Source organism: Rhizobium sp. BR 249 (assembly GCF_047445895.1).
Taxonomy (GTDB): domain Bacteria; phylum Pseudomonadota; class Alphaproteobacteria; order Rhizobiales; family Rhizobiaceae; genus Rhizobium.
On record NZ_JARWKX010000002.1, the window covers coordinates 1 to 57245 of the forward strand.

Sequence of the window (57245 nt, forward strand, 5' to 3'; positions counted from 1 at the left end):
TCCCGTCTCGAAAACAACGCGCTTGGCGTGCGGAGCATGTTTGCGGATCATCTCTGCCAGAAGTTTGGGGTCCGAAGCGCATTTCCCCCGCCAGATCCGCTTACCTCCCTGCCGGATCGAGATCGCAGTCTCTTTCAATGAAACATCAAGCCCGATATATTGGTCCATGGTTGCCTCCATTCGATGTTTGGGCCCGGTTCAATCGTGAGCCCGTTTTGCCATCTTACCGGGGGCAACCACCCCAGACAGCCATCATCTGATAAATATGACATGGGGTGATCGCGCCGCGATTACCCCATGTTTTGCGTTAACGACATGCGTAGAAACAAAGACCTAAAGCGCGAGGAGCGGATCTGAAAGATCGCGACGCGCTTTAGTCTCGATGTCTGCCAAGCTGGTCATCGCCTGGTTCTCGGCCGCAAAGTGCGACAGGCATCTGCAAGAGGCGGATGCTTGCTCGGACATTAGATCGACTGATCTCAGTTTGGGCCGGCATTGGTCCAGTCGCATCGGAAGACCAGCATGGGTTTTGAGAAACCCTTGAGCCGCCGGCGTGTCGCGTGAGTGAATGGATCGGCGGCGCCGTATTCCCTGAAAACATTCTCCGAGACGAGAATCTGGTCGCTGGAAGCCGCCGCACAAAGACGCGCGGCAAGTTGCACGGTCGAGCCGAAGAGGTCGTTGCTGTCCTCGACCGGCTCACCGCAATCCAGTCCGATGCGGATATGGATGGGCTCGGCATTCCCGCCATTGTAATGCTTGAATTCCTTTTGAATCGCCATCGCGCATTCGACCGCGGCGACCGTTTCGGCGAAGGTTGCCATGATGCCGTCGCCGGTGTGCTTCACTTCGCGGCCCGAGTTTTGGCTGAGGCATCGACGCACCACGGCATCATGCGCCCTGACCATTTCCGTCGCAATTCGGTCGCCCAGGCGCGATGTCATTTCGGTCGATCCGACGATGTCGGTAAAAAGGATTGCCCGGTGAGCCGAATCCATTTCGGCGGACGATCGTCCGGGCGCAGGCTCGGGGTCATGGATGCGTCCCAGAAACGCTTCAACCGCGGATAACGCCACCTCGACGACCTCGCCGGCGACGAAGCCATGGGCCTCGCGATGCACGCATTGCGCCGTTTCCATATCCGGCGCATCGACGAGACAAAAGGCAGTCCCACGCCGCTGGTCGAACCAGTAGGTGAGGAACTTGACGCCGTACCTATCCTGAATGTCGAGGTCCATGCGATGCGCCTGGGCAACCTCGGCGGCTGACGTTCCCTCAAGATAGTGCCGGTCCATGAAGATGGGCATCGCGCGCTCCTCCCGATCTGCATCATATGGACATGCCGCATTGTACGTTCTGAAGGCTGCTCCGTCTACACCAGGCACAGTCGAGGAGTAGAATTGAAACCCAGTCGATGCTTTCAACCAATAAACCGCTGCCGGAAGAACCGAAAGGTTTCTTCACTCTGCCAGTGAATTTACATCGTGGAGCAGGGAAATCGGAAGCAGATACATGATTGTACACGCGATTGCTGCAATTTCTGGGAGAAGGACTGTTTTTTAATCGAAAAGCCTTCGTCGATGGTGGAACCCTGGGCACATTTAAGGCGTTCGAGAACATTTCGACGCTCCGATAAATCCGCCGAAGCGAGGGCTATGGCGACCTGGGAGACATGGCTGCCATCGACAGCGCAAGCCAACCTTCTGAAACTCGACCCTTCGACTGCGATTGACTCGGCTCTCATCCGGCATGCAAATTGCACGATACCCATGAGCTCACCGCAACTAGGAAAAGCTGTAGGAAAGTGAGACAGACGGCAAATTTTCGACCGGTCGGCTTGGCCTCAATGGGGCTAGGTCATTATGCCGTCATTAACTCTGTATGGGACGCCGCGCGCACGCTTCTCCACGATTGGCCGGTAGACGACGGCGAAGAATATCTCGAAGCCGTAAAGGCATGTCTTGACGCGATCATCGGCGATCTCAGGCCTGAAGACGTGCGGGCGGCATTCGTCAGAGCTGCCCAGGAGGCGGGCATCGCCGTCATAGAAGCCGCGGACTGAATGCCGCGCCTCGATTCCGAGCTCGGCTCAATCCGCTTTTTCGAACAGAAGATTGTCCGGCGCTTGACTTCCTCGGCCAAAGTTCTAAATTGGAACAAAACAGGAACATTGGAGGTGATCGTGACGCATACCGAACAGGTGATCGCCAACGCCCTAGCCCTTGTCGAAGCATCCCGCGCCGCGCGCGAGCGGGATCAGCTGCGACGTGCCGCATGGCAGAAAAAAGTCGAACTCAGCCGGCCGCTGCCGCCGTTGCCGCGCCCGGTTCAGTTGCCGCTGGCGCTGAACTGATGCTTTGCGCAAAGAGCCGAGCTTGGCCCGATGACGCTTGGGAAGTTGAAACCTTGCTTGCCTAGCTCGACGACAATGCCAAGGCGGCATGGACAAGGCGGGTGAGGAGGAGAGCATCCGAAGCCTGATATACGACGAGTGCATTCACCGAGGCCATTGCGCCCGTGCGTTGGGAATGGTTGTCTAGTGCCTCCGTCATCCTAACGCTTTCCGGTGATTCCCGATGTTCGATATTCTATGGCGCGGCCTGGCGATCGGCGCCGGCGCAACCATCCTCATGGACCTCTGGGCGATCGTGCTCAACCGGTTTTTCGGCCAGCCGGCGCCCAATTGGGCACCGGTCGGCCGCTGGTTCTGGCATCTCGGCCGCGGCAAGGTTTTTCATGAGAGCATCGCCGACGCCGAGCCCTATGCTGGTGAATTGGCGCTCGGCTGGATCAGCCACTATGTCGTCGGCATTCTCTATGGTGTGATCTTTGCGCTCATCATGGGATCGGCGTGGTTGTTAGCCCCAACATTTCTTCCCGCCTGGATCTTCGGCATCGTCACCGTGGGGGCAGGGTGGTTCCTGCTGCAACCGGGCCTTGGCCTCGGCTGGGCCGCTTCGAAGCATCCGACACCGAACAAGGTCCGCTGTTTCAATCTGTTGGCTCATACGGTGTTTGCGCTGGGGCTTTACGGTACGGCGTTGATTCTGCGCTGAGCCATCGTAGAGACCCCTCCCCAACCCCTCTCCACAAGGGGGAGGGGCTAAGTTGTGGTTCCCGGCGGTGACCAAAAAGACGGTTTTTCTGGCTGGTTCCCGTTCTACCGGTACGGTAGAGGCTATGTGAGGCGGTGCGGCATCTTAGCCCCTCCCCCTTGTGGGGAGGGGTTTTAAGCTACCCTCTGAACCTCGTCTCACCGCGCCGCCCAATTGGCGCCGCGGCGGAATATGGTCTTCATCTCGGGGACGTCGAATTCCTTGGCTTGATGGCCGAGTGAGGAGTAGAAGACGCGACCCTTGCCGTATTTGCGCTTCCAGACCACGGGCATGACGACGCCGTCGATCCAGTAGGCGTGATCGCCGGTGAACTTCGTCGTCGCCAGCACCTCGTTCGAGGGGTCGACATGCATGTAATATTGCTCTGACGTATAGGGGAAGTCGGCAATCCCCTCCATCAGCGGATCGTCGGGCCGGGTGATGTTGACGGTGTAGTCGATGATGTTGCCGGGGTGGGCCACCCACTGGCCGCCGATGATGAACTGGTAGTCGACGGAGTCGCGGAAGGCATCGCCTGCACCACCGTGATAGCCGGCGATGCCGACACCGCTTTCGATCGCGGCGGCAAGATTCTTCACTTCTTCCTTCTCGATCTTCGACATCGTCATGATCGGCACGACGAGGCTGAGATCGTGGACGGAAGGGTCGGCAAGCGCCTCGGTGCCGTGTTCGAGATAGACCTTGAAGCCGTCTTCCTCGAGCATGGTCTTGATGATTTCGGCGCATTCCTGCGGCTCATGGCCGCTCCAGCCACCCCAGACGATCAGTGCTTCACGCATTCTCTTTCCTCCTGAAACTACTTCGCCAGCCGTCCGTCGACGATGGAATCGGACAAGGGGGCAGGGCGTTCCACTGCTGTGGTGATCGTCATCGTTCGGCCGGTCGCAGCCGCGGTGTGGAAGGCTTCCATGATTTCGAGCACATGCAGCGCCAGATCGCCATTGGCGCGGTGCGGCCGGTTCGAGCGGATCGCATGCGCCATGTCGGCGACGCCGAGAGAGCGGAAGTTGCCCTCGGCATAGGGCGCGATGACCGGCTGGTCCTCGAAGGCGCCGCCCTTCTTCAGATATTCGACGGGGCCGGCGAATTTGTTGGGGTCGGGGACAATAAGCGTGCCTTCGGTTCCGTAGACCTCAAGCGGCACATGCTTGTGGCCGGCGACATCGAAACTCATGGCAATCTGGACGACGGCGCCGTTGGCAAAGGCCATCATGCCGGCGACATGGGTCGGTACATGCACGGGGATGCGCTCACCGTTGCGCGGCTCGCTGGTAATGAGTCGTTCGGCCCGCGGCGTCGTCGCAAAGCCTGCAACCTGCGCAACGGGCCCGAGAAGATTGACGAGATCGGTGATGTAATAGGGACCCATGTCGAGCATCGGCCCGCCGCCGACTTCGTAATAGAAGGCGGGGTTCGGATGCCAGCGTTCATGGCCCGGGCACATGAAGGTCGCTGAACCGCCGACCGGCTGGCCGATGACGCCTTGATCGATCAAGGTGCGGGCCGTCTGGTGGCCGCCGCCGAGAAAGGTATCGGGAGCTGCGCCGATGCGCAGATTTCTCGCCCTGGCGGCCTCCGCCAATTTTTTCCCTTCTGCGAAATTAATCCCGAGCGGCTTTTCGGAGTAAGTGTGCTTGCCGGCATCGAGTGCCTGCATCGCCACGGCGACATGGGCCTTCGGGATGGTCAGGTTGACGATGATCTCGACCTTGGGATCGGCGAAAAGCTCCTCGACTGATCTGGCGGGCACGTTGAATTCGGCAGCTTTCGCTTCTGCGAGGTCCCGGTTGAGATCGGCGACGCCGCGGATGTCGAGGATGGGGAAGGATGCCATCGCCGTGAGATAGGCGCCCGAAATATTGCCGCATCCGATGATGCCGATACCGACCTTGTCCATGAATTCCTCCATTGATCTAGATTGTGTCGCCCGTCAGAGCGCAGGCCCCGTGGTGCTCCAGGGCGATTCGTAGAGTTCGTAGAGCGCCACCGCAGCCGCACCTTGCGCCCAGAAATCGTCGCTCGAATCGTCGAAGACGAGTTCGCTGACGCCTTTCAGCGACGGTGGGATGGCGAGCGCATAGGCATCGCGCAGGCTGTTCAAAAAGGGTTCGCCGAGCGCCAGGCTGGAGCCGACCAGAATGACGCGGGGCGGCGCAAACAGTGTGACGATGTTGGCGATGGTCAATCCGACTGCTTCGCCGGCGCGGATGGCGGCGCCGATCAACCGGTCGTCATCGGCCTTGATCAGCGCCTGGGCGTGGGTCATGCCGCGCCCGAGACGGATCGCTTCGGCAAAACGCCCGTCGGCCTGCTGTTCGCCGAGGATCGCGCTTTCGCCGGCCTGGCTGAAAAGCCGCACAATGCCGTTCGGTCCCATCCCGAGCACGAGATCGCCGAGATTGTGGCTGAGGCCGCCAGCGCCGCGGAACAGGCGGTTGCCGTGCAACACGCCGAGCCCCAGCGTCTGTTCCAGCGAAATTAATACCATATCCTCGAGATCGCGGGCCTTTCCGAACCAGTGATGGCCGAGCGTGATGGCATGGGCGTCGCTCTCGACGATGGTCGGTGTCGACAGCCGCGTCGACATTTCGGCGGCGAAATCGACATTGGTGTCGCGAAAGATGGGGCTGCTTCTGATGTAGCCGGTGCGATGCTCGACGACGCCGGGAAAGCCGAGGCAGATGCTGTCGACATCGTCCAGCGACAGCCCGGCATCGACGACGCAGCGCCGGACCCCGTCCTCGACCAGATCGGCGATGACGCCGATCGGCTGCCGGTCGATGCGGATCGGCAAAGCGAGCTTCGACAGCACGTCGCCGCGGAAATTGGTGACGACGAACACCATCCGGTTGGCGGCGATCTTGCCGCCGACGACGCGGGCGGCATCGGGATTGAGCTCCAGCGCCACGCGCGGCCTGCCACGCACGGCCTCATTGCGGATATCGCCTTCATGGCGCGGCAGGATCAGCCCGTCATCGAGCAGCGAGGCAGTGATGGCGGAGACGGTTGTCGTCGAGAGTTCAGTCCGTTCGCTGATCTCGATGCGCGAGATCGGACCATGACGCCTGATAGTATCGAGCACGTTCAAGCGATTGATCGCGCGCATCAATTCTGGATCTGCGGTCTTCATGAAAAACTAGCCGGCATTGTTCGTTGGGCGGAAGCCAATATTTTTAACGGGTTACGAAATAAATAGCAGGCAATTACGCGGGCCTGTCAAGCGCATTTGGTAAAAATAGAGGCGATTGGGTTGACATCCGACGCAAGCTCCGCTGAATTATTCCGCATAGGGGAAAAATTGTGAGGATAGGTCCCCTGGGAGGAAAATCATGAATTTTATGCTGAAGAACGCCGCTTTCGGCGGCAGGCGCATCGTATCCATGGCCGCGGCAGCCGGCATGTTGTTGGCCGGAGCAGGTGCCGCCTCGGCGACGACAGTTGTCAAATGGCTGCATCTCGAACTCGATCCGAAAAACGTCGCGGCCTGGGAAGACATCGTCAAGAAATACGAGGCCCAGCATCCCGATGTCGACATCCAGATGCAGTTCCTCGAAAACGAGGCTTTCAAGGCCAAGCTTCCGACCTTGCTGCAGTCCGATGATGTGCCGGATTTCTTTTTCAGCTGGGGCGGCGGCGTCCTGAAGCAGCAGTCCGAGACCGGCGCGCTGCAGGATGTGACGGCAGCCCTCGATGCGGACGGCGGAAAATTGCGCAAGGCCTACACCCCGGCTTCGATCGACGGCCTGACCTTCGACGGCAAGACCTGGGCGATCCCCTATAAGGTCGGTCTGGTCAGCTTCTTCTACAACAAGGCGCTGTTTGCCAAGGCCGGCGTCAAGGCTGAGGATATCAAGACCTGGACCGATTTTCTTGAAGTGGTGAAGAAGATCAAGGCTGCCGGCATCGTGCCGATTGCCGGCGGTGGCGGCGAGAAATGGCCGATCCACTTCTACTGGAGCTATCTCGTCATGCGTGAGGGCGGCCAGAAGGTCTTCGAAGCCGCCAAGAAGGGCGAGGGCGAAGGCTTCCTCGATCCGGCAATCGTCAAGGCCGGCGATGATCTCGCCGAGCTCGGCAAGCTCGAACCTTTCCAGCCCGGTTATCTCGGCGCAACCTGGCCGCAGACGCTTGGTGTCTTCGGTGACGGCAAGGCGGCGATGATCCTCGGCTTTGAAGCGACCGAGGCCAACCAGCGCAAGAATGCCGGCGACGGCAAGGGCCTTGCGCCCGACAATATCGGCCGTTTCGTCTTCCCGACGGTCGAAGGCGGCGCCGGCAAACCGACCGATACGCTCGGCGGTCTGAACGGCTGGGCCGTCACCAAGAAGGCCTCCAAGGAAGCGATCGATTTCCTCGCTTTCCTGACGAATGCGGACAACGAGCGGGCGATGGCCAAATCAGGTATGCTCCTGCCCGTTGCCGTCGGCGCCGATGATGGCGTCGTCAACCCGCTGCTGGCCGAATCGGCCAAGCAGCTTGCGGGTTCGACCTGGCATCAGAACTTCTTCGACCAGGATCTCGGTGCGGCCGTCGGCCGTGTCGTCAACGACGTCTCGGTGGAAATCGTCTCCGGACAGATGAACTCCAAGGACGGCGCCCAGATGATCCAGGACGCTTTCGAACTGGAACAATAACCAGCGCCCGCAGAGCCCTCCCGGCGCTCCTGTTAAAAACGGAGCGCCGGCATCGCTGCCGACGAGATGCGAAAGCAGGAACCATGGCCAATATCTCAGTCCTCTCGACACCGAGCGCCGCAAGGCCGGCAAGACGAGCCGCAAACCGGAAGAGTTCGGTCGCCCACGACCGGCTGACGGTGCTGCTGCTCTTTCTGCCACCGGCGCTGCTGCTCTTCACGCTCTTCGTCATCATGCCGATGGGCGAGGCGGCCTGGTACAGCCTTTATAAGTGGAACGGCTACGGCACGCCGACCGAGTTCATCGCGCTCCGCAATTTCCAGGTTCTGTTCCGCAACGCGGCTTTCACTCAGGCGCTGGTCAATAACGGCCTGATCATCGTCATCTCGATCTGTATCCAGGTGCCGCTTGCCATCTGGCTTGCCACCATGCTGGCCCACCGCATTCCCGGCGTCGTCGGCTACCGCCTGATCTTCTTCCTGCCCTATGTACTGGCGGATGTTGCCGCAGGCCTCATCTGGCGCTTCGTCTATGATGGCGACTACGGCCTGTTTGCCGCCATTTCCAACTTCTTCGGCTTCGCCAACCCTTACGTGCTCGCCGACAAAGACGTGGCGATCTATGCCGTGCTCGGGGTCATCGTCTGGAAATATTTCGGCTTTCACATGATGCTGTTCATCGCCGGCCTGCAATCGGTCGATAAGAGCGTGCTGGAGGCGGCCGAGATCGACGGCGCCACCGGCTGGCAAAAGTTCCGTTATGTCACGCTGCCGCTGCTCGGCTCCACCCTGCGCCTTTCGATCTTCTTTGCCGTCGTCGGTTCGCTGCAGCTCTTCGACATGATCATGCCGCTGACCGGCGGCGGGCCGTCAAACTCGACGCAGACGATGGTCACCTTCCTCTACACCTACGGCGTCATGCGCATGCAGGTGGGCTTGGGCAGCGCCGTCGGCGTCGTGCTGTTCATCATCTGCGTGACGCTCGCCTTCGGTTACAAAAGGATTTTCATGCGCCATGACTGATATGAGCTCTTCCATCCGCATGCGCACGTCGACACGTATCTATCTCTACGTGTCGCTGAGCCTGATCGCGGCGATCGTGCTGGTGCCGCTGCTGACGACGGCGCTCGGCGGCTTCAAGACCCTGGGCGACCTGCGCACCAACCCCTTCGGCCTGCCGACGGAATGGCAATGGGCGAACTACACCGACATTCTCTTTGGTGAGCGCTACTGGCTGCAGATCGGCAATTCGCTTGTCATCGCAGCGCTGACCGTGCTGCTGACGCTGATCGTCTCGTCGATGGCGGCCTTCGCTTTTGCCCATGTCCGTTTCTTCGGCTCGTCCTTCCTGCTCAACTACTTCCTGCTCGGGCTGATGTTTCCGGCGGCGACCGCGATCCTGCCGCTCTTCATCCGCATCCGCGATCTCGGCCTGCTCAATACCTATTGGGGCGTGGTGCTGCCGCAGGTGGCCTTCGGTCTCGGCATGAGCATCCTTTTGTTCAGGAACTATTTCCGCAATCTTCCGGAAGAATTGTTCCAGGCGGCCTTCGTCGACGGCTGCGGTTATATGAGGTTCTTCTGGCATATCTCGCTGCCGCTCTCCCGGCCGATCGTCGCTACCGTCAGCATCATCTCCTTCGTCGGCAGCTGGAACAGCTACATCCTGCCGCTGATCATGCTGAACTCGGAATCCAAATATCCCTGGCCGCTCGGCATCATGGTCTATCGCGGCGAATACGGCACGGAATGGCAACTGGTGCTGGCCTTCATCACGCTGACCATCCTTCCGACCATCATCGTCTTCTTCGTCGCCCAGAGACACATCATCGCCGGATTGACCGCCGGTGCCGTGAAATCCTGAGCCGAACCATTGCCCAAACCATTGGAGCTGCAATCATGGCATCCGTTGAATTGAATGATGTAAGCAAGGCCTATGGCGCCGTCGACGTCATCCACGGCATCTCTCTTCATATCGAGGATGGCGAATTCGTCGCGCTCGTCGGGCCGTCCGGCTGCGGAAAATCGACCCTGCTGCGGATGATCGCCGGCCTCGAAGAGATCACCGACGGCGAGATTGCCATCGGCGGCAACGTCGTCAACGGCATGACGCCGCGCGAGCGCAACATCGCCATGGTCTTCCAGTCCTATGCGCTCTATCCGCACATGACGGTGGCTGAAAACATGGGTTTCAATCTGAAGCTTGCCGGCGTTGCCAAACCGGAGATCGAGGCTCGTGTCGCTGAAGCCGCCCGCATGCTCGATCTCGCCAAGCTGCTCGACCGCAAGCCGGCCCAGCTTTCCGGTGGCCAGCGCCAGCGCGTTGCCATGGGCCGAGCTATCGTCCGCAACCCGGCCGTCTTCCTGTTCGACGAGCCGCTCTCCAACCTTGATGCGAAACTCCGCGTGCAGATGCGTTCGGAAATCAAGACGCTGCACCAGAAGGTTAGGACGACCTCGATCTATGTCACCCACGACCAGATTGAGGCGATGACACTCGCCGACCGTATCGTCGTGCTCAATCACGGCAGGGTGGAGCAGGCGGGTACGCCGCTCGAACTCTATAAGAAACCGGCCAATCTCTTCGTCGCCGCCTTCATCGGATCGCCGGCGATGAACATGCTCGAGGGCACGGTGGACGGCGAAAACGGCGAGCCCGCCGCCCGCCTCGAAGACGGCACGGCGATCCGCATCGCGCCCGATCGCCGGGTGAAGGCCGGCCAGGCCGTCACCATCGGTCTGCGCCCCGAACATCTCGTTCCCGGTATCGGCAATGGCACGCCACTTGCCGGCCGAACCATGCTGGTGGAACCGACAGGCGCCCAGACCCATGTGGTCTTCGATCTTGCCGGACAGCAGGTCACGGCGATCGTCGACGGCGAATATCCCGCCCGTTACGGCGCCGTGTTCGAGGCCAGCATCGCCAGCGACCAGGTGCATATCTTCGACCGTGGCACCGGCGTGGCGCTATAGGCGAAGATGGCCACGGCCATCCTCGATCGACGCTCCTGCCTATTCCGCCGCAACCCGTTCGACGCCGTTGGCCTGCACGATCTCTTCCAGGGCCGCGAGCTCTTCCGGAGTGAGATCCGTCAGCGGCGGGCGAACGGGGCCGGGGTTCTGGCCGAGAACCTGGAGCCCGGCCTTGATGATGGAGACGGCATAGCCCTTCTTGCGGTTGCGCAGGGCGACGAAGGGGAAGAAGAAGCTCTTCAGGATCTCGTCGACGGTCGTCTGGTCGCCGGTGCGCAAGGCGCCGTAAAAGCGCTGGGCGAGCGCCGGGACGAAGTTGAAAACAGCCGATGAATAGGTCGTCACGCCGGCGGCGAAATAGGCCTGGGCATAGACCTCATGGGTCGGCATGCCGCCGACATAGACGAGACGGTCGCCAAGCCGCGTGGTGATCTCGATGACCTTGTCGACATCGCCGACACCGTCCTTGAAGCCGATCAAGTTCGGGCATTCCTCCGCGAGCCGCGCAATGCTGTCGGCGGTCAGGATGGCGTTGTCGCGGTTGTAGACGATGACGCCGATGCCGACCGATTGGCAGACCGCCTTGACATGGGCGATCAGGCCGGCCTGCTCGGCAAACATCAGATAGGGCGGCAGAAGCAGCAGCCCGTCCGCGCCGGCCTTTTCGGCCGCCTGTGCGATCTCGATGGCAAGCGACGTGCCGTAGCCGGTTCCCGAAATGATCGGCGTATTGCCGGCAGAGGCCTTGGCGGCTTTGACGACCTGCGGGATCTCGCTCGGGTTGAGGGAGAAGAATTCACCGGTGCCGCCGGCGGCAAAGAGAGCGGCGGCGTCGTAACCGGCAAGCCACTCGACATGGCGGCGGTACTTCGCCTCGTCGAATTTAAGCTGATCGTCGAAATGCGTGACCGGAAACGAGAGCAGACCACTGCCGACGGCCTTCTTCAATTCAATCGGGTTCATCATCAAGTCCTATTCCTTACGTGTTGAAAATCGGCCGTGTCAGGCGCTTTCGAGCGTCTGCAGAAGTGCCGCGATATAGCCGTAGCAGAAGGCGAAGGCCGTGGCGGAAGGGTCCTTCCCGCTGACGGTCGGCACATGATCGGGCATCAGCATATATTTGAAGCCGACTTCCTTGTAGATCCTGGCCGAACGGGCCATGTCCATGTCGCCCTCGTCGGGGAAGGTCTCCATGAAGGAAAGCTTGCCGCCGCGAATGTTGCGGAAGTGAACGTTGAAGATCTTGTTGCGCTGGCCGAACCAGCGGATGATGTCGTCGATTTCCTCGCCGGGATTTTCGAGCATCTCGCCGACCGAGCCCTGGCAGAAATTGAGGCCGTGATAGGGGTTTTCGCGCATCAGCACGAACTTCTTCAAGCCTTCGACCGTGCCGAGCACGCGCGTGACGCCGCGATAGCCCGGTGGCGTATAGGGATCGTGCGGATGGCAGGCGAGCCGGACGCGGTTGCTTTCGGCGACGGGAACGACGCGCTCCAGGAAATAGTCGATCCTTTCCCAGTTTTCGTCCTCGGACAAAACGCCGGCAAGGCCCGGTGCTGCCTGCTGGTCCGTCTTATCCCAGCGGAAGCTGGCGTTCAGCGAGCCGCCGCGCCCCGGTTCATCCGGCGTGCGGGGAATGCCGATCAGGTTGAGATTATATTTCACCGCCGGAATGCCGGCGGCCGCGACATTCTCGATCATCTTGCAGACGGCGTCGATCTGCCTGTCGCGCTCGGGACCGGCAAGCAGGATATCGGGATAGGAGGCTTTCTCGATCGGCTGCGAGGGCAGGGGGAGCTGGATCATGTCGAGGATCAGCCCGAAGCTCTCGACCTTGTCGCGATGACGCTCGATATCGGCAAGCGTCCAGCTGCTCGGCGCTCCCGGCGGATCGGCGCTGATATGCTTGACGCCCAGTTGCGCGAAGATGCGATAATCGTCGTCGTCGCGGGCGGCCACCTGTGTTCCCAGATACATTCCCAATCCCTCTGAAATTTACGATGTCATATGACATAATATGAATTTCGGAGAGTGTCGAGCCCTATTGCTGTTCGGCGAGCATGCGGTAGCGACGCTGGCTTGCCATCATATGGGCGCGCATTGCCTGGCGGGCGCGTTCCGGATCCTGATCGGCAATCGCCGAGAGGATCTCGACATGTTCGGCGTAGACCTTCTGCAGATAGTCGCGGTCATTGGCCTCGGGCAGCGTCGGAAACTGGCCGCGAGGGATGGCGCGCGGGCCGAAATGGCGCAGCACGTCGACATAGAAGCGGTTGTTCGTTGCTGCGGCAATCGCCATGTGGAAGGCGTAGTCGGCCTCCACCGTCTGCTGTCCACTCTCGATCAACTGCGCCATCCGGCGGTTGGCCTCGCGAATGGCCGCCTCCTGCTCGGCTGTGCGGCGATAGGCGGCGATTGCGGCCGCTTCACCTTCGGCCGCCATGCGAAACTCCAGCAATTCCAGGGTTTCCGGAATGCTTTTGATTTCCACCGGCGTCAGCGACAGAACGGAATGCGCCTTCGGATCGGCGACGAAGACGCCTTTGCCCTGGATCGGCCTGACGAAGCCAGCTGCCCTGAGATCGGCAATCGCCTCGCGCACGACAGTGCGGCTGACGCCGAAGGTGGCTTCCAGCTGCGGTTCGGTCGGCAGCTGGTCGCCGACGCGCAGCTTGCCCGTTTCGATTTGCGCCCGTAGCTGATCGATGACCTGCTGTGCCAGTCTTTGCCGACCGCGGCTGAGTGTCGTCATATCCGTTCCCCAATTCCCTTTGCATCACGTCTTCCGCTCGGCTCTTGCAAATCATATTCGACTTCGTTAAATCATAATACGACATACGGACGACATAATATGTCTTTCTTATAGTAATCCAGGGAGGAGTTACAATGAAGCATTTTTCCAAGGGCCTGTTCGTCGGCGCCGTCATCGGCGCGCTGACGATCGCAGCGCCTCAGCTCTATGCCGCCACACCGAAGGACCAACTGGTGATCGGGACATCGCTGGCACAGGTTCTGTCTCTCGATCCGCATCAGGCGACGGAGGGAAAAGCGGTCGAGATCATGTCGAATCTCTACGATCGCCTGGTCAACAGTACGCCGGACGGCGAGATCGTGCCGCAACTGGCGGAAAGCTGGAAGGTTGACGACAAGGGCATCACCTTCACGCTGCGCGAGGCCAATTTCGCCTCCGGCAATCCGGTGACATCGAAGGATGTCGTCTATTCGCTGGGACGGCTCCTGAAGCTCGACCAGGCTGCTGCCGCAAACCTCAAGCGCGTCGGCTATGACAAGAACAACGTCGACAAGCTCGTCACGGCGGTCGACGACAAGACGGTTCGCATCGATTTTTCCGGCCAGGTGACTGCCGAGATGCTGCTCTACCGGCTCGCGGCCTCGACCACCAGCGTGGTCGACAGTGTCGAAGTGCAGAAGCATGTTGCCGACAACGACTGGGGCAATGCCTGGATGCGCACGCACTCGGCCGGCTCCGGTCCGTTCACCCTCAATCGCTGGTCTCCGAACGAACTCGTGATCCTCGACGCCAACAAGGATTATGTGGCCGGCGCTCCGAAAATGAAGCGCGTCATCGTTCGCCACGTTCCGGAGAGCCAGGTCGAGCGATTGATGCTCGACCGGGGTGACATCGATATTGCCAGCGCGCTGACGGCAGCCGATCTTGCGACCTTCAACGATAAGAAGGGCTTTACGATCCAGCGGATTCCCACCGGCGGCTTTTACGTGCTGTCGATGAATGCCGGCAATAAGTACCTCTCCAACCCGAAGGTTCGCGAGGCCATTGCCTACGGTATCGACTACAAGGGCATCGAAAAGACGATCATGGGTCCTTACGGGCGGGCGAGAAACGTGCCCGTTCCGGAGAATTTCGAATATGCGATCCCCAATCCCGATTGGCATCTCGACGTCGAAAAATCCAAGCAGCTGTTGGCCGAGGCAGGGTTCAAAGACGGCTTTTCGCTGTCGCTGAAGACCATCGCCCAGACGCCGCGCATCGATCTCGCCACGGCCATCCAGGCATCGCTCGCCCAGGTTGGCATCAAGATCGATATCCAGCAGGGCAACGGCTCGGAAATCATCGCCGCCCACCGCGCCCGGGATTTCGATCTGCTGATCCCGCAGACCAGCGCCTACATGCCGAATGTCCTCGGCTCGATGGAGCAGTTCTCGTCCAATCCGGACAATTCCAAGGAAGCCAACAATGCCGGCAACTTCGTCTGGCGCTCGGCCTGGGACATTCCGGAACTCACGGCCCTGACGGCAAAGGCATCGATGGAGCCGGACGCCAAGAAGCGCGGCGAGCTCTATGTCGAAATGCAGAAGATGTTCGTCGAGCAGAACCCGGCGGTGCTTCCGATGTTCGAACGCTTCGAGCCGATCGTCCTGTCGAGCAAGGTGCAAGGATATGTGGGGCATCCGACCCAGCTGACGCGTCTCGAGAACGTCACGAAGTCTGAAGCCCAGTAATACTCCCGAGGCAGCCGATCATGAAGGAACTCTCTGTAGCCGAATTTGGCCGACGCCTGGCGCATTTGCTGGTCAGCCTGTTCATCCTCCTCTGCGTCACCTTCGTGATCGGCCGCGTCCTGCCCACTGATCCCGTCGGCGCGATCGTCGGCGAGCTCGCCGATCCCGCAGCCTATGCGGCGATGCGCACGCGCCTCGGCCTCGATCTGCCGATCTACCAGCAGTTTTTCCTCTATCTGAACGGGTTGGCCCATGGTGATTTCGGCACGGCCGTGCTCACCGGCAATCCCGTCTCTTCAGACCTCGCTCAGGCCTTCCCGGCGACGTTCGAACTCGCCACGCTTGCCGTGATCATTTCGACCTTCGTCGGCGTGCCGCTCGGCCTGGTCGCGGCCTTGTTTCGCGATAGCCTGATCGACAAGATCGCCCGCGTGGTTGCCCTCGTCGGTCATTCGATCCCGGTTTTCTGGTTCGGCATCGTCGGGCTCGTCATCTTCTATGCCGGCCTGAACTGGGTCGGCGGGCCGGGCAGGGTCGATGTGTTTTACGAAGGGCTCGTCACGCCGCAGACCGGGCTGCTGTTGGTCGACAGCCTCCTGCAGGGTGAGACCGAGATCTTCTGGAATGCGCTCGGCCATATCATTCTGCCGGCCTGCATCCTTGCCTATGCCGCCATGGCCTATATCACGCGCATGACCCGCAGCTTCACGCTGGAGCAGTTGAGCCAGGATTACGTCATTGCCGCCCGCGCCAAGGGAGTGAGCCCGACCGGCACGATTTTGCGCCACGTCCTGCCGAATATCGCGGTGCAGCTGATCACCATCCTTGCCATTTCCTATGGCGGGCTTCTCGAAGGCGCCGTCGTCACCGAGATCGTCTTCTCCTGGCCGGGCATCGGCCAATATATGACCAACGCGCTGATGATCGGCGATATGAACGCCATTGTCGCAGCCACCATCATCGTGGGATTCATCTTCATGTTCCTGAACTTCCTGGCCGACGTCGCCTACGCCGTCCTTGATCCGCGCATGAGGGAGGCAGCCCGATGAGCGATGCCGTTCACAGCGAGATTCAGATCCGTCCTCCAAGCGTGCCGAGCCGGGTTGCCGCCTCCTTTGCCCGCGCCGGCCGCAAACTGGCCGACGAACCGCTCGGCCTTGCCGGCTTCGCCGTCCTTGGCATCCTCTGCGTCGTCGCGATCTTCGCGCCGCTTCTGGCGCCCTATGATCCGACCATACAGGCGCTTGGCGATGCCTTGCAGCCTCCGAGCCTCGCTCACCTGGCGGGTACGGACGAATTCGGGCGGGATATTCTGAGCCGTCTCATCTTCGGCACGCGCATCACCATCCAGACCGTGCTTGCGGTCTCCCTGATCGTCGGGCCGATCGGGCTGCTGATCGGCGTCGTCGCCGGCTTCTTCGGCGGCAATACCGACGCCTTTCTGATGCGCGCCACGGATATCGTTCTTTCCTTCCCGTCGCTGATCCTGGCGCTCGCCTTTGCCGCAGCACTCGGCGCGGGGCTGGGCACGGCGATCATCGCCATCTCGCTCACGGCATGGCCGCCGATCGCAAGGCTTGCCCGCGCCGAGGCGCTTGTCGTCAGAAATGCCGATTATGTCGTCGCCGCCCGCCTTTATGGTGCGTCGCCGATCCGCATTCTTCTCCTCTATATCGCACCCATGTGCATTCCCTCGGTCATCGTGCGCCTGACGCTCAACATGGCGGGCATCATCCTGACGGCGGCCTCGCTCGGCTTTCTCGGCCTCGGCGCTCAGCCGCCCGCGCCGGAATGGGGCGCGATGATCTCCAACGGCCGCAAGTTCATGCTCGATTACTGGTGGGTCGCCGTCATGCCGGGTATCGCCATCCTGCTGACGAGCCTTGCCTTCAACGTCGCCGGAGATGCTCTGCGCGACATTCTGGATCCCCGCCATGCAAGATCGTGATCTCCAGCCCGTTCTGTCAGTCAAGGACTTGAGCGTCCGTTTCGGGCGAGGCGCGGTCCCCGCCGTGTCCAATGTCAGTTTCGACGTCGGACGAGAACGTGTCGGCATCGTCGGCGAATCCGGCTCCGGAAAATCGACGACCGGCCGCGCCGTCATGCGCCTTCTGCCGCCGGCCGCCGTGGTTTCTGCCGAGCGTCTGGATCTGACAGGCAGTTCGCTTCTCTCGAAGACCGAGCGTCAGATGGGCGCGCTTCGCGGCAAGGATATCGCGCTGATCATGCAGGATCCGCGCTATTCCCTGAATCCGGTGCTCTCGATCGGCAAGCAGATCGCCGAGGCCGCGCGCCTTCACCTCGGCCTTCGCGGCAAGCCGGCGCAGGATGCTGTCCGCGCCATGCTGGAGCGCGTGCGGATCAGCGATCCGGAGCGGGTCATGGCGCTTTATCCCCACCAGATTTCAGGCGGCATGGGCCAGCGTGTAATGATAGCGATGATGCTGCTGGCGCGGCCGAAGCTCGTCATCGCCGACGAGCCCACCTCCGCGCTCGATGTCAGCGTACGGAAGGATGTGCTCCTGCTGCTCGACGAACTGGTGCGGGAGAACAATTCGGGCCTGCTCCTGATCAGCCACGACATCCGCATGGTGGCGGCCTTCTGCGAGCGCATCATCGTCATGTATGCCGGCAAGATCGTGGAAACCCTGACCAGCCTGGAAGAGGCTCGCCATCCCTATACCCGCGGGCTGATATCAGCGCTGCCCGACCCGAAGAACCCGGTTCGCCGGCTTGCGGTTCTCGACAGGGCCAAACTCGATCTGGAGACGGCGCAATGATCAACGTGCGGGACCTCGATGTCGTCTTCGCCTCAGGCAAGAACAGGAACCATGTCGTCAGGGGCATCAGCTTTCAGGTCAACCCTGGCGAAACACTGGGCATCGTCGGCGAATCCGGATGCGGTAAATCGACGGTGCTGCGCTGCCTCGCCGGGATGGAAAGTGGTTGGACGGGCCGGATCGAGCTCGGCGGAAAACCGATCGGAAAGAAGCGCTCCCGCGAGGAACTGACCTCAGCCCAGATGGTGTTTCAGGACCCCTACGGGTCTCTGCATCCTCGCCATCGTATCGGCACCGCACTGGCCGAGCCGCTGCGCGCCATGGGACATTCCGATATCTGGTCCAAGGTCGAAAAGGCATTGATCCAGGTGGGGCTTCCTGCAAGCTTTGCAAGTCGTTTTCCGCACGAGCTTTCCGGCGGCCAGAGGCAGCGCGTGGCGATCGCCCGGGCACTCATCCTGTCGCCGCCGATCCTGCTGCTCGACGAACCGACATCGGCGCTCGACGTTTCCGTCCAGGCCGAAATCCTGAACCTGCTTGCCGATCAACGCGAAGAGAAGGGACTGACCTATCTGCTCGTCAGCCACGATCTCGCTGTGATCGCCCATATGTGCGACCGGGTACTGATCATGAAGGATGGCGGCTTCGTGGATGAACTCACGAAGGAAGATCTGCAGGCCGGCATCACGCATGATGCCTATGCGCGAGAGCTGTTCGAAGCGAGCTTTATGGAAGCTTGATCAGGGTGTTTTGCAATAGCTTGCGAAAGCGTCGAGGAAACGGCGCATCTCGTCCTGACGCTGAGGCTGGGAAAGCTGCTCGCCAATCTCGTCCGGTGAAAGCTTCATCAGATGGAGGCGAAGGAAGAGTTTTTCGTTGAAGCGATCGCTCAGTGTGGCGAGAACGGTGCGAAGCTGGTGCAGCATGTCGTCGCCGCGATGCGACGCGTGCGCAAGCACGATCGGTTTGCCGATCACTTCGTTGCGGGAGACGAGCCAGTCGATGGCGTTCTTCAACCCGCCGGGAATAGACCTGATATATTCGGGGCTCGCCAGGATCAGCCCGTCGGCATCCGCGATCGCGTTCGCAAAGGCTACCACTTCACGCGGAGGTTCCTGCTCCAGGTCGGGCGAAAAGACGGGAAGTTCTCCCAAGCGGTCATAGACCGAAACCTGATGCGTCGCGCCCGCAACCGACTGAAAAGCATAGAGCATGGCGGTGTTGGTGGAGGCCCGGCGGGCGCTTCCGGATATTGCCAGGAATTTCATGATCGCGGCATAACCTCCTGCAGGCGCCTGACAGCAGCAACGCTGCCCCTTTCGACGAGATGGCAGGAAAGCTCGACGCGCCGCCGCGGCGTCGCAAGGCCGAGCATCATGTCGCGCAGCAGATCGAGCGCGGTGGCGCCGAGTTCGCGCATCGGAATATGCACGGTCGAGAGCGGCGGATTGAGAAAAGCCGATTGCGGCAGGTCGTCTATGCCCATGACGGAAATGTCTTGGGGCACAGCATAACCCATCGCCTGCAATCCGCGCACGGCGCCGTTTGCAAGGCTGTCGCCCGCCGTCAGGATGGCTGTGAAGAACAGGCCCTTCTCGCGGATAAGCTGAGTGACGGCTTCGGCGCCGAGTTCCGGCAGCCAGTCGTCGACTTCGAGTACCAGATCGGCATCAGCCGTCAGCCCGTGATGCAGCAGGGCATCGCGCCAGCCCTCCAGGCGTCGCTCGATCGTCCGCCGTCCCGGCCGCAGCATGAACAAGATGCGTTGATGCCCCGCCTCGATCAGCCGCTCGGCGGCGATGAAGGCGGCCGAACGGTTGCAGGGCGTCACACTCGAAAGCCGCATATAGGGATCGTCGCTGTTGACGAGCACGACGGGCTTTCCGAGATCGGCGGCGGCGGCAAGCATATCCTCCTCGTCGACGGTCAGGATCAGCATGCCGCCGAAGCTCGCATCGTCCCGCATCTCGGCGATGACGCGCGCTTCATCCGCCTGGTCGGCGATGGGACGCATCGCCATCTCGATGCCGAGGGCGGCTGCGCGGGCATTCAGTCCTTCGAGCACGTAGAGCGTGAACTGGTTACGAACATAATCGATCATCGCCGCACCGGAGGCGACGAGCATCACCTTTTTGCCCGCCACACTCGCCGGCAGGGCGTAGCTGACCTCGCTTGCCGTTTCCAGCACCAGCTTGCGGATCTCGGGCCTCACGCCCTTTTCGCCGGCCAGCGCCCGCGACACGGTGCTGATCGATACGCCGCATCTGGCGGCAATATCGTCGAGGCGCGTGCGCCTGCCTTTTTTCTGCTCCGCTGCCATGACATCTCCTCGCTCCCTCTCTGTTATGCAAAAATCTTTCACATTGCGCAAATGGAATGCCTATGCACAATTGTCGCGAGGAGTCCGCAACAAAGCAGGGAGGCTGAAGATGCGGCTTGACGGGCAGTCCATGCGTCGGCTTTGCACCCGGCGTCTCAAGGTTCGAGCATGATGCCGAAAAGTGTCACATGCGCCAGCTGTTCCAGAGCGGGCTGAAGCATGGCCGCCGAACAGCAATCCTATCTTCGTCGCGCAACAGCGAAGCAAACCCCGATCGTCTACTGGCAGCTCTCAAGCCTATGGCAGGAGCGGTACGATGTCGCCGACCGCCCGATGGAAGGCAGGATGGATCCCTTCTTCTTCGTCACCAAGACGAAGAATTTCATTCCGCATGAATATCCCTGCCGCACCGAATTCAAGAAAGCTTTCTTCAGCCGGCGGCCGCAACCTTCAGCCGACTTCGAGGCTATCCGCTGGTGGCTTCCCTTCGCGTCGCCACGTGTCGATCTCTCCGGCTTCTGGTTTCGCCCGACGCGCATCGGCTGCTGGGCGCGCACCTTTCTCGATGCCCGATCGGCAGGCTCCGCCAAGCTTCGCCTGTCGACCTGCGGCGGCGCCATCCTATTCGTCAACGGCAGCGAACAGGGTTTCATGGCGCCATACGAGCGCAATCTCGAAGCCCAGCAGATCTTCGAGGTCGAGCTGTCCGCCGGCCTCAACGAGATCCGCGTCTATTTCGACGATCTCGCCGAGCGTGACGCCCGTTTCTATTTCCAGCTGGATTATCTCGAAGGACCTGAGGTCGAAACATCGCTTCCCGTTCCGACCGCCGCCGGTGACGTGGATGTGCTGGAGGCGATCCTCGAAGGCATGCGCTTCGACCGCACCGCCTATCTCGGCGAGGACGTGACGATCCTTTTTCCCAGGCCGCTGCCGGTGGCGCTGACCTGCCATGTCGAGATCGAAGGCGACTTCATGTCGGTCGAACGCTTCGACTATGATTTCGCGCTGGAGAAGGGTGCAACCAAGCTTGAGCTTGGCACCTCGGCGCGTATGCCGGCCGATTTCCGTCACTTCCGCATCGCTTTCAAAGCCGGTGAGTTTTCCGTCGGCCGCACGCTCGGCGTCGAGATCTGTCATCCGCAGGGGGAAGCGCCCGCTGCGCTGGAGGACCGCGTCGCCGAGGCGCTTGCGAAGGTCGCTACGCATTCCGAGCCCGATACCGTCTGCGCCTTTGCGCGCCTGGCGCTGGGGCAGGGCGGCGAGGAGACCGAGGCGATGATAGCGGCCATGCTGCCCGTCATCGAGGATTGCCACGACTGCGCCGATTTCGTGCTGGTGCCGCTGCTGTTTGCCTATACACGCTGGAGCGATCTGCTGTCGCCGGCGCTGCGGGAGAGGATTGAACACGCCGTCCTCCGTTACCGCTATTGGATGGACGAGCCGGGCAACGACGTTCAGTGGTATTTTTCGGAAAACCACGCGCTTCTATTCCATACCGCCGCCTATCTCGGCGGCAGGCTTTTCCCCGAGGCCGTCTTCATCAGGTCCGGCCGCACCGGCGCCGAACAGATGAAGGTCGGCGAAGAGCGCGTCCGCGCCTGGCTCGATCATTTCGAGTGCTGGGAAATGGCCGAGTGGAATTCCGTTCCCTATTTCCCGATCGATCTCAAGGGCCTGACGGCGCTCGCCGCCTGTGCGCCGGATGAGGCGATCCGCAGCCGCGCGAGAGCCAGCATCGTTCGCCTGATGGAGATCGTCGCCCGCTCGGCCCATCATGGCATGCTGACCGGCAGCCAGGGCCGCTCCTACGAACATACGCTGCGTCCCGGCCGTTCGATCGAACTGTCGGCCATCGCCCGCCTGCTCTGGGGGCGCGGTTGGTACGGCCGGCGCGTCCATGCCTTGCCGCAGCTTGCCGTCTGCATCCGTGATCATGGCCTGCATTTTCCCGAAGAGCTTGCGGCAATCGCCGCCCATGACGCCGATGATGCGCAGGAATGGACCTTTTCCCAGGGCGAGAACCGTTTCGCCGCGCTCTATCACTACAAGACACGCGACACCGCACTCGGCACCATCGCGCATTATCGCCCCGGCGCCTGGGGCTACCAGGAGACGGTGCTGCACCTGCGCTTGGGCACGCGGCCGGAAGCACAGATCTGGATCAACCATCCCGGCGAAACCATCCAGTTCGGCTACGGCCGGCCAAGCTTCTGGGGCGGCTGCGGAACGCTTCCGCGCGTGCATCAGTATCGTGATCTCGCGATCCTCGATTTCGACATCCACGAGGGCCAACCGGATTTCACCCATGCCTGGTTCCCGGTGGAAGCCTTCGACGACAGCGTGGTTGATGGCAACTTGGCACTCGCCCGCTCTGGTAGCGGCCTGGCGCTGCTCATCGGCAGCGGAATGCTGACGCCTGTCAAGGAAGGCCCGACGACGGATATGGAACTGCGGCTCGCCGGTCGGAAGAGCCGCTGGATCGTGCGCCTCTCCGATCTTAAGCGGGAAGGCGGCCTTGACGGTATGCAGGCGCGTTTTGCCGGGCTCTCTGCCCGCCGGGATGACGAGGGCGCATTGATCGTCGTCGATCCCGATTATGGCCAGGTCGTTTTCGAAGAAGACAGCACCGTGCGCGCCGAAGGCCGCATTCTCAGTCCTTCGGACTGGTCGGTGCGGGGAGACGCGGTACATCTCACGATACCGGGCAGGCAGCCTCGGCGCGCGGCCTCGTAGACGAAGTATCCGGCAGGTGGAGGACCGGCCGGGCGCAGCAATTCATCGGTCAGGAGGAGGAGAAAATGACCAGAATGAAATCGATCGGCGCGGCTTTCGCTGCGGTTCTCTTGAGTTCCGTAGCTGCTCAGGCCGGCGACGTGCGCATCATGTGGTATTCCGACGGCGGCGAAGGCGAGGTGATCAAGGACCTGCTCGCGCGCTTCTCGAAGGCTAATCCCGACGTCAACGTCATCCTCGACGAAGTCTCCTACGATGTCGTCAAGGAACAGCTGCCGGTGCAGCTGGAAGCCGGGAAGGGGCCTGATATCGCCCGCGTCACCAATCTGAAGGCGCCGGCGCAGCATTGGCTCGATCTTCGCCCTTACCTCACCGACGCGAAATACTGGGACGACAATTTCGGCGCCCAGGCCGACTGGATGCGTCCCGACGGCTCGAACGCCATCACCGGCTTCATGACGCAGCTGACGCTGACCGGCGGCTTCGTCAACAAGACGCTGTTCGATCAGGCCGGCGTTGAAATTCCCGGACCGAAGGCAACCTGGGACGATTGGGCGGCGGCGGCCAAGAAGGTCGCCGACAGTCAGAAGGTCTTCGCCATGGCGATCGACCGCTCCGGCCACCGCGTCTCCGGCCCGAACATCTCCTACGGCGCCAACTATATCGCCGCCGATGGCAAGCCCGCACCGATCGACCAGGGCGCTAAGGATTTCCTCAGCCGCTTCGTCAAATGGAACGAGGACGGCACCGTCAACAAGGACGTCTGGGTGAGTGCCGCCGGCACCACCTATCGCTCCGCGGCCGAAGACTTCATCAATGGCGGGCTTGCCTATTTTTATTCGGGCAGTTGGCAGATTTCCGGCTTCGCCCAGAAGATCGGCGACAATTTCGATTGGGTCATGACCGGCAGCCCCTGTGGCACGGTTGCCTGCTCCGGCATGCAGGGCGGCGCCGGTCTCGTCGCCGTCAAGTACACCAAGAACCCCAAGGATGTCGCCAAGGTGATGGATTATCTGGCAAGTGCCGATGTTCAGAAGGAGTTCGCCGAGCGCAGCCTGTTCATTCCCGCGCATAAGGGCGTGGCTGCCGGCCAGGTGGACTTCAAGACCGACAATCCGCATGTGAAGGCGGCGCTGACGGCCTTTGTCGCAGCGGCCGGCCAGACGGCGGCGCCCGCGATGAAGCTGCCGGGCTGGAAGTGGTCGGATGCGTACTACAGCGCCATCGTTGCCCGCATCAGCCAGGTGATCGCCGGCGAAATGAAGCTCGACGACGCCTATGCGCGCATCGACGAGGACATCAAGGCCAAGGTCGCCGCCAACTGACGGAAGAACAGATGGCTCCGAAGACGGTTTCCCCAGAACCGCCGGCGAAAGCCGGTCTGCGGCAGGCGCTCCATGCGCCTGTCCGGCTTCTCATGGGGATCGTCGATATTCCCATGCGCGCCTGGCAGAAGCTGACCGGGCTGAACGGCATGGCGGGCGTCTTCCTGGCGCCCAATATGCTGATTTTCACGGTCTTCGTGCTGCTGCCGCTGGTCATCAATTTCATCTATTCGACGACGAGCGGCAGCGCCATCTTCCTTCAGAACCGGACCTATGTCGGCGCTGACCAGTACCGCCTCCTCTTTGATTGCGGCTCTTATCTCGATCCGTCCACCTGCGCGGCCGATACCTTCTGGGCGGCCGTGCGCAACACCGCCGTCTTTGTCGTCTTTCAGGTCACGGCGATGCTGATCACGGCGCTGACAACGGCGCTGATCCTCAATCGCGAGCTTTCCAATCGCGGCTTTTGGCGCGCCGTCTTCTTTTTCCCGGTGCTGCTGTCGCCTGTCGTCGTTGGCCTGATCTGGAAATGGATCCTCCAGCGCGAGGGCCTGCTGAACTATGCGCTAAGCCCCTTCGGCTTCGAACCCTTCTCCTGGCTCAGCGATCGCTTCTGGGCCTTCTTCTTCGCCGTCTTCGTCTCGGTCTGGGCGCATATGGGCTTCTACGCGCTGATCCTGCTCGCCGGCCTGCAGGCGATCCCTAAAGATCTCTACGAGGCGGCCGCGATGGACAAGGCGAGCCCCACCCGGATCTTCCGGCGCATCACCCTGCCTCTGCTGATGCCGAACCTCATCGTCGTCCTGGTGCTGGCGCTGATCCGCGCCGTGCAGATATTCGATGAGGTCTTCGTGCTCACCGGCGGCGGGCCGGGCACCAGCACCATGTACATCACCCAGTATATTTACGAGACCGGCTTTGCGAGTTCGTTGCGCAATCCGGGGCTCGCATCGGCTGCCTCGATCCTGATGGGCCTCGTGCTCGTCATACTGACGCTGATCCAGCTCGGCGTCAGCGCCCGCAACGAGAAGAGGGGAACACGCCAATGAGCGCTGTCGGCGCCTTCCTGCTGCGTCGCCGCGGCCGCGGCTGGCACTGGACCGATGTCGTTACCTGGATCTGGCTGATCTCCGGTGTCTTCCTGATGTTCGGCCCGGCCGTCTGGCTGGTCTTCTCCTCCTTCAAGACGCCCGCGGCGCTTGCCGAGTTCCCGCCGTCCTTCCTGCCTTATGTCACCCAACAGGCCGTGGTGCCCGGCTACGACAAGCCGCTGCCGCTCTATAATGTCACGATGCTGGACGGCAGCACCCGAGTGCTCGCCGAAGTCCGCCGGATCGGCATTATGGGCCAGATGGTCGATCCGAAACAGCCGGGCGAAATCGTCAAGGTCAACATCAAGGACCGCACGCCGGTGCGTGAGGTCGAATTCGCCGGGGGCAACTACACCGAACCCTTCCAGCGTTTCGATTTCTTCCAGTTCCTGCGCAACTCCGTCTTCGTGACCGTGGTGGCGACGGCAATCACGCTGCTCGTCAATTCCATGGCCGCCTTCGCGCTGTCGAAATACCAGTTTCCCGGCCGTACTGCCGTCATGCTGATGATCCTGGCGACGCTGATGGTGCCGCTTTCGGTGATCGTCGTGCCGCTCTATTCCGTCATCGGCACGCTGAACCTCTTCGACAGCCTCTGGGGCGTCATCCTGCCGACGGTCGCCACGCCGACAGGCGTCTTCCTGCTGCGCCAATACATGCTGACGATCCCCGACGAGCTGATCGACGCCGCGCGCATGGATAAGGCCAGCGAATGGCAGATCTACTGGCGCATCATCCTGCCGCTGTCGGCGCCGGCGCTGGCGGTGCTGGCGATCTTCTCGGTCGTCTGGCGCTGGAATGATTTCCTCTGGCCGCTGATCGTGCTCTCGCGCAAGGAACTCTACACGCTGCAGGTCGGACTCAACGTCTATGCCGGCGAACTCAACGTCCAATGGCACTACATCCTCGCCATGACCGTCGTTTCGATGATCCCCGTCGTGCTGATCTTCGTCTTCCTGCAACGCTTCATCACGACTGGTATCGCCGGCTCCGGACTGAAATAACATGAAACAGGAGAGCGCATGAGCGGGCTCGAGCTCAGGAACATCGTCAAGAATTTCGGCTCCGTCGAGGTCATTCGCGATGTCTCGCTTGACGTAAGAGACGGCGAATTCGTCGCTTTCGTCGGCCCGTCCGGCTGCGGGAAATCGACGCTGCTGCGCCTGATCGCCGGTCTCGACAAGCCGACGGGCGGCAACATCCTCATCGACGGCAAGGACGTCACCGCCATCACCGCCGCCGACCGCGGTCTCGCCATGGTCTTCCAATCCTACGCGCTCTATCCGCATATGAGCGTGCGCGAGAATCTGGCCTTCGGCTTGGAGAATACCAAGGTGGCCAAGGCCGAGATCGAGGCGCGCATTGCCGACGCCGCGCGCATGCTGGAGATCGAACCCTTCCTGCAGCGCCGTCCGGGCCAGCTTTCCGGCGGTCAGCGCCAGCGCGTCGCGATCGGCCGCGCCATCGTCCGCCGGCCGGATGCCTTCCTGCTCGACGAGCCGCTGTCCAATCTCGATGCAGAGCTCAGGGTGAGCATGCGCGCCGAACTCGCTGCCCTCCACGCCCGCCTGAAGGCGACGATGATCTATGTCACTCACGATCAGGTGGAGGCGATGACGCTTGCAAACCGCATCGTCGTGCTGCGGGGCGGCAGGATCGAGCAGGTGGGGACCCCGCTGGAGCTTTACAATAAGCCCGCGAACCGCTTCGTCGCCGGCTTCATCGGCGCGCCGCACATGAATTTCCTGGAGGGGTCGGTCACCGGTCACGAAGGCGGTTTCATGCAAGTCGAAACCGTAGGCGGCCATCGTCTTTCCGCTGTTGCCCGGGAGGTGCATCCGATCGGCGAGAGGGTCAGCATCGGCATCCGGCCACAACACATCACCCTTGCCGACGCGGGTGCCGAAAGCAGGCTGGACACACGCGTCACACTCGTCGAGGAGTTGGGCTCCGAGACGGTCGTGCATGCCGATGCGGCGGGAAAGAAGCTGATTGCAGTCTTCGCCGGCCAGCAGCGGATGAAATCCGGCGACAGCCTGCCGCTGCATCTTGATCCCGCGGTGCTGCATCTTTTCGGCGAGGACGGTCGGCGCCTGTCTTGAGCCTGCACATGCGTTCCCCGTTTTAATGTTTCCTGATCTCGCCTCGAAAATAGGGGATGAGGAAGCGGACCGGGCGGGTAGGGAGCTCGTCTGCCTTTTCGTCGGCCATCGGGAGAAAGCGGAAAAAGCCCGTTGTTCTCCAGCACCGCCGCGTCCGCTTGGCGCGGTCCGCAACCTCCACTCGGGAACGGCGTTTTCAGCCGAAGGTTCCAGGAAAATCAACCTCGTCCGCTCGAGCCGATAGGCTCGATGAGGCACGCCGGCTCTTTTCAAACGGATATGTCGCTCTAGCTTAGAGAGCACCTACGAAAGGAGGAAACCATGACCGACGCACCGAACACGGCGACCCCGGCGCGAAGAGTTTTGCGTGGCCGCCCCTACAGCATGAGCGAGTTTGCGAGAAAATATCGGCTCGACGACAAGGAGGCGAAACGGCTCTACGAAAAGTTCGGCCCATCCGCCACCGAGCTCGACCTGTTGATGGCGGCAAAGCGGCGCCCGCCCGGCCTGCCGACCAATCTGGATTCCTGACGGTCCGCCATGAGGACCCGAACTGGAAGCTGCCTTTGCGGGGCGGTCGCCTACAAAGTGGAAGGTGAGCCGCTTCGCGTCGGCCTCTGCCATTGTGCCGATTGCCGCAAAACGAGCGGCTCCGCCTTCGTTTACTTCGCCGTCTGGCCGCGTCAGGCTTTCTCCCATAGCGGCGAAATCGCCACGTTCGCCGGCCGCAGCTTCTGCCCCGTCTGCGGCGGCAGGCTCTTTTGTCTCCAGGACGCCGCAGTTGAAATCCGCCTCGGGTCTCTCGATAGTCCGCCGACCGACCTTGCCCCCGGCTACGAGGTCTGGACCAAACGGCGCGAACCATGGCTGCATGCTTTGCCCGGCGCGGGCCAATTTGCCGAGGATGCGGACTGACGGACGCTGTACGGTTTTGCGCGACATGCTCCGCCGCACCGAAACTTGACTTTTCTTACCAATATTTCATTTCACCCATCCGCAATTCCGTGGCACTCCGGCGACAGTGCTAATCGCCGGTTCATCTGCGGTGTGATTATTTCGCTGCGGAGGCCGAAGCGGCCACTGACGGATCGAGGACGACATGAACAAAATCGTAAGCGGCAACGAAACCGGGGCAAAGGCCGGCGCAACGCCTGACCTCGCAGCGGTTCTTGCCGCCTCGGGAAAGCAGGGCAAGCGACGCCGCTGGCGCGGACGCCTGCTCGTTCTTCTCGTCGTCGTCGCCGCTGCCGCAGTCGCCGCCTACATCTATATGGGGCGCGGGCGCAGCGAAGTGAGCTACGCCACACAGCCGGTAAAACGCGGCGACCTGACGGTGCTCGTCACCGCCACCGGCTCGGTGCAGCCGACCGAGCAGGTCGATATATCGAGCGAGCTTTCCGGCACGGTCCGCGACGTCAACGTCGACTACAACAGCGCCATCAAATCCGGCGACGTACTGGCTCAGCTCGATACCAACAAGCTCGAGGCGGATGTGAAGAGTTCGCGCGCCAAGCTGAATTCGGCCAAGGCGAATGTCGCCAAGGCCAATGCGGATCTGGAATCGGCAAGCACCTCGCTGGAACGGCTGAAGAGCCTGGTCAGGAGCAACGTCTCCACCCAGCAGAGCCTTGATGACGCCACCTACAAATACGATTCCGCCGTCGCCGCAAAACAGATCAACGAGGCCGAGGTGCTGGCCTCGGAGGCAGACCTGCAGCTTGCCGAGGTCAACCTCGCCAAAGCGAAGATCGTCTCGCCGATCGACGGCGTGATCCTCACCCGCTCTGTCAATCCCGGCGCCACGGTCGCAGCCTCGCTGTCGGCCCCGGTCCTCTTCACCATCGCCGGCGACCTGAAGAAAATGGAGCTGCAGGTCGATGTCGACGAGGCCGATGTCGGCCAGATCGCCGTCGGCCAGAAGGCGAAGTTTACCGTGGACGCCTATCCCGACCGGAACTTCCCCGCCGAGATCGAGCAGATCCGCTTCGCCTCCGAAGTGGTCAACAATGTCGTGACCTACAAGGCCGTACTTTCAGTCGACAACGCCGACCTGCTGCTGCGTCCCGGCATGACGGCGACGGCCGACATCACCGTCGAGGCCGTCAAGAATACGCTGATGGTGCCGAACAGCGCGCTGCGTTATGCCCCGCCGCAGACTGAGACGCGTGGTCGCGGCATTTTCGGCCTCTTCGGTCCGCCGCGCCAGCGCCGCAATGCCGGTCCGGCGCTGACCGGCACAGAGCGCCGCGTTTGGGTCTTGCGCAATGGCCGCCCCGCGCCCGTCGTCATCCAGGTCGGTTCGTCCGATGGCCAGTTCACCCAGGTCGTCTCCGGCGAAATCAAGGAAAACGACGCCGTGGTGACGGACACCACGGTGCGGACGAACTAGGCGGAGAGACGGATGGCAAGCCCGCCGCTCATCGAATTCAGGCAGGTCTCGAAAATCTACGGCGAGGGCGAGGCGGCGATCCGCGCGCTCGATCGTGTCGACCTTGCCATCAACGCCCGTGAGTTCGTCGCGATCATGGGGCCGTCTGGCTCCGGCAAGTCGACGGCGATGAACATTCTCGGCTGCCTCGACGTGCCGAGCGGCGGCGATTACATCTTCCAGGGCATCCCGACCAGCGGCTTCGACCGCAGTCAGTTGACGCTGTTGCGTCGCCACATGCTCGGCTTCGTCTTCCAGGGCTTCAATCTCCTGTCGCGTACCTCGGCCGTCGAGAATGTCGAGCTGCCGCTGATCTATCGCGGCATGGCGGTGCGCGAACGGCGTGAGCGGGCGCGCGAGGCCTTGGCGCTGGTCGGCCTTTCCGGCCGCGAGCATCACAAAACACAGGAACTATCCGGTGGCCAGCAACAGCGCGTCGCCATCGCCCGCGCTATCGTCACCGAGCCGGCGCTGCTGCTCGCCGACGAACCCACAGGCAATCTCGACACGAAGACCAGCGTCGAGATCATGGATCTGATGACGAGGCTGAACCGCGAGCAGGGCATTACCATCGTCATGGTCACGCACGAGCCCGATATCGCCGCCTATGCGCAGCGCCTGCTCCGTTTCGTCGACGGCAAGCTGGAGACGGAAGCCGAGCACCGGAGGAGGGCGGATCATGTTCTTTGAGACGCTGAAGCTCGCGCTGCGCGCCATCAGCCGCAACATGCTGCGCTCGTTCCTGACCGTGCTCGGCGTCGTCATCGGCGTCGCCGCCGTCATCGCGCTGGTGACGATCGGTAACGGCACAACCGCGCAGGTTTCGACTGAGCTCTCGCGGCTCGGCACCAACATGCTGTTCGTCCGTCCCGGCCAGTTCGGTCCCGGCCGCGCAAGTTCCGAGGCGCGGCGCTTCTCGCTGAAGGACGTGGCGGCGATCCGCGATCAGGTTTCCGGCCTGCGGGCGGTGGCGCCAGCCAACCAGTCGACGGCGACCGTCATCTTCGGTGGGCAAAACCACTCCACCACCGTTTACGGCACGACCAACGATTATCTCGTCGCCCAGGACTGGGATCTGACGCTCGGGCGCAATTTCACGCCGGCCGAGGAACGCGGCCAGTCGCGTTGCATCATCGGCGGCACGGTCCGCGAACAGCTCTTCGGCGCAGCCGATCCGACCGGCCAGCAGATCCGCGTCGGCAAGGTCTCATGCCCCGTCATCGGCGTGCTCGCCAAGCGCGGCCAGTCCGGCATGGGCAACGACCAGGACGACGTCGTGATCATGCCGGTCAAGGTATTCCAGCGGCGCATCAGCGGCAGTTCCAATGTGCCGAGTATCGTCATTTCCGCCCGCGACGGCGTATCGACCGCCAAGGTGCAGTCCGATGTCGAAAATCTCCTGCGCGAACGCCGCAAGATCATTCCCGGCCGGCAGGACGATTTCAACGTCAACGACATGACGCAGATCGCCGAGGCGATGACCGGCACGACGACGCTCTTGACCGGCCTGCTCGGCGCCGTTGCCGCGATCAGCCTCCTCGTCGGCGGCATCGGCATTATGAACATCATGCTGGTCTCCGTCACCGAGCGAACCCGCGAGATCGGCATCCGCCTGGCGATCGGCGCGCTCGAAAACCAGGTGCTCACCCAGTTCCTGGTCGAAGCGGTAGCGCTCTCGCTCTTCGGCGGCATCACCGGCATCATACTGGGCCTGAGCCTCGGCTTTGGCGCCGTGACCCTCCTGAAAGTCCCCTTCGTCTTCAGCCCAATGATGATCGCCGTCGCCTTCCTCTTCTCCGCCGCAATCGGCATGATCTTCGGCTATTTCCCGGCGAGGAGGGCTGCGCAGTTGAACCCGATCGAGGCGTTGCGGCATGAATAAGAAATGGTTCGTGGTGGGAAACGCGCCAAGCCCTTCTACTCTTGTGAACCGAACGTAAGGGGTAACATCATGCCGCTCAACAGGTTGGTGATCTACGCCAAGAACGTCGAGGAAACGGCACGGTTTTATGAGAAGCATTTCGGTTTCACGGCGACCAGTCTGCCTGGCGACAGGATCGTCGAACTCGTCGCCCAGGATGGCGGCGCCAATTTAATGCTTCATCAGGCCGCCAAGGGACAGCGGAGCGGTCAATCCATCATCAAGCTCGTATTCGATGTGGCGGATGTCGAGGCCTTTTGCACGCAAAGCGCGGAGAACGGCCTGCAGTTTGGCCCTCTCCATGAAGCTGATGGCTATGTATTCGCCAATACAAAGGACCCGTGTCAAAATTCGATCTCGGTTTCCAGCCGGGCTTTTCGCAAAGACGGCGTTTGATCCTCAAAGTCTGTTATCTATCTGTCTCCGTTATGATATATCAGCGTGACTTGCCTCGGGTTTTCGGGCATTTCAGATTATTGTATATCAGGTTCGGATTTCGGCATGCAGACGTCACAGAGCCATCTTGCCTATCTCGCGCTGGAGCATCTGATCGTCACGTTGGCGCTGAAGCCCGGGGCGTTCGTCACGGAAAAGCAGCTGATCGATATGGCGGGCCATGGACGGACGCCGGTGCGTGAAGCGATCCAGAAGCTTGCCTGGCAGGGGCTGATCCTCGTGAAGCCGCGCGTTGGGCTGCAGGTCGCCGCGATCGGGCCTGAGGATCATGGCAATGTCATGCAGGTGCGGCGTGAGTTGGAGCCGATCGCGGCAAGCCTCGTCGCGGAGCATGCGAGTGATGGACAGCGCGCGCGTCTCGTCGATTGCGCCCGTGCGATGGAAGAATGCGCCGTCACGGGTGATCTTGCCGGTTTCTTCGCCGCCGACAAGGCCTTCGACGAAATCCTCGAGGATGCCTGTCCGAATGGTTTCATCACGTCAGCGCTCGGCCCGGTGCAGACGCATTCACGTCGTCTTTGGTACTCCACCGCAAGTCCGGAGCGCATGGATCGCTCCATCGCGCTGCATGTCGCCGTCATCCGCGCCATTCATGCGGGCAAGCCGGCCGAGGCGCGGGCTGCCATGACGGTTTTGATCGACTATCTCGCCCACATATAGAAACGGCCCCGTTTCCGGAGCCGTTGTAAGGTCTGATTGTCGAAAGAGCGTCAGCCGACGAAAGCGCGCTCGATGACGAATTCGGCGGGCTTGCTGTTGGCGCCTTCATTGAGGCCGGCCTTTTCGAGCAGTTCCTTGGTATCCTTCAGCATGGCCGAGGAGCCGCAGATCATGCCGCGGTCGATTGCCGGATCGAGCGGCGGCACGCCGAGATCGGTAAACAGCTTGCCGGAGGAGATGAGGTCGGTGATACGGCCGCGATATTCGAAATCCTCGCGCGTGACGGTCGCGTAATGGCGCAGCTTGTCGCCGACCACTTCCTTCAGCAACTCATCGTTCTGGATCTCATGCACGAGGTCGAAGCCGTATTTCAGTTCGGCAACGTCGCGCGTGGTATGGGTGAGGATGACTTCCTCGAACTTTTCATAGGTCTCGGGGTCGCGGATCAGGCTGGCAAAAGGCGCAACGCCCGTTCCGGTCGAGAACATGTAGAGACGGCGTCCGGGCGTCAGCGCGTCGAGCACCAGCGTGCCCGTCGGCTTCTTGCGCATCAGCACCTGGTCGCCCGGCTTGATCGCCTGCAGATGCGAGGTGAGGGGACCGTCCGGCACCTTGATGGAAAAGAATTCGAGCTCTTCGGCCCAGGCGGGGCTGGCGATCGAATAGGCGCGGAAGACCGGCTTGCCCTCGACCATCAGGCCGATCATCGCGAATTCGCCGGAACGGAAACGGAAGCCCTGCGGCCGGGTCATCGTGAAGCGAAAGAGCCGGTCGGTATAATGCGTCACGGCAAGCACCGTCTCGGCGTAGACGCCGGCGGGGATGGACGAGGCGAAGTCTTCGGTCTTTGCAGGCGCGTTCATTGCGGTAGAGGATCCCGTTTCGTCGATAAACTTATCGGATGCGAGGCAGATATTACATATCGGGCCGGAATTAAAGGCATTCCATTCCACACAGCGCTCATGAAGGGAAATATGCGTGTTATTGTCAGGATTCAAGGTGAGCGGGGAATGTCGTATTTCCCGCTGGCGAAGCCCGGCAAAGGATGCATATTAGAGCGGCGCGTCGCTGCCGGATGCAGATTTTTCGGCAAAAGCGGTGCGACAACAAAGACCTACGGCGTCGAACCCGCTACAGAAACAGGGTCCGGTGATGATGGCGAAAAAACATGCTTGCCGGGGCGAGCGCGATAGGCGGTCGGGGGAATATGAAGATTTTCAACTACAAGCGTGTTCCTTACGCGGAGATGCGCGCCTTTTCCGTCCATATCCTGACGGCGTCCGGCTCTTTCCTTGCCTTTCTCGGCGTCGTTGCCGCCGCCGAGCACCGCTTCATCGACATGTTCTGGTGGCTGGGCCTTGCCCTTCTCGTCGACGGCATAGACGGGCCGATCGCCCGCAAGGTGCGCGTCAAGGAAGTGCTGCCGAACTGGTCGGGTGACACGCTCGACAATATCATCGATTACGTCACCTATGTGCTCCTGCCGGCGTTTGCGCTCTATCAGAGCGGCATGATCGGCGAGCCATGGTCCTTCGCCGCCGCCGGCATGATCGTCGTTTCCAGTGCCATCTACTATGCCGATATGGGCATGAAGACGGACGAGTATTTCTTCTCCGGCTTTCCCGTCGTCTGGAATATGATCGTCTTCACCCTGTTCGTCATCGATGCCAGCGCCACCACGGCGCTTGTCGTCGTGACCATCTCGGTGGTGCTGACTTTCCTGCCGATCAATTTCCTGCATCCGGTCCGCGTGAAAAGACTGCGCCCGCTCAATCTCGGCATCTTCCTGCTGTGGTCGGCGCTCGGCGTCTATTCGCTGCTGATGCATTTCGAAACGCCGGAATGGGCGCTCATTCTCTTCATCGTGACCGGGCTCTATCTTTACGTTATCGGCGCGGTGCTGCAATTCTTCCCCGCCCTCGGACGCGAAGCATAGGGATAAGCCAAGATGACGAAGACGCAGGCGGTTTCATTCTCCAGGACAGGCGGCCCGGAGGTTTTCGACTATGTCGAGGTCGATCTTCCCGAGCCCTCGGCGGGCGAGGTGCAGATCAGGCAGGCGGCGGTCGGCCTCAACTTTATCGACGTCTATTTCCGCAACGGCACCTACAAGGCGCCGCATCTGCCCTTCGTCGCCGGCAAGGAGGGTGCCGGCACCGTGACGTCGGTTGGCCCTGGTGTTACGGATTTCAAGGTCGGCGACCGTGTCGCCTATGCCAGCGCCGACGGCGCATATAGCGCCGAACGCAATGTCGAGACGCGGCATCTGGTGCATGTGCCTGACGGCATCGAGCTCGAAACGGCCGCGGCAATGATGCTGAAGGGCATGACCGCCGAATATCTGCTCAACCGCACCTTCAAGGTCGGCCCCGGGACGGTGCTCCTGTTCCATGCCGCGGCTGGCGGCGTCGGTCTGATCGCCGGCCAGTGGGCAAAGGCGCTCGGCGCCACCGTCATCGGCACGGCAGGCTCTGAAGACAAGATCGAGCTGGCGCTCGCCCATGGCTACGATCACGTCATCAATTACAAGAGCGAAGATTTCCTCGGCCGTGTTCGCGAGATTACGGGCGGCAAGGGCGTGGATGTCGTCTATGATTCGATCGGCCGCGATACTTTTCCACAGTCTCTCGACTGCCTGAAGCCGCGCGGCCTCTTCGCCTCTTTCGGCCAATCCTCCGGCCCGATCGAGAATTTCACCCTCTCCGCACTGGCGCAGAAAGGTTCGCTTTTCGCAACGCGCCCGACCCTCTTCACCTATATCGCCGCGCGCCAGGAACTGATCGACAGTGCAAACGCGCTATTTGATGTTGTGCAAAGCAACAAAGTGCGTATCAATGTCAATCAAACCTATCCGCTGCGTGAGGTTGGGCGGGCTCACGCGGATCTGGAAACAAGAAAAACAACCGGAACGACGCTGCTGATTCCATGAGATCCGAAACGGACCGGTCGGCAGAAGAAATGAGGGGAACGTGTCGCCATTGAATGTGCCGGATTCCGGTGCGTTGTTATCGGTCCAGAAGCTGACCAAGTTCTTCGGCGGCTTTGCCGCCTGCAATGAAATCGATCTCAATATCGCGCCGGGCGAAATTCATGCGCTTCTCGGCGAAAACGGCGCAGGCAAATCCACGCTGGTGAAGATGCTGTTCGGCGTTCTTGAGCCGACGCACGGGGGAATTCTGTGGCAGGGCGAGCCGGTTTCGATTACCTCGCCGGGTGAGGCCCGCAAGCTCGGCATCGGCATGGTCTTCCAGCATTTCTCCCTGTTCGAGGCGCTGACGGTTGCCGAAAACATCGCGCTGTCGCTCGATGATGCCATCCCGATCGACAGGATCGCCGAAGAGGCGAGGGCGCTGTCTGTCGCCTACGGCCTGCCGCTCGATCCGCATGCCCATGTCGCCGATCTCTCGGTCGGCGAGCGCCAGCGCATCGAGATCGTCCGCGCGCTGCTGCAGAACCCGAAGCTAATCATTCTCGACGAGCCGACCTCGGTGCTGACGCCGCAGGAAGCCGACAAGCTGTTCGAAACTCTCTTCAAGCTGCGGGCCGAGGGGCGTTCGGTTCTTTACATCAGTCACCGGCTGGAAGAAGTGCAGCGTATCTGCGACCGCGCCACCGTGCTGCGCCATGGCCGCGTGACCGGCGCCTGCGATCCGAAGCAGGAAACACCGGCCTCGCTCGCCCGCATGATGGTCGGCAGCGAGGTGGCTGCCGTCACGCATCCGGAGCGCAGCGACAAAGGCGAGGTGCAACTGGCTGTCGCCAACCTTTCCGTCGCTTCGCGCACTCCCTTCGCCATGCCGCTCCGTGACGTGTCGATGACGGTGCGCTCCGGTGAGATTTTGGCCATTGCCGGTGTGGCGGGCAACGGCCAGAGCGAGCTCTTCGATGCTCTCTCCGGTGAATATCCGGTCGCTTCGGCTGAGGCGATCGTCATCCGCAAGAAACCTGTCGGCAATCAGGGCATTACCGCCCGCCGCCTTCTCGGCGCCGGCTTCGTGCCGGAGGAGCGTCACGGCCATGCCGCCGTCTCCGCCATGAAACTGTCCGACAATCTCGTTCTTGCCCGCAGCCAGTCCGATCGCAAGGCGTTTCTCGGCCTGCTCGGCATCATCCGCTCCGGTGCGGTAAAATCCGCCGCAAGGCGCATTTCCGAGGCCATGGATGTCCGCAAGAGCGGCGATGATCCGGCCGCCGGCTCCTTGTCCGGCGGCAACCTGCAGAAATTCATCGTCGGCCGTGAGCTCGACCGCCAGCCGGCCGTGCTGATCGTCAACCAGCCGACCTGGGGCGTGGATGCAGGGGCGGCGAGCCGCATCCGCCAGGCGCTGGTCGATCTCGCAAGAAGCGGTTCCGCCGTCGTCGTCATCAGTCAGGATCTCGACGAGATCTTCGAAGTGGCGACCGATATCGCCGTCATCTCCGAAGGCCGCCTTTCCAGGCCGTTCCCGGCGGGCGAGCTGACGCGCGAAAAGATCGGCTTGCTGATGGGCGGCCTGCACGAGAGCAGTTCTGCCGCGGAGGCAGCCCATGCGCATTGAGCTCGAAAAACGCGCCGACGTCTCGAAGCTTTTCGGTTTCGTCTCGCCGCTGCTGGCGCTCGTCCTGACCTTGGCCTTCGGCGCCATCATGTTCGCCATGCTCGGCAAAGACCCCGTCGAGGCGCTCGATGCATTCTTCGTCGAGCCTCTGCTCGAGGTTTGGTCGCTGCATGAACTGGCGATCAAGGCGGCACCGCTGATCCTGATCGCCGTCGGCCTGGCCGTCTGCTATCGCTCGAACAATTGGAACATCGGCGCCGAGGGCCAGTTCACCATCGGCGCCATCACCGGCTCCTATATCCCGATCGTCTTTTACGACTGGCATTCTCCGCTCGTGCTGCCGCTGATGCTGGTGCTCGGCGCACTCGGCGGCGCGCTTTTTGCCGCCATTCCGGCGCTTTTGAAGGCCCATTTCAACACCAACGAGATCCTGACATCGCTGATGCTGGTCTATATCGCACAGCTCTATCTCGACTGGCTGATCCGCGGTGCCTGGCGTGATCCGAAGGGTTTCAATTTCCCTGTCTCGCGTGATTTCGCACCGGAAGCGGTGCTGCCGGCGATCTGGGAGGAATCGGGCCGCGCCCATTGGGGCTTCATCTTCGCCATCATCGCCGCGATCGGCGTGTGGTTCATGCTGCGTTATACGCTGAAGGGCTTCGAGATCGTGGTGCTCGGCCAGTCCGAGCGGGCAGGGCGCTTCGCCGGCTTTTCCTCGAGGAAAATGATCTGGTTCAGCTTTCTCTTCTCCGGCGCGCTCGCCGGCCTTGCCGGGATAGCCGAGGTTTCCGGTTCGATCGGCCACCTGCAGCCGGCGATCTCGCCGGGTTACGGCTTCACCGCCATCATCGTCGCCTTCCTCGGCCGCCTCAATCCGCTCGGCATCATCGCTTCCGGCCTGATGTTGGCGCTCACCTATCTCGGCGGCGAGGCCGCGCAGCTTTCGATCGGCGTCTCCGACAAGGTCACCCGCGTATTCCAGGGCTTGCTGCTCTTCTTCGTGCTCTCCTGCGATACGCTGATCTATTACAAAATCCGCATTGTTTGGTCGCGGGTGAGAGGCGGGGCATGAGCATCTTCGAAGCCATTCTTCTGACCGTCATCACAGCCTCCACGCCGCTTGTTATCGCAGCGCTCGGCGAACTCGTGGCGGAGCGCTCCGGCGTTCTGAACCTGGGCGTCGAAGGTATGATGATCATGGGCGCGGTCGCTGCTTTTGCCGGTGCGCAGATGTCGGGCTCGCCCTATGTCGGCATCGTCTGCGGCATTGCCTCAGGCGCGCTTTTCTCGCTTCTGTTCGCCGTCCTGACATTGACGCTCGTGACGAACCAGGTGGCGACCGGGTTGGCGCTCACCCTTCTCGGCCTCGGCGCATCCGGCATGCTCGGCGAGGCCTATGTCAGCGTGCCCGGCATCCGGCTGGAAGAGATCGTCATTCCCGTTCTGTCGGATATCCCGCTCGTCGGTCCCGTGCTCTTCAAACAGGATCTGATCTTCTATCTTTCGATAGCGCTTGTGGTCGGCGTCAGCTGGTTCCTGTTCCGTAGCCGGACCGGACTGAAACTCAGGGCAATCGGCGACAATCACGGCTCGGCCCATGCGCTCGGCATTCACGTCATCCGCACGCGCTATCTGGCAGTGATGTTCGGCGGCGCCTGCGCCGGTCTCGCCGGTGCGCAGCTTTCGCTCGTCTACACGCCGCAATGGGCGGAGAACATGTCGGCCGGTCGCGGCTGGATCACGCTGGCGCTTGTCGTTTTCGCCTCCTGGCGGCCGTGGCGGGTCTTTGCCGGAGGCTATCTCTTCGGTGCGGTCACCATCCTGCAGCTTCACGCGCAGGCCTTCGGTCTCGGCATTCCCTCGCAGTTCCTCTCGATGCTGCCCTATGCCGCGACTATTGTGGTTCTCATCATCATTTCCCATAATCGGCGCACGACGTTGATCAACACGCCCGCGTCGCTTGGAAAAGCCTTCGTGCCGGAGCGATAAAGCAACAAGATCAAAGACGGGTTTCCGGAATAACTTCAAACCAACAGGGGTCACCATGAAGAAGTTCGCATTCACCCTTGCCGCCTCGGCTGCCGCCGTGATCGGCATCTCCTCTGCCGCTCAGGCGGCGGACAAGACAAAGATCTGCTTCGTCTATGTCGGTTCGCATACCGACGGCGGTTATTCGCAGGCCCATGACCTCGGCCGCCAGCAGGTCCAGGCCGAATTCGGCGACAAGATCGAAACGCCTTACCTCGAAAACGTGCCGGAAGGCCCGGATGCCGAGCGCGCCATCGAGCGCCTTGCCCGTTCCGGCTGCAAGCTGATCTTCACGACGTCCTTCGGCTTCATGGATGCGACCGTGAAGGTTGCCGCCAAGTTCCCGGATGTGAAGTTCGAGCACGGCACCGGCTATAAGGCCGGCCCCAATCTCGCGACCTATAATTCGCGCTTCTACGAAGGCCGTTACATCCTCGGCCAGATCGCCGCGAAGACCTCGAAGAATCACGGCGCGGCCTACATCGCCTCCTTCCCGATTCCCGAAGTGGTCATGGGCATCAACTCCTTCGAGCAGGGCGCCAAGTCGGTCGATCCGAGCTTCAAGCTGAAGGTCATCTGGGTCAACACCTGGTTCGATCCCGGCAAGGAAGCCGATGCCGCCAAGGCGATGGTCGACCAGGGTGTCGACGTCTTGACGCAGCACACCGATACGACTGCGCCGATGCAGGTTGCCGAAGAACGCGGCATCCATGCTTTCGGCCAGGCGTCCGACATGATTGCGGCAGGCCCGAAGGCTCAGCTGACGGCGATCGTCGACACGTGGGGCACGTACTACTCCAAGCGTGTCCACGCCCTTCTGGACGGCACCTGGAAGTCGGAGCAGAGCTGGGACGGCCTCAAGGACGGCATTCTGAAGATGGCGCCCTACACCAACATGCCTGACGACGTGAAGAAGATGGCAGAGGAAACCGAAGCCAAGATCAAGTCTGGCGAACTGCATCCCTTCACCGGCCCGATCAACAAGCAGGACGGCACGCCCTGGCTGAAGGCCGGCGAAAAGGCCGATGACGGCACGCTGCTCGGCATGAACTTCTATGTCGAAGGCGTCGACGACAAGCTGCCGGCGCAATAAGCCGTCAACTATTTTGCAATTGCGAAGGGCGCCCCTTGCGGGCGCCCTTTTTTTGCTGCGCTGCATGCAAAGATTCCGATTTACAAAAGTAATACTATATGATTTTTTGACCCTGCGCCGCGAGATGCGGCATTGGGAGGAAATCATGAAATTGAAGACTGCACTTTTGAGTGCCACGATTCTGGCTGCCTGCATGTTCGGTTCGGCTTCGGCCGCCGGCCTCACTGTCGGTTTCTCGCAGATTGGTTCGGAATCGGGCTGGCGTGCGGCTGAAACGACCGTGACCAAGGAGCAGGCCAAGAAGCGCGGCATCGATCTGAAGTTTGCCGATGCGCAGCAGAAGCAGGAAAACCAGATCAAGGCTCTGCGCTCCTTTATCGCCCAGGGCGTCGATGCCATTCTCATTGCTCCGGTCGTCGAAACCGGCTGGGACGACGTTCTGAAGGAAGCCAAGGAAGCCAAGATCCCGGTCATCCTTCTCGACCGCACTATCAAGGCTCCCGACGATCTCTACCTGACGGCCGTTACGTCGGACCTCGTGCATGAAGGCAAGGTCGCCGGCGACTTCCTGGTCAAGACCGTAGGCGACAAGAAGTGCAACGTCGTCGAGCTGCAGGGCACGACCGGTTCTTCTCCGGCCATCGCCCGCAAGAAGGGCTTCGAAGAAGCTCTTGCCGGCCATGACAACCTCAAGATCGTTCGCAGCCAGACCGGCGACTTCACCCGCACCAAGGGCAAGGAAGTCATGGAAAGCTTCCTGAAGGCCGAGAATGGCGGCAAGGACATCTGCGCTCTCTACGCCCATAACGACGACATGGCCGTCGGCGCCATCCAGGCGATCAAGGAAGCCGGCCTGAAGCCCGGCAAGGATATCCTCGTCGTCTCCATCGACGCCGTGCCCGATATCTTCAAGGCCATGTCCGAAGGCGAAGCCAATGCTACGGTCGAGCTGACGCCGAACATGGCAGGTCCGGCCTTCGATGCACTCGACGCCTATCTGAAGGACAAGAAGGCTCCGCCGAAGTGGATCCAGACCGAGTCCAAGCTCTACACGCCTGCCGACGAGCCGATGAAGGTCTACGAAGAGAAGAAGGGTCAGGGCTACTGATCTGATTTGACACTGCATAATTGCTTGAATCGGAATTGATTTAGCGGAAAATTATGCAGCAATTCAAAGCGCTGCAGCGTCCTTGATGCGTCTGAAGAGGCGGGGACGCTGCAGAACCGCACCGGCTCGTCATGGACCGGTGCGGAACCGCCTTTGCCGCCCTGGGACCTCATGTCCGGCCGCGGCGCGGCTTTTGACGTCGATATCAGGAAAACAGACCCTTATGATTCACGATTTCGAGAACGTTCTCGCGGCTTCCGGAATATCGAAATTCTTTCCCGGCGCGGTGGCGTTGGACAAGGTCGATTTCACGCTGCGCAAGGGCGAGGTGCACGCGCTGCTTGGCGAGAACGGTGCCGGCAAGTCGACGCTGATCAAGTGCATCACCGGCGCCTATCATCGTGACCAGGGCAGCCTGACGCTGGATGGCCAGGAAATCAATCCGGCCAATACGCTCGCCGCCCAGAAGCTCGGCATCGGCACCGTCTACCAGGAGGTCAACCTCCTCTCCAATCTGAGTGTCGCCGAAAATCTCTTTCTCGGGCGCCAGCCGAGACGCTTCGGCATGACCGACGTGCGCGCCATGAACCGCAAGGCGCGCGAACTGCTTGCCGGTTACGGCATCGATATCGACGTCACTTCAGAGCTCAGCCGTTTCTCCGTCGCCGTCCAGCAGGTTGTCGCCATCGCCCGTGCCGTCGATCTCTCCGGCAAGGTGCTGATCCTGGATGAGCCCACGGCAAGCCTCGACAATCAGGAAGTGGCGCTGCTCTTCCGCATCATCGAAGACCTGAAGAAACGCGGGCTGGGCATCGTTTTCATCACTCATTTTCTCGAGCAGGTCTATGCGATCAGCGACCGCATCACCGTGCTGCGCAACGGTAAGCTCGTCGGCACCCGCGACGCCGCCGATCTGCCGCGCCAAAGCCTGATCGCCATGATGCTCGGCCGCGAGCTGGCGCATGCCGAAGAGGCGGCGAAGGAGCGTAGTGTCGCAGCGGGCGAGGTCCGATACCGTTTCTCAGGTTACGGCAAACGCGGCAAGGTCAAGCCTTTCGACCTTGAGGTGCGCGCCGGGGAGGTGGTCGGTGTTGCCGGGCTGCTCGGCTCCGGCCGTACCGAAACCGCCGAGCTTCTCTTTGGCGTCGAACACGCCGACAGCGGCAGCGCCACGATCGACGGTCAGCCGGTGACGCTTTCGAGCCCGCGCGCCGCGATCGAAAAAGGTTTCGGCTTCTGCCCCGAGGACCGCAAGACCGACGGCATCGTCGGCGACCTTTCGATCAGGGAAAACATCGCGCTCGCGCTGCAGGCCCGCCGCGGCTGGACGCGGCCGCTGTCGCGCGCCGAGCAGAATGCGCTCGCCGACCGCTACATCAAGGCGCTCGACATTCGCACCACCGACCGAGAGAAACCGATCCGGCTGCTCTCCGGCGGCAACCAGCAGAAGGCGATCCTGGCCCGCTGGCTGGCGACCAATCCCAAGTTTCTGATCCTCGACGAGCCGACCCGCGGCATCGATGTCGGTGCTCATGCCGAGATCATCCGGCTCATCGAACAGCTCTGCGCCGATGGCATGTCGCTGATCGTAATTTCCTCGGAACTTGAAGAACTTGTCGCCTATAGTTCACGTGTCATCGTACTTCGTGACAGGCAGCATATCGCTGAACTTACAGGCGAGCGTATCACCGCCGCCGGCATCGTCGAGGCCATCGCCGCCGCCGAACATAAGATGGAGGAGGCATGAGGTCCTCACTGAAGGCGCTGGCCTATCGCCTGGCGCCGCAATTGATCGCGCTCGTTGTCATTCTTCTATTGAATTTCATAACGTCGCCGCAGTTTTTTAATGTCGTGGTTCAGAACGGACGCCTCTATGGCAGCTTGATCGACGTGCTGAACCGCGGCGCGCCGGTGGCGTTGCTGGCGATCGGCATGACGCTGGTGATCGCCACCAAGGGCATCGACCTCTCGGTGGGCGCGGTCGTCGCCATCTGCGGCGCTGTCGCCGCATCGTCAATTGTTGCAGGTAATTCCGTTGCTTACACAATTTTCCTGACATTGGCGATCGGGCTTGCCTGTGGCGTCTGGAACGGTTTCCTGGTAGCGGTCCTCAACATCCAGCCGATCATCGCCACGCTGGTGCTGATGGTCGCCGGGCGCGGCATCGCCCAGCTCATCACCGAAGGCGCGATCCTGACCTTCAACGATGATGGCCTAATCTTCTTCGGCAGCGGCTCCATGGCCCTCCTGCCGATGCCTGTCGTCATCTGGCTGCTCGTCGGCCTGCTGGTCATCCTGCTGGTCCGCCGCACGGCGCTCGGCATGCTGATCGAAGCCGTCGGCATCAACCGCCGCGCCAGCACGCTTTCGGGCATCCAGACCCCGGTGCTCCTGATGGCGGTCTACATGCTGAGCGGGCTATGCGCCGCGATATCGGGCATCATCGTCGCAGCCGATATCAAGGGCGCCGATGCCAACAATGCCGGCCTGTGGCTGGAACTCGACGCCATTCTTGCGGTGGTGGTCGGCGGCAATTCGCTGCTCGGCGGCCGCTTCAGCATCCTCGGATCGCTGATCGGCGCCATGATCATCCAGGCGGTGAACACCGGTATCCTGTCCTCAGGCTTCCCGCCGGAATTCAACCTGATCATCAAGGCCGTCATCATCATCGTCATCCTCGTCATCCAGTCGCCGGCGATGCAACCGCTCGCCATCTTCGCCAGCCGCCGGCAGGGCGGAAGGGAGCAGCCGAAATGAATTCCAAATACCTGCCGCTGCTTGCGACCATCGTCATCTTCGTGCTCGCCTATGCCGGCTGCACGCTGCAATATCCGAACATGCTGTCGACGCGGGTCATCGGCAATCTCCTGACCGACAACGCCTTTCTCGGAATCGCCGCCGTCGGCATGACCTTCGTCATCATCTCCGGTGGCATCGATCTGTCGATCGGTTCGGTCATCGCCTTCACCGGCGTTTTCCTGGCGGTGATCCTGCAGAACACCTCGATCCATCCGCTGCTTGCCTTCGCGCTCGTCCTCGTGATCACCACGGCCTTCGGCGCCATCATGGGAGCGATCATCCACTATCTCGAGATGCCGGCCTTCATCGTCACGCTCGCCGGCATGTTCCTGGCGCGCGGCATGGCTTTCGTGCTCTCGATCGACAGCATTCCGATCGACCACGAATATTATTCGACGCTGACGGGCCTCTATTGGCGCCTGCCCGGCGGCGGACGGCTGACGCTGATCGGCGGCATCATGCTCCTGGTCTTTGCCGCCGGCATCTTCATCGCCCAGCGCACCCGTTTCGGCACCAATGTTTATGCGCTCGGTGGCGGCCCGCAGACGGCCCGGCTGATGGGCGTACCGGTCGGCCGCACGACGATCCAGATCTATGCGCTGTCGGGTTTTCTTGCAGGCCTATCCGGAATCGTTTTTTCGCTGTACACCTCTGCCGGATATTCCCTTGCAGCAGTGGGCGTCGAACTCGATGCCATCGCGGCAGTCGTCATCGGAGGGACGCTGTTGACCGGGGGGGCGGGATTCGTAGCAGGAACCTTGATCGGCATCCTGATCCAGGGGCTCATTCAGACCTACATCACCTTCGACGGTACGCTGTCGAGCTGGTGGACCAAGATCCTGATCGGCCTCCTGCTGTTTGCATTCATCCTGATGCAGAAGGCAATCCTGTTCCTTTCCAGTCTGAACAAGAGGTATGCCTGAGGGGGAGACGGATCGCTTGCGCAACAAATTGGACGAGACACGCAAGACGGGGCGCAGAACGCGGACGAGCCACGCCCAGGTGGTCGATGAGCTCGGCAAGGCGATCGTTGCCGGCATCTATCCGGTAGGCTCGATCCTGCCCGGGGATACCGAGCTGGCGCAACGTTTCAAGGTGTCCCGGACCGTGTTGCGTGAGACGATGAAGACGCTAGCCGCCAAGGGCATGGTCGTCGCCAAGGCGCGGGTCGGCACGCGTGTCACCGAGAAGAACCTGTGGAACATGTTCGACAGCGAAATCATCGCCTGGCACTTCGACAACGGCGTGACGGAAGAGTTCCTGCTGCAGCTTTACGATATCCGTCTCGCCGTCGAACCCTTCGCCGCCGGCCTTGTTGCTGAACGGGCGAATGCAGAGGATATCGAGATGCTGCGCGGGCTGGCGCTCGAGATGGCAGCAAGCGGCCATACCGCCGACAGCCTGGCGCTCGCCGACCTGCATTTTCATCTGGCGCTCGCCGAAGCCTCGCACAATCCCTTCATGCGGACGCTGGGCAGTCTCATCGAAGCGGCTCTCGTCGGTATGTTCCGCATGAGCACGCCGCCTGCCGAAAAGGGCTTTGCCTATATCGCCGATACCCATATGCGCATCGTCGATGCAATCGCGTCCGGTGACGCGGCTGCCGCCCGCAGCGCGATGGAGCTCGTCATTCTGGACGGCCGCGATCACGTGCACGAAGCCTTCGCGACCCGCGGTTCCCCCGCTGTCCTGGAGCCGATTTCGCCCGCTATTTCACCTTTGTGAAAGCGTGCTTGCCCCGACAAGGCCGCGCGTCTTTTCTGTTTCGATCTCCGTCGCGTGCTTTCCGAAAATCGATTCCGATTTCAGGAATTATGCAGTATGAGGCAACAAAGCCGCCTCACGGCGCGGATTCGCGGAGCAGATCATGGAACGTACTTGTCTTGCCGTCATCCTTGCCGCCGGTGACAGCACGCGGATGAAATCGTCGAAATCCAAGGTGCTGCATCCGGTCGCCGGACGGCCGATGATTGCCCATGTGGTCGATGCGGTCGCCTCCGCCGGCATTTCGTCCGTCGCGCTCGTCGTCGGCCGTGATGCCGAGGAGGTGGCGAAGGCAGGAAGCGTCGGCGGCGTCGGCATACAATCCTATCTGCAGAAGGAACGCCTCGGTACCGGTCATGCGGTGCTGGCGGCGCGCGAAGCGATCGCCAAAGGTTATGACGATATCCTCGTCACCTATGGCGACGTGCCGCTCCAGACCGACGGACCGCTGAAAGCCGCCCGCCAGGGCCTTGCCGATGGCAGCGATGTCGTCGTCATCGGCTTCCACACCGATCGCCCGACCGGCTACGGCCGCCTGCTCGTCAAGGACGGCGAACTCATCGCCATTCGCGAGGAGAAGGATGCGACCGACGCCGAACGCACCGTGACCTGGTGCAACAGCGGGCTGATGGCGATCAATGGCCGCAAGGCGCTCGATCTTCTCTCGCGCATCGGCAACGCCAATGCCAAGGGCGAATTCTATCTGACCGATCTCGTCGAGATCGCCCGTTCGCTCGGCGGCCGCGTCACCGCCGTCGATGCCCCCGAGATCGAAATGACCGGCTGCAACACCCGCGCCGAACTCGCCGTCATCGAGCGCTTCTGGCAGGAACGCCGCCGCCACGAGATGATGCTGGCGGGCGTCACGATGATCGCGCCGGAAACGGTCTTTCTCTCCTACGACACCGTCATCGGCCAGGATGCGCTGATCGAACCGAATGTCGTCTTCGGCCCCGGCGCTGTGATCGACAGCGGCGCCGTCATTCATGCCTTCTCGCATATCGAAGGCGCCCATGTCAGCGAGGGCGCGACCGTCGGCCCCTTCGCGCGGCTGCGGCCGGGCGCGGATCTCGCCAACGGTTCGAAGGTCGGCAATTTCTGCGAGGTCAAGAACGGCCGGGTCGGTAAGGGCGCCAAGGTCAATCATCTCACCTATATCGGCGATGCCGTCATCGGCGCCGGCAGCAATATCGGCGCAGGCACGATCACCTGCAATTATGACGGCGTCAACAAGAGCGAAACGGTGATCGGCGAAAACGCCTTCATCGGCTCCAACTCCTCGCTGGTCGCGCCGGTGACGATCGGCGACGGCGCTTACATCGCCTCCGGCAGCGTCATAACCGTCGATGTGCCGGCCGATGCCCTGGCGCTCGGCCGTGCCCGGCAGGAGATCAAGCCCGGCCGCGCGACGCTGCTGCGCGAGCGCGCGCTTGCCATCAAGGCCGCCAAGAAGGCCAAGGCTTGAGCGGCCTTGCGTAACCGGCGGAAATTGAAAGTGACCGCCGAGGCCATTGAGAAATAAGCGGAAATCGTTAGGAGTGGCCTCATTATCAGAGGCTCATGGGGATATTGTATGTGCGGCATTGTGGGGATCGTCGGAACTCAGCCTGTTGCCGGGCGCCTGGTCGATGCGCTGAAGCGTCTCGAATATCGCGGTTATGATTCCGCCGGTGTCGCCACCATCCATGAGGGCGTGATGGACCGCCGTCGCGCCGAGGGCAAGCTCTTCAATCTGGAGAAGCGCCTCGACGCCGAACCGCTGCCAGGTGTAGTCGGCATCGCTCATACGCGCTGGGCGACCCACGGCGTTCCAAACGAGACCAATGCCCATCCGCATTTCGTCGAAGGCGTCGCCGTCGTCCATAACGGCATCATCGAGAATTTCTCCGAGCTGCGCGACGAACTGACCGAGCAGGGTGCGGTCTTTCAAACCCAGACCGATACCGAAGTCGTCGCCCAGCTGATGGCGAAATATCTGCGCGAGGGTCTGGAGCCGCGCGCCGCCATGCTGAAGATGCTGAACCGGGTGACCGGCGCCTATGCGCTGGCCGTCATGTTGAAGGCCGATCCCGGCACGATCATGGCCGCTCGTTCCGGCCCGCCGCTCGCCGTCGGCTACGGCCGCGGCGAGATGTTCCTGGGATCGGATGCGATCGCGCTCTCGCCCTTTACCAACGAAATCACCTATCTCGTCGACGGCGACTGTGCCGTCATCACCCGCGACAGCGTCTCGGTTCTCGATTTCACCGGCAAGCCGGTCAAGCGCGCCCGCCAGATCTCGCAGGCGACCGCCTATGTCGTCGACAAGGGCAATCACCGCCATTTCATGGAAAAGGAAATCTACGAGCAGCCGGAGGTCATCTCCCACGCGCTCAGCCATTACGTGGATTTCGCCGAGAACACGATCGGCGCCAACGCCGCCGCGATCGACTTCAAGGCGGCGACCGGCCTTGCGATCTCGGCCTGTGGCACGGCCTATCTCGCCGGCCTCGTCGGCAAGTACTGGTTCGAGCGTTATGCCCGCCTGCCTGTCGAGATCGACGTCGCCTCCGAGTTCCGCTATCGCGAAATGCCGCTCTCGCCGTCTCAGGCCGCACTCTTCATCTCGCAGTCGGGCGAGACCGCCGATACGCTGGCATCGCTGCGTTATTGCCGGGAGAACGGCCTGAAGATCGGCGCCGTCGTCAACGTCCGCGAATCGACGATCGCGCGCGAATCCGACGCCGTCTTCCCGATCATGGCAGGCCCCGAAATCGGTGTCGCCTCGACCAAGGCTTTCACCTGCCAGCTTGCCGTTCTCGCATCACTCGCGATCGGCGCGGGCAAGGCGCGCGGTACCGTGAGTGCGGAGGAGGAGAGGGCGCTGGTGCGCCATCTCGCCGAAATGCCGCGCATTATGAGCCGGGTGCTGAACCTCATTCAGCCGCAGATGGAAAGCCTGTCCCGCGAACTCGCCAAGTGCAAGGACGTGCTCTATCTCGGCCGCGGCACCAGCTTCCCGCTCGCCATGGAAGGTGCGCTGAAGCTCAAGGAAATCTCCTATATCCACGCCGAGGGTTATGCGGCCGGCGAATTGAAACATGGGCCGATCGCGCTGATCGACGAGAACATGCCTGTGATCGTCATCGCCCCTTACGACCGTTTCTTCGAAAAGACCGTTTCGAACATGCAGGAGGTCGCAGCCCGCGGCGGCCGCATCATCTTCATCACCGATGAGGCGGGTGCTGCGGCTTCGAAACTGCCGACCATGGCGACGATCACCCTGCCTGTCGTCGATGAAATCATCGCGCCGATGATCTTCTCGCTGCCGATCCAGCTGCTCGCCTATCACACCGCTGTCTTCATGGGCACCGACGTTGACCAGCCGCGTAATCTGGCGAAATCCGTGACCGTGGAATAAGCCCTCCGTGGCCAGCGCGGCACGCTGAAACGTATTGTGCGGCGTGCCGAATTCTGGCAATTTTACCGTGCGGACAAAGGGGGAAGGGCCGGCGTTCCGGCCTGTCCACGACCGAAATGGAGTTCGTCAGGAAACGATGACCGACAACGTCCCCCGAATGCCGGTCGCGACCCGGCTGAGGAATAATTTTCTCGCAGGTTTGATCATCTGCGCGCCGATTGCGATTACCATCTGGCTGACCTGGACCTTCATTCACTGGTCGGACAGCTGGGTCAGGCCCTATATTCCGGCGCGCTGGAATCCGGAAAGCTACCTCAATTTCGCCATTCCTGGTTTCGGTCTGCTGATCGCCGTCGTGCTGATTACCGTCGTCGGTTTTCTCGGCAAGAACCTGATCGGCCAGAGCATCGTCCGCTTTGGCGAATCGGTCGTCCAGCGCATGCCGCTGGTGCGCACGATTTACAGAAGCGTGAAGCAGATTTTCGAAACAGTGCTGAAGGAACAGTCGAATTCCTTCAAAAAGGTCGGCCTCATCGAATACCCGGGTCCCGGCCTCTGGGCGCTGGTCTTCATCGCCACCGATGCCAAGGGCGAAATCGCGTCGAAGTTCAATGCGATGGGACAGGACATGGTCGCCGTCTTCCTGCCGCCGACACCGGTGCCGACGGCGGGTTTCCTGATCTTCGTGCCCCGCGAGAAGATCGTTCTGCTCGACATGAGCCCGGAAGACGCCGCCAAGTACCTGATTTCAGGCGGCCTCGTCGCCCCCGAACACAAGCCTTCCGAGCCGAAGCAGAAGCATCTGCCTCGGCCGAAGCCAGTGGCGGTGTCGAAGGCCGATTAACCCGCTCTCAAAAACCGGATCGCCTCGTCGCGGCGGAAGAGATAGAGCAGGGTGCGGATCGCCTGTCCCCGTTCGCTGGTCAGTTCGGGATCGCGCTCGATCAGATAGGCCGCGTCCTTGCGGGCGATCTCAAGCAGGTCGGCATGCGCCTCGAGGCTGGCGATGCGGAAGCCCGGCGTGCCGGATTGGCGGGTGCCGAGCAACTCACCTTCGCCGCGCAGTTTCAGGTCTTCCTCAGCGATACGGAAGCCGTCTTCCGTTTCCCGCATGATCGACAGCCTGGCGTGGCCGGTTTCACCAAGCGGCCCCTTGTAGAGCAGGATGCAGGTCGAGGCCTCGTCGCCGCGCCCGACGCGGCCGCGCAACTGATGCAGTTGCGCCAGGCCGAAGCGCTCGGCATGTTCGATCACCATGATCGTCGCATCAGGCACGTCGACGCCGACTTCGACGACTGTTGTGGCGACGAGAAGCCGGGTCTCTCCGTTCTTGAACGCCATCATCGCCGCATCCTTTTCCGGTCCGCTCATGCGGCCGTGGATCAGGCCGATACCAGGACCGAGCGCGGAGATGAGCGTCGCATGCCGCTCCTCGGCTGACATCAGGTCTAGTTCTTCGGATTCTTCGACCAGCGGGCAGATCCAATAGGCTTTCTTACCCTCGGCGATCGCGCCCTGCAGCCGCCCGACAATCTCGCCTGTGCGCTCCATCGGCACGGTGATCGTCTGGATCGGCTTGCGGCCGGCCGGTTTCTCCGTGAGCTTGGAGACATCCATGTCTCCGAAGGCGGCAAGCACCAGCGTGCGCGGGATCGGCGTCGCCGTCATGACGAGCATGTGCGGGGAGATGCCCTTGGCCGTCAGCCTCAGGCGCTGATGCACGCCGAAACGGTGCTGCTCGTCGACGACGGCAAGCATCAGGTTGGCGTAAGCGACGCTGTCCTGGAACAATGCGTGCGTACCGATGATGATCTGCGCTTCGCCGGAGGCGATGCGCTCGACGATCTCTTCCCGTTCGCGTCCCTTGGTGCGCCCGGTCAGCACCTCGATGCCGAGCCCTGATGAGGCGGCGAATTTCGAGATCGTCGCGTGATGCTGTCGCGCCAGGATTTCGGTCGGCGCCATCAGCACGGCCTGGCCGCCGCTTTCGATCACGGCCGCCATCGCCATCAGCGCCACCAGCGTCTTGCCGGCGCCGACATCACCCTGCAGCAGCCGCAGCATGCGCTCGGTTCCGGCCATGTCCTTCAAAATGTCGGTGATCGCGTCGTTCTGGCTACCGGTGAGCGAGAAAGGCAATGTCTTCAAAATCTTGCCGCTGATTTCGCCCGTCGCATGCACCGGCTGGCCCGCCACCTTGCGCAGCCTCTGGCGCACCAGGCTGAGCGACAGCTGGCCGGCGAGGAACTCGTCATAGGCGAGCCGCCGCCGGGCGGGGGCCTGCGGGTCGATATCTCCGGGGTCGCGCGGCTCGTGCAGCATGAGGAAGCTGTCGCGGATCGACGGCAGGCCCTGTTTTTGCGTCAGCGCCAGATCGATCCATTCCGGCATCTCCGGAAACCGCGGCAGGGCGGCATCGATGATCTTGCGCAATGTCTTCGGCGAAAGCCCCGCCGTCAGCGGATAGATCGGCTCGACGAGCGGCAGGTTCTCCGCCTCCTCCGCCTTGACGATATAGTCGGGATGCACCATCGAGGCGCGGCCGTTGAACCAGTCGATCTTGCCGCTGACCGTCACTTCGGCATCAACAGGCAGCTGCTTTTCCAGCCATGCCGCCTGGCCGCGGAAGAAAACCAAGGTCAGCTCGCCGGTCTCGTCATGCAGAAAGACGCGGTAGGGGATGTTGCTCTTGCCGCGCGGCGGCACCTGATGCCGGTCGACGCGCGCCGTGATCGTGACGATCGCGCCCTGCGGCGCGCGGGCTATTCCTGGCTGGTTACGGCGGTCGATCAGCGAGAAGGGCGCGTGGAACAGCAGGTCGATAACCCGGCAATCCTCCGGTGTCTCGCGCCCGAGCAGCTTGACGAGCAGTTCTGCGATCTTCGGGCCGACGCCCGGAAGGCCCGAAATGGGAGAAAACAGCGGATCGAGAATGGCGGGGCGCATGCGGCCAAAATGCGATGAACAATGCGGCCTTGGCAAGGCTGACAAGCCGCTTTCGAGGGTCTATAGAGGCGCATCAACAGGAAGGTAATGCCATGACAGGTGTGACGCTCACGAGTGCCGGTCTCGACCCGCGCCGCCGCCGGATCCTTTTCCGCTGCTGGCATCGCGGCATACGCGAGATGGATCTGGTCTTCGGCCAGTTCGCCGAAGCCGAGATCGCGACGCTTTCGGAAGCCGAACTCGACGAGTTCGAGACGATCATGGCCGAAGAGGACAACGATCTCGTCCGCTGGATCATGGGAACATGGCCGGTGCCTGAGCGTTTCCAGACACCGATGTTTGCCCGCCTTGCCGCCTATACGCCCGATTTCGACAAGCCCCTCAGGACGCCGGAATGATCCCTGGTTTCGATGCGAAGAAGCTTGCGGCCATTGCCGAGCCGCTGACGATCGGCAACGTGCCTGCCGGCCTCGAACCGCTGCTGCTCGCCGAACTCGCGCGAGCGGGAGAACCGGTCGCCTATGTCATGTCGGACGGCCACCGCATGGCCGATCTGGAACAGATGCTCGGCTTCGTCGCCCCCGACATTCCGGTTCTCACCCTGCCGGCCTGGGACTGTCTGCCTTACGACCGCGTCTCGCCGAGCGCCGATACCTCGGCCCGCCGGCTTGCCGCGCTCGGCGGCCTCATCGCCCACCGCAAGAAGCCGCATGCAGCAATCGTGCTCGTCACCGCCAATGCCATGCTGCAGAAGGTGGCGCCGCAGGATGTGATCGAGAGCCTCAGCTTTTCGGCCCGTCCCGGCAACCAGCTGCGGATGGACGATCTCGCCGGCCGCCTGGAGCGTAACGGCTTCGATCGCGTTGCGACCGTTCGCGAGGTCGGCGAATATGCCGTGCGCGGCGGCATTCTCGATGTTTTCGTGCCGGGTTCGGAAGAGCCGGTCCGCCTCGATTTCTTCGGTGACACGTTGGAGTCGATCCGCAGCTTCGATCCCGCCAGCCAGCGCACGACGGGCCAGGTGCGCTCCCTCGATCTCAACCCGATGAGCGAGGTGACGCTGACCCCGGACACGATCAGCCGCTTCCGCAAGAACTATCTCTCGGCTTTTGGCGCAACGACGCGCGATGACGCGCTTTATCTCGCCGTTTCCGAAGGCCGGCGCTACCCCGGCATGGAGCATTGGCTGCCGCTCTTCTATGAGAAGCTCGATACCGTCTTCGATTATTTGAGCGGCTTCCGTATCGTGACCGATCATACCCTGCGTGAAGCAGCCGAAGAACGCTCCAAGCTCGTCTTCGATTATTACGACGCCCGCCTGAATTCCGGCCAGCCGGCGAAGGGCCAAATGGCGCAGGGTACGCCCTACAAGCCGGTGACGCCGGGCCAGCTCTATCTCGACGGCAAGCTTTTCGCAAAAACCCTGGATGCGCTCGGAGCGGTCCGCATCAGCCCCTTCAACGAACATGAAGGCGAGGCGAGGCGGGTCGTCAATATCGACGCCCGCCAGGGCCAGCGCTGGGCTCGCTCCAATGCCGAAGGCGGCGGCGATGCTGAACGCGTCAACGTATTCGACGCCGTCGTCAAGCACATCGCCGATCGGCGCGCCGGCGGGGCAAAAGTGCTCGTCACTGCCTGGACCGAGGGCTCGCTGGAGCGCCTGCTGCAGGTGCTGAATGAACACGGCCTCGAAAAGATAAAACCGATCGAGGCGCTGAAGGATCTCGGCTCGCTGGGCAAAGGCGAGGCGGCCGCTGCCGTGCTCAATCTCGAATCCGGCTTCGAGGCCGGCGATCTCATCGTCATCGGCGAACAGGATATTCTCGGCGACCGCATGGTGCGCCGCTCCAAGCGCCGCAAGCGCGCCGCCGACTTCATCTCGGAGGTCGCGGGCCTCGACGAAGGCTCGATCGTCGTCCATGCCGAACACGGCATCGGCCGCTTTGTCGGCCTCAGAACCATCGAAGCGGCCGGTGCTCCGCATGCCTGCCTCGAACTGCAATATGCCGACGAGGCCAAGCTCTTCCTGCCGGTCGAAAACATCGATCTCCTCTCGCGCTACGGCGGCGAGGGTACCGAAGCCCAACTCGACAAGCTCGGTGGCGGCGCATGGCAGATGCGCAAGGCGAAGCTCAAGCGGCGCCTGCTCGACATGGCCGATGCACTGATCCGCATTGCAGCCGAGCGCCTGACCCGCCATGCGCCGATGCTGACGGCGCCGGACGGTCTTTATGACGAATTTGCCGCCCGCTTCCCCTATGACGAGACCGAAGACCAGGACAACGCCATCGATGCGGTGCGCTCCGATCTCGGCGCCGGCCGGCCGATGGACCGCCTGATCTGCGGCGACGTCGGCTTCGGCAAGACGGAAGTGGCGCTGCGCGCCGCCTTCGTCGCGGCGATGAACGGCGTCCAGGTTGCCGTCGTCGTGCCGACGACGCTGCTTGCCCGCCAGCATTTCAAGACATTTTCCGAGCGTTTCCGTGGTCTGCCGGTGCGCGTCCAGCAGGCTTCGCGCCTTGTCGGCTCGAAGGAGCTGGCACTGACCAAAAAGGAAGTGGCCGACGGCAAGACCGATATCGTCGTCGGCACCCATGCGCTGCTCGGCGCCGGCATCAAATTCGCCAATCTCGGCCTGCTGATCATCGACGAAGAGCAGCATTTCGGCGTCAAGCACAAGGAGCGGCTGAAGGAGCTGAAGAGCGACGTGCACGTGCTGACCCTGTCGGCAACGCCGATCCCGCGCACGCTGCAGCTGGCGATGACCGGCGTGCGCGAACTGTCGCTGATCACAACGCCGCCGGTCGACCGCATGGCGGTGCGCACCTTCATCTCGCCCTTCGATAGCTTGGTCATCCGCGAGACGTTGATGCGCGAGCATTATCGCGGCGGCCAGAGCTTCTATGTCTGCCCGCGGCTTGCAGACCTCGCGGACGTGCACGCCTTCCTGCAATCCGACGTTCCGGAATTGAAGGTCGCCGTCGCCCACGGCCAGATGCCGGCCGGCGAACTCGAAGACATCATGAACGCCTTCTATGAAGGCCGCTACGACGTGCTGCTATCGACCACCATCGTCGAATCCGGTCTCGACGTGCCCACAGCCAATACGCTGATCGTCCATCGCGCCGACATGTTCGGCCTGGCCCAGCTCTACCAGCTGCGTGGCCGCGTCGGCCGCTCGAAGGTGCGCGCCTTCGCGCTCTTCACCTTGCCTGTCAACAAGGTGCTGACGGCAACGGCCGAGCGCCGGCTCAAGGTGCTGCAGTCCCTCGATACGCTCGGCGCCGGCTTCCAGCTCGCAAGCCACGATCTCGATATCCGCGGCGCCGGCAATCTGCTCGGCGAGGAGCAGTCCGGCCACATCAAGGAAGTGGGCTTCGAACTCTATCAGCAGATGCTCGAGGAGGCGGTCGCCGAGGTCAAGGGTGTCGACGAGATCCAGGATACCGGCTGGTCGCCGCAAATATCGGTTGGCACCACGGTGATGATCCCCGAGAACTATGTGCCCGACCTGCATCTGCGCATGGCGCTGTACCGCCGTCTCGGCGAAATCACCGAGCTCAAGGAGATCGACGGTTTTGGCGCCGAGATGATCGACCGCTTCGGGCCGATGCCGGTCGAAGTCCAGCATCTCCTGAAGATCGTCTATATCAAGTCGCTCTGCCGCACCGCCAATGTCGAAAAGCTCGACGCCGGCCCGAAGGGCGTCGTCGTGCAGTTCCGCAACAAGGAATTCCCCAATCCGGCAAATCTCGTCGGCTATATCGGCAAGCAGGGCACGATGGCGAAGATCCGCCCCGACCACAGCCTGTTCCTGACCCGCGACCTGCCGACACCGGAGAAGCGCCTGCAGGGGGCGGCTGTTATCATGACGCAATTGGCGGAGATGGCGAAGTAAACAGAGGGAGATGGGTATGGCGACATATGGCGCGACGATCGCCTGGGAGCGGAACGGCGAAACTTTCACCGACAACCGCTACAGCCGCGCCCATCGCTGGACCTTCGACGGCGGGGTCGAGGTGAGGGCGTCCTCTTCCTCGCACGTCGTTCCGCTGCCCTATTCGGCCGAAGACGCGGTCGATCCGGAGGAGGCCTTCGTCGCCTCGCTTTCGAGCTGTCACATGCTCTGGTTCCTGTCGATTTCAGCCAAACAGGGCTTTTGCGTTGACGGCTACACTGATGCGGCCGAGGGCGTCATGGAAAAGAATGCCGAAGGCCGTCTGGCCATGACTGTCGTGACGCTGAGGCCGCATGTCGTTTTCTCCGGCGACAAACGACCGTCCCTCAGCGAACTCGAAGCGCTTCATCATCGCGCCCATGAGGAATGCTTCATCGCCAATTCGGTGAAGACCGAGGTGCGCTGCATTCCGGTTCTGGGCTGACCTTGCAGCAATTGCGTGAAATGAAAGCCGGTGGCTTCAGTCGCCCGGCGGTTCCGACCAGCCGATCAGCTTTGCCCATTCATTGGCGCCGTCCACGATGATGTCGAACACCGGGTCCTTGATGTCGTAATAGAAATCGACGTCATCGGGAAAGCGTTGAACGA

General features: G+C 61.8%; 53 protein-coding genes and 1 pseudogene (1 of these 54 running past the window's edge). 41 read left to right on the plus strand and 13 right to left on the minus strand.

All coding sequences use genetic code 11. The annotated features are described in order from the left end of the window. Together QD408_RS02555 and QD408_RS02560 are read right to left on the minus strand one after the other, a co-directional pair. Window positions 1-168 (minus strand): annotated as a pseudogene (locus tag QD408_RS02555) (IS110 family transposase); the annotation flags it as partial. 311 nt (window positions 169-479) lie between these two features. Beyond that, window positions 480-1307 carry a nickel-binding protein gene (locus tag QD408_RS02560; protein WP_088685109.1) on the minus strand — a complete coding sequence of 276 codons (828 nt, stop codon included), beginning with the start codon at window positions 1305-1307 and terminating at the stop codon, window positions 480-482. A gap of 497 nt (window positions 1308-1804) precedes the next feature. On the opposite strand from QD408_RS02560, the gene QD408_RS02565 reads away from it, so the two are divergent. From QD408_RS02565 to QD408_RS02575, 3 genes are all read left to right on the plus strand, one after another. Continuing rightward, window positions 1805-2062, plus strand: coding sequence for a DUF982 domain-containing protein (locus QD408_RS02565; RefSeq protein WP_414138240.1), 258 nt, complete (start codon window positions 1805-1807; stop codon window positions 2060-2062). Next, window positions 2063-2353: a hypothetical protein gene (locus QD408_RS02570; RefSeq protein ID WP_414138416.1), complete on the plus strand. Its 291-nt coding sequence runs from the start codon at window positions 2063-2065 to the stop codon at window positions 2351-2353. Window positions 2354-2576: 223 nt separating this feature from the next. Further along, window positions 2577-3056, plus strand: a complete 480-nt coding sequence (locus tag QD408_RS02575; RefSeq protein WP_088685106.1) for a DUF2938 domain-containing protein — start codon at window positions 2577-2579, stop codon at window positions 3054-3056. Between the two features lie 197 nt (window positions 3057-3253). Here QD408_RS02575 and QD408_RS02580 read toward each other — a convergent pair whose 3' ends face one another. The 3 genes from QD408_RS02580 to QD408_RS02590 are packed head-to-tail and all read right to left on the minus strand — an operon-like array spanning window position 3254 to window position 6246. Further along, window positions 3254-3895 carry a ThuA domain-containing protein gene (locus QD408_RS02580; protein ID WP_088685105.1) on the minus strand — a complete coding sequence of 214 codons (642 nt, stop codon included), beginning with the start codon at window positions 3893-3895 and terminating at the stop codon, window positions 3254-3256. A gap of 17 nt (window positions 3896-3912) precedes the next feature. Then, a complete protein-coding gene (locus tag QD408_RS02585; RefSeq protein ID WP_414138241.1) occupies window positions 3913-5013 on the minus strand; it encodes a Gfo/Idh/MocA family protein in 1101 nt (366 codons plus the stop codon). A gap of 33 nt (window positions 5014-5046) precedes the next feature. Further along, on the minus strand, window positions 5047-6246 hold the full coding sequence (locus tag QD408_RS02590; RefSeq protein ID WP_088685103.1) for an ROK family transcriptional regulator: 1200 nt from the start codon (window positions 6244-6246) through the stop codon (window positions 5047-5049). 199 nt (window positions 6247-6445) lie between these two features. Here QD408_RS02590 and QD408_RS02595 point away from each other — a divergent pair, with 199 nt between their 5' ends. The 4 genes from QD408_RS02595 (at window position 6446) to QD408_RS02610 (ending at window position 10722) form a co-directional block, all read left to right on the plus strand. Continuing rightward, window positions 6446-7750, plus strand: coding sequence for an ABC transporter substrate-binding protein (locus tag QD408_RS02595; protein WP_414138242.1), 1305 nt, complete (start codon window positions 6446-6448; stop codon window positions 7748-7750). A gap of 83 nt (window positions 7751-7833) precedes the next feature. Continuing rightward, window positions 7834-8772 carry a carbohydrate ABC transporter permease gene (locus QD408_RS02600; RefSeq protein ID WP_088685101.1) on the plus strand — a complete coding sequence of 313 codons (939 nt, stop codon included), beginning with the start codon at window positions 7834-7836 and terminating at the stop codon, window positions 8770-8772. Then, on the plus strand, window positions 8765-9613 hold the full coding sequence (locus tag QD408_RS02605) for a carbohydrate ABC transporter permease (RefSeq protein ID WP_088685100.1): 849 nt from the start codon (window positions 8765-8767) through the stop codon (window positions 9611-9613). Before QD408_RS02600 ends, QD408_RS02605 begins: the two co-directional genes overlap by 8 nt. A gap of 35 nt (window positions 9614-9648) precedes the next feature. Then, complete coding sequence (locus QD408_RS02610; RefSeq protein WP_414138243.1) at window positions 9649-10722, plus strand: ABC transporter ATP-binding protein; 1074 nt, start codon at window positions 9649-9651, stop codon at window positions 10720-10722. A gap of 39 nt (window positions 10723-10761) precedes the next feature. Here the strand turns inward: QD408_RS02610 and kdgD are convergent, their stop codons facing one another. The 3 genes from kdgD to QD408_RS02625 form a co-directional block, all read right to left on the minus strand. After that, the gene (kdgD, locus tag QD408_RS02615) at window positions 10762-11688 is read right to left on the minus strand and encodes a 5-dehydro-4-deoxyglucarate dehydratase (RefSeq protein ID WP_414138244.1); all 927 of its coding nucleotides are present in this window, start codon (window positions 11686-11688) and stop codon (window positions 10762-10764) included. Window positions 11689-11724: 36 nt separating this feature from the next. Continuing rightward, complete coding sequence (locus QD408_RS02620) at window positions 11725-12699, minus strand: mannonate dehydratase (RefSeq protein ID WP_088685097.1); 975 nt, start codon at window positions 12697-12699, stop codon at window positions 11725-11727. A 64-nt stretch (window positions 12700-12763) separates the two neighbouring features. After that, window positions 12764-13474 carry a FadR/GntR family transcriptional regulator gene (locus QD408_RS02625; protein ID WP_414138245.1) on the minus strand — a complete coding sequence of 237 codons (711 nt, stop codon included), beginning with the start codon at window positions 13472-13474 and terminating at the stop codon, window positions 12764-12766. Between the two features lie 134 nt (window positions 13475-13608). On the opposite strand from QD408_RS02625, the gene QD408_RS02630 reads away from it, so the two are divergent. From QD408_RS02630 to QD408_RS02650, 5 genes are read left to right on the plus strand one after another with little or no spacing between them, the layout of a single operon-like run. Beyond that, complete coding sequence (locus QD408_RS02630) at window positions 13609-15204, plus strand: ABC transporter substrate-binding protein (protein ID WP_088685095.1); 1596 nt, start codon at window positions 13609-13611, stop codon at window positions 15202-15204. A 20-nt stretch (window positions 15205-15224) separates the two neighbouring features. Further along, a complete protein-coding gene (locus QD408_RS02635; protein ID WP_414138246.1) occupies window positions 15225-16253 on the plus strand; it encodes an ABC transporter permease in 1029 nt (342 codons plus the stop codon). Then, window positions 16250-17152, plus strand: a complete 903-nt coding sequence (locus QD408_RS02640) for an ABC transporter permease (protein WP_414138247.1) — start codon at window positions 16250-16252, stop codon at window positions 17150-17152. Before QD408_RS02635 ends, QD408_RS02640 begins: the two co-directional genes overlap by 4 nt. Further along, a complete protein-coding gene (locus QD408_RS02645) occupies window positions 17139-17984 on the plus strand; it encodes an ABC transporter ATP-binding protein (protein WP_088685092.1) in 846 nt (281 codons plus the stop codon). The genes QD408_RS02640 and QD408_RS02645 overlap by 14 nt, the downstream gene beginning before the upstream one ends. Beyond that, the gene (locus QD408_RS02650; RefSeq protein WP_088685091.1) at window positions 17981-18724 is read left to right on the plus strand and encodes an ABC transporter ATP-binding protein; all 744 of its coding nucleotides are present in this window, start codon (window positions 17981-17983) and stop codon (window positions 18722-18724) included. The genes QD408_RS02645 and QD408_RS02650 overlap by 4 nt, the downstream gene beginning before the upstream one ends. Here the strand turns inward: QD408_RS02650 and QD408_RS02655 are convergent, their stop codons facing one another. Together QD408_RS02655 and QD408_RS02660 are read right to left on the minus strand one after the other, a co-directional pair. After that, a complete protein-coding gene (locus tag QD408_RS02655; RefSeq protein ID WP_414138248.1) occupies window positions 18725-19252 on the minus strand; it encodes an NADPH-dependent FMN reductase in 528 nt (175 codons plus the stop codon). Continuing rightward, on the minus strand, window positions 19249-20304 hold the full coding sequence (locus tag QD408_RS02660) for a LacI family DNA-binding transcriptional regulator (RefSeq protein ID WP_414138249.1): 1056 nt from the start codon (window positions 20302-20304) through the stop codon (window positions 19249-19251). Before QD408_RS02660 ends, QD408_RS02655 begins: the two co-directional genes overlap by 4 nt. Window positions 20305-20523: 219 nt before the next feature. Between QD408_RS02660 and QD408_RS02665 the strand changes: the two genes are divergently transcribed. The 12 genes from QD408_RS02665 to QD408_RS02720 all read left to right on the plus strand — a co-directional run bounded on the left by QD408_RS02665 (window position 20524) and on the right by QD408_RS02720 (window position 33023). After that, window positions 20524-23040 carry a hypothetical protein gene (locus tag QD408_RS02665; protein ID WP_414138250.1) on the plus strand — a complete coding sequence of 839 codons (2517 nt, stop codon included), beginning with the start codon at window positions 20524-20526 and terminating at the stop codon, window positions 23038-23040. Between the two features lie 65 nt (window positions 23041-23105). Continuing rightward, window positions 23106-24365, plus strand: coding sequence for an ABC transporter substrate-binding protein (locus QD408_RS02670; protein WP_414138251.1), 1260 nt, complete (start codon window positions 23106-23108; stop codon window positions 24363-24365). 11 nt (window positions 24366-24376) lie between these two features. After that, window positions 24377-25414 (plus strand): carbohydrate ABC transporter permease, encoded by a 1038-nt coding sequence (locus QD408_RS02675; protein WP_414138252.1) that lies wholly within the window; start codon window positions 24377-24379, stop codon window positions 25412-25414. Then, window positions 25411-26460: a carbohydrate ABC transporter permease gene (locus QD408_RS02680; protein ID WP_414138253.1), complete on the plus strand. Its 1050-nt coding sequence runs from the start codon at window positions 25411-25413 to the stop codon at window positions 26458-26460. The genes QD408_RS02675 and QD408_RS02680 overlap by 4 nt, the downstream gene beginning before the upstream one ends. Window positions 26461-26478: 18 nt before the next feature. Beyond that, window positions 26479-27558 (plus strand): ABC transporter ATP-binding protein, encoded by a 1080-nt coding sequence (locus QD408_RS02685; protein ID WP_414138254.1) that lies wholly within the window; start codon window positions 26479-26481, stop codon window positions 27556-27558. Between the two features lie 321 nt (window positions 27559-27879). Beyond that, entirely contained in the window at window positions 27880-28089 is a 210-nt protein-coding gene (locus tag QD408_RS02690; protein WP_088685083.1) for a hypothetical protein, read from the plus strand. 9 nt (window positions 28090-28098) lie between these two features. Next, window positions 28099-28473 carry a GFA family protein gene (locus QD408_RS02695; protein ID WP_414138255.1) on the plus strand — a complete coding sequence of 125 codons (375 nt, stop codon included), beginning with the start codon at window positions 28099-28101 and terminating at the stop codon, window positions 28471-28473. A 184-nt stretch (window positions 28474-28657) separates the two neighbouring features. After that, window positions 28658-29947: an efflux RND transporter periplasmic adaptor subunit gene (locus QD408_RS02700; RefSeq protein WP_414138256.1), complete on the plus strand. Its 1290-nt coding sequence runs from the start codon at window positions 28658-28660 to the stop codon at window positions 29945-29947. 12 nt (window positions 29948-29959) lie between these two features. After that, window positions 29960-30676 carry an ABC transporter ATP-binding protein gene (locus QD408_RS02705; RefSeq protein ID WP_088685080.1) on the plus strand — a complete coding sequence of 239 codons (717 nt, stop codon included), beginning with the start codon at window positions 29960-29962 and terminating at the stop codon, window positions 30674-30676. Continuing rightward, window positions 30666-31868, plus strand: coding sequence for an ABC transporter permease (locus QD408_RS02710; RefSeq protein ID WP_414138257.1), 1203 nt, complete (start codon window positions 30666-30668; stop codon window positions 31866-31868). The genes QD408_RS02705 and QD408_RS02710 overlap by 11 nt, the downstream gene beginning before the upstream one ends. A 69-nt stretch (window positions 31869-31937) precedes the next feature. Then, entirely contained in the window at window positions 31938-32303 is a 366-nt protein-coding gene (locus tag QD408_RS02715) for a VOC family protein (protein WP_414138258.1), read from the plus strand. Window positions 32304-32408: 105 nt separating this feature from the next. Further along, window positions 32409-33023: a GntR family transcriptional regulator gene (locus tag QD408_RS02720; RefSeq protein WP_414138259.1), complete on the plus strand. Its 615-nt coding sequence runs from the start codon at window positions 32409-32411 to the stop codon at window positions 33021-33023. A 50-nt stretch (window positions 33024-33073) separates the two neighbouring features. On the opposite strand, the gene QD408_RS02725 is transcribed toward QD408_RS02720, so the two are convergent. Then, complete coding sequence (locus QD408_RS02725; RefSeq protein ID WP_010060954.1) at window positions 33074-33886, minus strand: ferredoxin--NADP reductase; 813 nt, start codon at window positions 33884-33886, stop codon at window positions 33074-33076. A 344-nt stretch (window positions 33887-34230) separates the two neighbouring features. Between QD408_RS02725 and pcsA the strand changes: the two genes are divergently transcribed. The 14 genes from pcsA to QD408_RS02795 all read left to right on the plus strand — a co-directional run bounded on the left by pcsA (window position 34231) and on the right by QD408_RS02795 (window position 50597). Beyond that, window positions 34231-34959 carry a phosphatidylcholine synthase gene (gene pcsA, locus QD408_RS02730; protein WP_088674054.1) on the plus strand — a complete coding sequence of 243 codons (729 nt, stop codon included), beginning with the start codon at window positions 34231-34233 and terminating at the stop codon, window positions 34957-34959. Between the two features lie 12 nt (window positions 34960-34971). After that, on the plus strand, window positions 34972-35952 hold the full coding sequence (locus tag QD408_RS02735) for a quinone oxidoreductase family protein (RefSeq protein WP_088685076.1): 981 nt from the start codon (window positions 34972-34974) through the stop codon (window positions 35950-35952). 40 nt (window positions 35953-35992) lie between these two features. After that, on the plus strand, window positions 35993-37561 hold the full coding sequence (locus tag QD408_RS02740) for an ABC transporter ATP-binding protein (protein WP_414138260.1): 1569 nt from the start codon (window positions 35993-35995) through the stop codon (window positions 37559-37561). Beyond that, window positions 37551-38633 carry an ABC transporter permease gene (locus QD408_RS02745; RefSeq protein ID WP_414138261.1) on the plus strand — a complete coding sequence of 361 codons (1083 nt, stop codon included), beginning with the start codon at window positions 37551-37553 and terminating at the stop codon, window positions 38631-38633. Before QD408_RS02740 ends, QD408_RS02745 begins: the two co-directional genes overlap by 11 nt. Then, window positions 38630-39550 (plus strand): ABC transporter permease, encoded by a 921-nt coding sequence (locus tag QD408_RS02750; RefSeq protein WP_414138262.1) that lies wholly within the window; start codon window positions 38630-38632, stop codon window positions 39548-39550. Before QD408_RS02745 ends, QD408_RS02750 begins: the two co-directional genes overlap by 4 nt. A gap of 55 nt (window positions 39551-39605) precedes the next feature. Continuing rightward, on the plus strand, window positions 39606-40682 hold the full coding sequence (locus tag QD408_RS02755) for a BMP family ABC transporter substrate-binding protein (RefSeq protein ID WP_414138263.1): 1077 nt from the start codon (window positions 39606-39608) through the stop codon (window positions 40680-40682). Between the two features lie 145 nt (window positions 40683-40827). Further along, complete coding sequence (gene ytfQ, locus QD408_RS02760; protein WP_088685071.1) at window positions 40828-41790, plus strand: galactofuranose ABC transporter, galactofuranose-binding protein YtfQ; 963 nt, start codon at window positions 40828-40830, stop codon at window positions 41788-41790. 223 nt (window positions 41791-42013) lie between these two features. Then, complete coding sequence (ytfR, locus tag QD408_RS02765; protein ID WP_414138264.1) at window positions 42014-43537, plus strand: galactofuranose ABC transporter, ATP-binding protein YtfR; 1524 nt, start codon at window positions 42014-42016, stop codon at window positions 43535-43537. Further along, entirely contained in the window at window positions 43534-44547 is a 1014-nt protein-coding gene (locus tag QD408_RS02770; protein ID WP_414138265.1) for an ABC transporter permease, read from the plus strand. The genes ytfR and QD408_RS02770 overlap by 4 nt, the downstream gene beginning before the upstream one ends. Then, window positions 44544-45512 (plus strand): galactofuranose ABC transporter, permease protein YjfF, encoded by a 969-nt coding sequence (gene yjfF / locus QD408_RS02775; protein WP_088685068.1) that lies wholly within the window; start codon window positions 44544-44546, stop codon window positions 45510-45512. The genes QD408_RS02770 and yjfF overlap by 4 nt, the downstream gene beginning before the upstream one ends. Before the next feature lie 16 nt (window positions 45513-45528). Next, window positions 45529-46314: a FadR/GntR family transcriptional regulator gene (locus QD408_RS02780; RefSeq protein WP_088685148.1), complete on the plus strand. Its 786-nt coding sequence runs from the start codon at window positions 45529-45531 to the stop codon at window positions 46312-46314. Window positions 46315-46456: 142 nt separating this feature from the next. After that, complete coding sequence (gene glmU, locus QD408_RS02785) at window positions 46457-47818, plus strand: bifunctional UDP-N-acetylglucosamine diphosphorylase/glucosamine-1-phosphate N-acetyltransferase GlmU (protein ID WP_088685067.1); 1362 nt, start codon at window positions 46457-46459, stop codon at window positions 47816-47818. A gap of 108 nt (window positions 47819-47926) precedes the next feature. After that, complete coding sequence (glmS, locus tag QD408_RS02790; RefSeq protein ID WP_414138266.1) at window positions 47927-49753, plus strand: glutamine--fructose-6-phosphate transaminase (isomerizing); 1827 nt, start codon at window positions 47927-47929, stop codon at window positions 49751-49753. 136 nt (window positions 49754-49889) lie between these two features. Then, window positions 49890-50597 carry a DUF502 domain-containing protein gene (locus QD408_RS02795; RefSeq protein ID WP_414138267.1) on the plus strand — a complete coding sequence of 236 codons (708 nt, stop codon included), beginning with the start codon at window positions 49890-49892 and terminating at the stop codon, window positions 50595-50597. On the opposite strand, the gene recG is transcribed toward QD408_RS02795, so the two are convergent. Next, window positions 50594-52699, minus strand: a complete 2106-nt coding sequence (gene recG / locus QD408_RS02800) for an ATP-dependent DNA helicase RecG (protein ID WP_414138268.1) — start codon at window positions 52697-52699, stop codon at window positions 50594-50596. The genes QD408_RS02795 and recG overlap by 4 nt on opposite strands. Window positions 52700-52791: 92 nt before the next feature. Between recG and QD408_RS02805 the strand changes: the two genes are divergently transcribed. The 3 genes from QD408_RS02805 to QD408_RS02815 are packed head-to-tail and all read left to right on the plus strand — an operon-like array spanning window position 52792 to window position 57081. Next, window positions 52792-53097 carry a succinate dehydrogenase assembly factor 2 gene (locus QD408_RS02805; RefSeq protein WP_003579224.1) on the plus strand — a complete coding sequence of 102 codons (306 nt, stop codon included), beginning with the start codon at window positions 52792-52794 and terminating at the stop codon, window positions 53095-53097. Further along, window positions 53094-56597: a transcription-repair coupling factor gene (gene mfd / locus QD408_RS02810; RefSeq protein ID WP_414138269.1), complete on the plus strand. Its 3504-nt coding sequence runs from the start codon at window positions 53094-53096 to the stop codon at window positions 56595-56597. Before QD408_RS02805 ends, mfd begins: the two co-directional genes overlap by 4 nt. Window positions 56598-56613: 16 nt before the next feature. Then, window positions 56614-57081, plus strand: coding sequence for an OsmC family protein (locus QD408_RS02815; RefSeq protein ID WP_414138270.1), 468 nt, complete (start codon window positions 56614-56616; stop codon window positions 57079-57081). Between the two features lie 36 nt (window positions 57082-57117). Here the strand turns inward: QD408_RS02815 and QD408_RS02820 are convergent, their stop codons facing one another. Next, window positions 57118-57245, minus strand: the 3' portion of a protein-coding gene (locus QD408_RS02820) for a GrpB family protein (RefSeq protein WP_414138413.1). It continues 463 nt past the right edge of the window; the window shows 128 of its 591 coding nt (coding positions 464-591); the start codon falls outside the window, past its right edge; the stop codon is at window positions 57118-57120.

Coding starts and splice junctions, on each gene's coding strand:
- QD408_RS02580 (WP_088685105.1), bottom strand. CDS start 3,895: ATGCGTGAAGCACTGATCGTCTGGGGTGGCTGGAGCGGCCATGAGCCG.
- QD408_RS02745 (WP_414138261.1), top strand. CDS start 37,551: ATGCGCATTGAGCTCGAAAAACGCGCCGACGTCTCGAAGCTTTTCGGT.
- QD408_RS02665 (WP_414138250.1), top strand. CDS start 20,524: ATGGCCGCCGAACAGCAATCCTATCTTCGTCGCGCAACAGCGAAGCAA.
- QD408_RS02630 (WP_088685095.1), top strand. CDS start 13,609: ATGAAGCATTTTTCCAAGGGCCTGTTCGTCGGCGCCGTCATCGGCGCG.
- QD408_RS02805 (WP_003579224.1), top strand. CDS start 52,792: ATGACAGGTGTGACGCTCACGAGTGCCGGTCTCGACCCGCGCCGCCGC.
- QD408_RS02560 (WP_088685109.1), bottom strand. CDS start 1,307: ATGCCCATCTTCATGGACCGGCACTATCTTGAGGGAACGTCAGCCGCC.
- kdgD (WP_414138244.1), bottom strand. CDS start 11,688: ATGATGAACCCGATTGAATTGAAGAAGGCCGTCGGCAGTGGTCTGCTC.
- QD408_RS02710 (WP_414138257.1), top strand. CDS start 30,666: ATGTTCTTTGAGACGCTGAAGCTCGCGCTGCGCGCCATCAGCCGCAAC.
- QD408_RS02575 (WP_088685106.1), top strand. CDS start 2,577: ATGTTCGATATTCTATGGCGCGGCCTGGCGATCGGCGCCGGCGCAACC.
- QD408_RS02735 (WP_088685076.1), top strand. CDS start 34,972: ATGACGAAGACGCAGGCGGTTTCATTCTCCAGGACAGGCGGCCCGGAG.
- QD408_RS02655 (WP_414138248.1), bottom strand. CDS start 19,252: ATGAAATTCCTGGCAATATCCGGAAGCGCCCGCCGGGCCTCCACCAAC.
- QD408_RS02725 (WP_010060954.1), bottom strand. CDS start 33,886: ATGAACGCGCCTGCAAAGACCGAAGACTTCGCCTCGTCCATCCCCGCC.
- QD408_RS02750 (WP_414138262.1), top strand. CDS start 38,630: ATGAGCATCTTCGAAGCCATTCTTCTGACCGTCATCACAGCCTCCACG.
- QD408_RS02670 (WP_414138251.1), top strand. CDS start 23,106: ATGACCAGAATGAAATCGATCGGCGCGGCTTTCGCTGCGGTTCTCTTG.
- ytfQ (WP_088685071.1), top strand. CDS start 40,828: ATGAAATTGAAGACTGCACTTTTGAGTGCCACGATTCTGGCTGCCTGC.
- recG (WP_414138268.1), bottom strand. CDS start 52,699: ATGCGCCCCGCCATTCTCGATCCGCTGTTTTCTCCCATTTCGGGCCTT.
- QD408_RS02675 (WP_414138252.1), top strand. CDS start 24,377: ATGGCTCCGAAGACGGTTTCCCCAGAACCGCCGGCGAAAGCCGGTCTG.
- yjfF (WP_088685068.1), top strand. CDS start 44,544: ATGAATTCCAAATACCTGCCGCTGCTTGCGACCATCGTCATCTTCGTG.
- QD408_RS02680 (WP_414138253.1), top strand. CDS start 25,411: ATGAGCGCTGTCGGCGCCTTCCTGCTGCGTCGCCGCGGCCGCGGCTGG.
- QD408_RS02650 (WP_088685091.1), top strand. CDS start 17,981: ATGATCAACGTGCGGGACCTCGATGTCGTCTTCGCCTCAGGCAAGAAC.
- QD408_RS02720 (WP_414138259.1), top strand. CDS start 32,409: ATGCAGACGTCACAGAGCCATCTTGCCTATCTCGCGCTGGAGCATCTG.
- QD408_RS02815 (WP_414138270.1), top strand. CDS start 56,614: ATGGCGACATATGGCGCGACGATCGCCTGGGAGCGGAACGGCGAAACT.
- QD408_RS02600 (WP_088685101.1), top strand. CDS start 7,834: ATGGCCAATATCTCAGTCCTCTCGACACCGAGCGCCGCAAGGCCGGCA.
- QD408_RS02700 (WP_414138256.1), top strand. CDS start 28,658: ATGAACAAAATCGTAAGCGGCAACGAAACCGGGGCAAAGGCCGGCGCA.
- QD408_RS02585 (WP_414138241.1), bottom strand. CDS start 5,013: ATGGACAAGGTCGGTATCGGCATCATCGGATGCGGCAATATTTCGGGC.
- QD408_RS02570 (WP_414138416.1), top strand. CDS start 2,063: ATGCCGCGCCTCGATTCCGAGCTCGGCTCAATCCGCTTTTTCGAACAG.
- QD408_RS02625 (WP_414138245.1), bottom strand. CDS start 13,474: ATGACGACACTCAGCCGCGGTCGGCAAAGACTGGCACAGCAGGTCATC.
- QD408_RS02695 (WP_414138255.1), top strand. CDS start 28,099: ATGAGGACCCGAACTGGAAGCTGCCTTTGCGGGGCGGTCGCCTACAAA.
- QD408_RS02645 (WP_088685092.1), top strand. CDS start 17,139: ATGCAAGATCGTGATCTCCAGCCCGTTCTGTCAGTCAAGGACTTGAGC.
- ytfR (WP_414138264.1), top strand. CDS start 42,014: ATGATTCACGATTTCGAGAACGTTCTCGCGGCTTCCGGAATATCGAAA.
- QD408_RS02690 (WP_088685083.1), top strand. CDS start 27,880: ATGACCGACGCACCGAACACGGCGACCCCGGCGCGAAGAGTTTTGCGT.
- QD408_RS02715 (WP_414138258.1), top strand. CDS start 31,938: ATGCCGCTCAACAGGTTGGTGATCTACGCCAAGAACGTCGAGGAAACG.
- QD408_RS02595 (WP_414138242.1), top strand. CDS start 6,446: ATGAATTTTATGCTGAAGAACGCCGCTTTCGGCGGCAGGCGCATCGTA.
- QD408_RS02770 (WP_414138265.1), top strand. CDS start 43,534: ATGAGGTCCTCACTGAAGGCGCTGGCCTATCGCCTGGCGCCGCAATTG.
- pcsA (WP_088674054.1), top strand. CDS start 34,231: ATGAAGATTTTCAACTACAAGCGTGTTCCTTACGCGGAGATGCGCGCC.
- QD408_RS02605 (WP_088685100.1), top strand. CDS start 8,765: ATGACTGATATGAGCTCTTCCATCCGCATGCGCACGTCGACACGTATC.
- QD408_RS02685 (WP_414138254.1), top strand. CDS start 26,479: ATGAGCGGGCTCGAGCTCAGGAACATCGTCAAGAATTTCGGCTCCGTC.
- QD408_RS02705 (WP_088685080.1), top strand. CDS start 29,960: ATGGCAAGCCCGCCGCTCATCGAATTCAGGCAGGTCTCGAAAATCTAC.
- QD408_RS02590 (WP_088685103.1), bottom strand. CDS start 6,246: ATGAAGACCGCAGATCCAGAATTGATGCGCGCGATCAATCGCTTGAAC.
- mfd (WP_414138269.1), top strand. CDS start 53,094: ATGATCCCTGGTTTCGATGCGAAGAAGCTTGCGGCCATTGCCGAGCCG.
- QD408_RS02660 (WP_414138249.1), bottom strand. CDS start 20,304: ATGGCAGCGGAGCAGAAAAAAGGCAGGCGCACGCGCCTCGACGATATT.
- QD408_RS02610 (WP_414138243.1), top strand. CDS start 9,649: ATGGCATCCGTTGAATTGAATGATGTAAGCAAGGCCTATGGCGCCGTC.
- glmS (WP_414138266.1), top strand. CDS start 47,927: ATGTGCGGCATTGTGGGGATCGTCGGAACTCAGCCTGTTGCCGGGCGC.
- QD408_RS02620 (WP_088685097.1), bottom strand. CDS start 12,699: ATGTATCTGGGAACACAGGTGGCCGCCCGCGACGACGACGATTATCGC.
- QD408_RS02795 (WP_414138267.1), top strand. CDS start 49,890: ATGACCGACAACGTCCCCCGAATGCCGGTCGCGACCCGGCTGAGGAAT.
- QD408_RS02635 (WP_414138246.1), top strand. CDS start 15,225: ATGAAGGAACTCTCTGTAGCCGAATTTGGCCGACGCCTGGCGCATTTG.
- glmU (WP_088685067.1), top strand. CDS start 46,457: ATGGAACGTACTTGTCTTGCCGTCATCCTTGCCGCCGGTGACAGCACG.
- QD408_RS02755 (WP_414138263.1), top strand. CDS start 39,606: ATGAAGAAGTTCGCATTCACCCTTGCCGCCTCGGCTGCCGCCGTGATC.
- QD408_RS02640 (WP_414138247.1), top strand. CDS start 16,250: ATGAGCGATGCCGTTCACAGCGAGATTCAGATCCGTCCTCCAAGCGTG.